47 protein-coding genes, 1 tRNA gene, 1 rRNA gene and 2 pseudogenes (1 of these 51 only partly in view) are annotated in these 52,593 nt (G+C 64.5%); 30 read left to right on the plus strand and 21 right to left on the minus strand.

Annotated features, from left to right (window positions below):
- The 3 genes from EGH24_RS15505 to malA form a co-directional block, all read right to left on the minus strand.
- Window positions 1-328 (minus strand): 16S ribosomal RNA (locus EGH24_RS15505); the annotation flags it as partial.
- Between the two features lie 619 nt (window positions 329-947).
- Window positions 948-1,400, minus strand: a complete 453-nt coding sequence (locus tag EGH24_RS09550) for a universal stress protein (RefSeq protein WP_142979931.1) — start codon at window positions 1,398-1,400, stop codon at window positions 948-950.
- Window positions 1,401-1,467: 67 nt separating this feature from the next.
- Window positions 1,468-3,435, minus strand: a complete 1,968-nt coding sequence (malA, locus tag EGH24_RS09555) for an alpha-amylase MalA (RefSeq protein WP_246057953.1) — start codon at window positions 3,433-3,435, stop codon at window positions 1,468-1,470.
- A gap of 239 nt (window positions 3,436-3,674) precedes the next feature.
- On the opposite strand from malA, the gene EGH24_RS09560 reads away from it, so the two are divergent.
- The 3 genes from EGH24_RS09560 (at window position 3,675) to EGH24_RS09570 (ending at window position 9,314) form a co-directional block, all read left to right on the plus strand.
- Window positions 3,675-8,243 carry a glycoside hydrolase family 15 protein gene (locus tag EGH24_RS09560; protein ID WP_142979932.1) on the plus strand — a complete coding sequence of 1,523 codons (4,569 nt, stop codon included), beginning with the start codon at window positions 3,675-3,677 and terminating at the stop codon, window positions 8,241-8,243.
- Window positions 8,244-8,306: 63 nt separating this feature from the next.
- The gene (locus tag EGH24_RS09565; protein WP_142979933.1) at window positions 8,307-8,828 is read left to right on the plus strand and encodes an SRPBCC family protein; all 522 of its coding nucleotides are present in this window, start codon (window positions 8,307-8,309) and stop codon (window positions 8,826-8,828) included.
- Between the two features lie 81 nt (window positions 8,829-8,909).
- Entirely contained in the window at window positions 8,910-9,314 is a 405-nt protein-coding gene (locus EGH24_RS09570; protein WP_142979934.1) for a VOC family protein, read from the plus strand.
- 29 nt (window positions 9,315-9,343) lie between these two features.
- Here the strand turns inward: EGH24_RS09570 and EGH24_RS09575 are convergent, their stop codons facing one another.
- Entirely contained in the window at window positions 9,344-11,011 is a 1,668-nt protein-coding gene (locus EGH24_RS09575) for an ATP-binding response regulator (RefSeq protein ID WP_142979935.1), read from the minus strand.
- Window positions 11,012-11,164: 153 nt separating this feature from the next.
- On the opposite strand from EGH24_RS09575, the gene EGH24_RS09580 reads away from it, so the two are divergent.
- The 3 genes from EGH24_RS09580 to EGH24_RS09590 all read left to right on the plus strand — a co-directional run bounded on the left by EGH24_RS09580 (window position 11,165) and on the right by EGH24_RS09590 (window position 12,674).
- A complete protein-coding gene (locus EGH24_RS09580) occupies window positions 11,165-11,488 on the plus strand; it encodes a 2Fe-2S iron-sulfur cluster-binding protein (protein ID WP_142979936.1) in 324 nt (107 codons plus the stop codon).
- 39 nt (window positions 11,489-11,527) lie between these two features.
- On the plus strand, window positions 11,528-12,133 hold the full coding sequence (locus EGH24_RS09585; protein WP_142979937.1) for a class I SAM-dependent methyltransferase: 606 nt from the start codon (window positions 11,528-11,530) through the stop codon (window positions 12,131-12,133).
- A gap of 67 nt (window positions 12,134-12,200) precedes the next feature.
- A complete protein-coding gene (locus EGH24_RS09590) occupies window positions 12,201-12,674 on the plus strand; it encodes a redoxin domain-containing protein (RefSeq protein WP_142979938.1) in 474 nt (157 codons plus the stop codon).
- A 48-nt stretch (window positions 12,675-12,722) separates the two neighbouring features.
- Here the strand turns inward: EGH24_RS09590 and EGH24_RS09595 are convergent, their stop codons facing one another.
- The gene (locus EGH24_RS09595) at window positions 12,723-14,159 is read right to left on the minus strand and encodes a phosphomannomutase (RefSeq protein ID WP_142979939.1); all 1,437 of its coding nucleotides are present in this window, start codon (window positions 14,157-14,159) and stop codon (window positions 12,723-12,725) included.
- Between the two features lie 105 nt (window positions 14,160-14,264).
- On the opposite strand from EGH24_RS09595, the gene EGH24_RS09600 reads away from it, so the two are divergent.
- The 4 genes from EGH24_RS09600 to EGH24_RS09615 all read left to right on the plus strand — a co-directional run bounded on the left by EGH24_RS09600 (window position 14,265) and on the right by EGH24_RS09615 (window position 16,938).
- Window positions 14,265-14,549, plus strand: a complete 285-nt coding sequence (locus EGH24_RS09600) for an acylphosphatase (RefSeq protein ID WP_142979940.1) — start codon at window positions 14,265-14,267, stop codon at window positions 14,547-14,549.
- Window positions 14,550-14,652: 103 nt separating this feature from the next.
- Window positions 14,653-15,771 carry a glycosyl transferase family 2 gene (locus EGH24_RS09605; protein WP_142979941.1) on the plus strand — a complete coding sequence of 373 codons (1,119 nt, stop codon included), beginning with the start codon at window positions 14,653-14,655 and terminating at the stop codon, window positions 15,769-15,771.
- Window positions 15,772-15,807: 36 nt separating this feature from the next.
- Window positions 15,808-16,314, plus strand: a complete 507-nt coding sequence (locus EGH24_RS09610) for a DUF7109 family protein (RefSeq protein WP_142979942.1) — start codon at window positions 15,808-15,810, stop codon at window positions 16,312-16,314.
- Window positions 16,315-16,338: 24 nt separating this feature from the next.
- Window positions 16,339-16,938: an NUDIX hydrolase gene (locus EGH24_RS09615; protein WP_142979943.1), complete on the plus strand. Its 600-nt coding sequence runs from the start codon at window positions 16,339-16,341 to the stop codon at window positions 16,936-16,938.
- A gap of 54 nt (window positions 16,939-16,992) precedes the next feature.
- Here the strand turns inward: EGH24_RS09615 and EGH24_RS09620 are convergent, their stop codons facing one another.
- Both EGH24_RS09620 and EGH24_RS15375 read right to left on the minus strand, forming a co-directional pair.
- Window positions 16,993-17,466 carry an Hsp20/alpha crystallin family protein gene (locus EGH24_RS09620; RefSeq protein WP_142979944.1) on the minus strand — a complete coding sequence of 158 codons (474 nt, stop codon included), beginning with the start codon at window positions 17,464-17,466 and terminating at the stop codon, window positions 16,993-16,995.
- The gene (locus EGH24_RS15375) at window positions 17,463-17,621 is read right to left on the minus strand and encodes a DUF7559 family protein (protein WP_185903295.1); all 159 of its coding nucleotides are present in this window, start codon (window positions 17,619-17,621) and stop codon (window positions 17,463-17,465) included. Before EGH24_RS15375 ends, EGH24_RS09620 begins: the two co-directional genes overlap by 4 nt.
- 104 nt (window positions 17,622-17,725) lie before the next feature.
- Here EGH24_RS15375 and EGH24_RS09625 point away from each other — a divergent pair.
- The 6 genes and pseudogenes from EGH24_RS09625 to EGH24_RS09650 all read left to right on the plus strand — a co-directional run bounded on the left by EGH24_RS09625 (window position 17,726) and on the right by EGH24_RS09650 (window position 23,882).
- A pseudogene (locus tag EGH24_RS09625) lies at window positions 17,726-19,453 on the plus strand (radical SAM protein).
- Complete coding sequence (locus EGH24_RS09630; protein ID WP_142979945.1) at window positions 19,453-20,163, plus strand: YkgJ family cysteine cluster protein; 711 nt, start codon at window positions 19,453-19,455, stop codon at window positions 20,161-20,163. Before EGH24_RS09625 ends, EGH24_RS09630 begins: the two are co-directional and overlap by 1 nt.
- Window positions 20,164-20,307: 144 nt before the next feature.
- Window positions 20,308-21,309, plus strand: a complete 1,002-nt coding sequence (locus tag EGH24_RS09635; RefSeq protein ID WP_246057956.1) for a DHH family phosphoesterase — start codon at window positions 20,308-20,310, stop codon at window positions 21,307-21,309.
- Between the two features lie 119 nt (window positions 21,310-21,428).
- Entirely contained in the window at window positions 21,429-21,938 is a 510-nt protein-coding gene (locus EGH24_RS09640; RefSeq protein ID WP_142979946.1) for an HPP family protein, read from the plus strand.
- A gap of 44 nt (window positions 21,939-21,982) precedes the next feature.
- On the plus strand, window positions 21,983-22,756 hold the full coding sequence (locus tag EGH24_RS09645; protein WP_142979947.1) for a hypothetical protein: 774 nt from the start codon (window positions 21,983-21,985) through the stop codon (window positions 22,754-22,756).
- Between the two features lie 61 nt (window positions 22,757-22,817).
- Window positions 22,818-23,882, plus strand: coding sequence for a pyridoxal-phosphate-dependent aminotransferase family protein (locus EGH24_RS09650; RefSeq protein WP_142979948.1), 1,065 nt, complete (start codon window positions 22,818-22,820; stop codon window positions 23,880-23,882).
- Here EGH24_RS09650 and EGH24_RS09655 read toward each other — a convergent pair whose 3' ends face one another.
- The 3 genes from EGH24_RS09655 to EGH24_RS09665 form a co-directional block, all read right to left on the minus strand.
- Complete coding sequence (locus tag EGH24_RS09655; protein WP_142979949.1) at window positions 23,883-25,823, minus strand: DEAD/DEAH box helicase; 1,941 nt, start codon at window positions 25,821-25,823, stop codon at window positions 23,883-23,885.
- Between the two features lie 104 nt (window positions 25,824-25,927).
- Window positions 25,928-26,566, minus strand: a complete 639-nt coding sequence (locus EGH24_RS09660; protein ID WP_246057957.1) for a hypothetical protein — start codon at window positions 26,564-26,566, stop codon at window positions 25,928-25,930.
- Between the two features lie 75 nt (window positions 26,567-26,641).
- Entirely contained in the window at window positions 26,642-27,202 is a 561-nt protein-coding gene (locus EGH24_RS09665; RefSeq protein WP_142979950.1) for a TATA-box-binding protein, read from the minus strand.
- A 214-nt stretch (window positions 27,203-27,416) separates the two neighbouring features.
- Between EGH24_RS09665 and dnaJ the strand changes: the two genes are divergently transcribed.
- Together dnaJ and EGH24_RS09675 are read left to right on the plus strand one after the other, a co-directional pair.
- Window positions 27,417-28,583, plus strand: a complete 1,167-nt coding sequence (gene dnaJ, locus EGH24_RS09670; RefSeq protein WP_142979951.1) for a molecular chaperone DnaJ — start codon at window positions 27,417-27,419, stop codon at window positions 28,581-28,583.
- Between the two features lie 63 nt (window positions 28,584-28,646).
- A complete protein-coding gene (locus EGH24_RS09675; protein WP_142979952.1) occupies window positions 28,647-29,369 on the plus strand; it encodes an AMP-binding protein in 723 nt (240 codons plus the stop codon).
- 59 nt (window positions 29,370-29,428) lie between these two features.
- Here EGH24_RS09675 and EGH24_RS09680 read toward each other — a convergent pair whose 3' ends face one another.
- Window positions 29,429-30,766, minus strand: a complete 1,338-nt coding sequence (locus tag EGH24_RS09680; protein ID WP_142979953.1) for a putative ATP-dependent zinc protease — start codon at window positions 30,764-30,766, stop codon at window positions 29,429-29,431.
- 99 nt (window positions 30,767-30,865) lie between these two features.
- Here EGH24_RS09680 and EGH24_RS09685 point away from each other — a divergent pair, with 99 nt between their 5' ends.
- From EGH24_RS09685 to EGH24_RS09695, 3 genes are all read left to right on the plus strand, one after another.
- Window positions 30,866-31,870, plus strand: coding sequence for a succinylglutamate desuccinylase/aspartoacylase family protein (locus EGH24_RS09685; RefSeq protein WP_142979954.1), 1,005 nt, complete (start codon window positions 30,866-30,868; stop codon window positions 31,868-31,870).
- Between the two features lie 127 nt (window positions 31,871-31,997).
- Window positions 31,998-32,082 (plus strand) — tRNA-Leu (locus tag EGH24_RS09690).
- A gap of 230 nt (window positions 32,083-32,312) precedes the next feature.
- Window positions 32,313-32,801, plus strand: a complete 489-nt coding sequence (locus EGH24_RS09695) for a hypothetical protein (protein ID WP_142979955.1) — start codon at window positions 32,313-32,315, stop codon at window positions 32,799-32,801.
- Window positions 32,802-33,329: 528 nt separating this feature from the next.
- Here EGH24_RS09695 and EGH24_RS09700 read toward each other — a convergent pair.
- The 3 genes from EGH24_RS09700 to EGH24_RS09710 form a co-directional block, all read right to left on the minus strand.
- Window positions 33,330-33,872: a hypothetical protein gene (locus EGH24_RS09700; RefSeq protein ID WP_142979956.1), complete on the minus strand. Its 543-nt coding sequence runs from the start codon at window positions 33,870-33,872 to the stop codon at window positions 33,330-33,332.
- A gap of 6 nt (window positions 33,873-33,878) precedes the next feature.
- A complete protein-coding gene (locus EGH24_RS09705) occupies window positions 33,879-34,394 on the minus strand; it encodes a DUF7437 domain-containing protein (protein WP_142979957.1) in 516 nt (171 codons plus the stop codon).
- A 105-nt stretch (window positions 34,395-34,499) separates the two neighbouring features.
- Window positions 34,500-35,366: a DUF502 domain-containing protein gene (locus EGH24_RS09710; protein ID WP_142979958.1), complete on the minus strand. Its 867-nt coding sequence runs from the start codon at window positions 35,364-35,366 to the stop codon at window positions 34,500-34,502.
- A 117-nt stretch (window positions 35,367-35,483) separates the two neighbouring features.
- On the opposite strand from EGH24_RS09710, the gene EGH24_RS09715 reads away from it, so the two are divergent.
- The gene (locus tag EGH24_RS09715) at window positions 35,484-35,711 is read left to right on the plus strand and encodes a hypothetical protein (RefSeq protein ID WP_142979959.1); all 228 of its coding nucleotides are present in this window, start codon (window positions 35,484-35,486) and stop codon (window positions 35,709-35,711) included.
- Window positions 35,712-35,741: 30 nt separating this feature from the next.
- Here EGH24_RS09715 and EGH24_RS09720 read toward each other — a convergent pair whose 3' ends face one another.
- The gene (locus EGH24_RS09720; RefSeq protein WP_142979960.1) at window positions 35,742-36,482 is read right to left on the minus strand and encodes an NAD(P)/FAD-dependent oxidoreductase; all 741 of its coding nucleotides are present in this window, start codon (window positions 36,480-36,482) and stop codon (window positions 35,742-35,744) included.
- A 281-nt stretch (window positions 36,483-36,763) separates the two neighbouring features.
- The gene (locus EGH24_RS09725) at window positions 36,764-38,014 is read right to left on the minus strand and encodes an MFS transporter (protein ID WP_142979961.1); all 1,251 of its coding nucleotides are present in this window, start codon (window positions 38,012-38,014) and stop codon (window positions 36,764-36,766) included.
- A 347-nt stretch (window positions 38,015-38,361) separates the two neighbouring features.
- Between EGH24_RS09725 and dacZ the strand changes: the two genes are divergently transcribed.
- Both dacZ and EGH24_RS09735 read left to right on the plus strand, forming a co-directional pair.
- Window positions 38,362-39,168: a diadenylate cyclase DacZ gene (gene dacZ, locus EGH24_RS09730; RefSeq protein ID WP_142979962.1), complete on the plus strand. Its 807-nt coding sequence runs from the start codon at window positions 38,362-38,364 to the stop codon at window positions 39,166-39,168.
- A gap of 4 nt (window positions 39,169-39,172) precedes the next feature.
- Complete coding sequence (locus EGH24_RS09735; RefSeq protein WP_142979963.1) at window positions 39,173-39,958, plus strand: mechanosensitive ion channel domain-containing protein; 786 nt, start codon at window positions 39,173-39,175, stop codon at window positions 39,956-39,958.
- A gap of 28 nt (window positions 39,959-39,986) precedes the next feature.
- On the opposite strand, the gene EGH24_RS09740 is transcribed toward EGH24_RS09735, so the two are convergent.
- Complete coding sequence (locus tag EGH24_RS09740) at window positions 39,987-41,234, minus strand: magnesium transporter (protein WP_142979964.1); 1,248 nt, start codon at window positions 41,232-41,234, stop codon at window positions 39,987-39,989.
- A 52-nt stretch (window positions 41,235-41,286) separates the two neighbouring features.
- Window positions 41,287-42,438: an NAD-binding protein gene (locus EGH24_RS09745; protein WP_142979965.1), complete on the minus strand. Its 1,152-nt coding sequence runs from the start codon at window positions 42,436-42,438 to the stop codon at window positions 41,287-41,289.
- Between the two features lie 96 nt (window positions 42,439-42,534).
- Here EGH24_RS09745 and EGH24_RS09750 point away from each other — a divergent pair, with 96 nt between their 5' ends.
- Both EGH24_RS09750 and EGH24_RS09755 read left to right on the plus strand, forming a co-directional pair.
- Window positions 42,535-43,770 (plus strand): potassium channel family protein, encoded by a 1,236-nt coding sequence (locus EGH24_RS09750; protein WP_142979966.1) that lies wholly within the window; start codon window positions 42,535-42,537, stop codon window positions 43,768-43,770.
- The gene (locus EGH24_RS09755) at window positions 43,767-44,993 is read left to right on the plus strand and encodes a cation:proton antiporter regulatory subunit (RefSeq protein WP_142979967.1); all 1,227 of its coding nucleotides are present in this window, start codon (window positions 43,767-43,769) and stop codon (window positions 44,991-44,993) included. The genes EGH24_RS09750 and EGH24_RS09755 overlap by 4 nt, the downstream gene beginning before the upstream one ends.
- An 8-nt stretch (window positions 44,994-45,001) precedes the next feature.
- On the opposite strand, the gene EGH24_RS09760 is transcribed toward EGH24_RS09755, so the two are convergent.
- Together EGH24_RS09760 and EGH24_RS09765 are read right to left on the minus strand one after the other, a co-directional pair.
- Window positions 45,002-45,604 carry an acyltransferase gene (locus EGH24_RS09760; RefSeq protein ID WP_246057958.1) on the minus strand — a complete coding sequence of 201 codons (603 nt, stop codon included), beginning with the start codon at window positions 45,602-45,604 and terminating at the stop codon, window positions 45,002-45,004.
- A 72-nt stretch (window positions 45,605-45,676) separates the two neighbouring features.
- Window positions 45,677-47,398: a glutamate--tRNA ligase gene (locus tag EGH24_RS09765; RefSeq protein WP_142979969.1), complete on the minus strand. Its 1,722-nt coding sequence runs from the start codon at window positions 47,396-47,398 to the stop codon at window positions 45,677-45,679.
- 118 nt (window positions 47,399-47,516) lie between these two features.
- Between EGH24_RS09765 and EGH24_RS09770 the strand changes: the two genes are divergently transcribed.
- The 4 genes from EGH24_RS09770 (at window position 47,517) to EGH24_RS09785 (ending at window position 51,045) form a co-directional block, all read left to right on the plus strand.
- A complete protein-coding gene (locus EGH24_RS09770; RefSeq protein ID WP_142979970.1) occupies window positions 47,517-47,873 on the plus strand; it encodes a MarR family transcriptional regulator in 357 nt (118 codons plus the stop codon).
- Window positions 47,870-48,211, plus strand: a complete 342-nt coding sequence (locus EGH24_RS09775; protein WP_142979971.1) for a type II toxin-antitoxin system PemK/MazF family toxin — start codon at window positions 47,870-47,872, stop codon at window positions 48,209-48,211. The genes EGH24_RS09770 and EGH24_RS09775 overlap by 4 nt, the downstream gene beginning before the upstream one ends.
- Before the next feature lie 94 nt (window positions 48,212-48,305).
- The gene (locus EGH24_RS09780) at window positions 48,306-49,463 is read left to right on the plus strand and encodes an MFS transporter (RefSeq protein WP_142979972.1); all 1,158 of its coding nucleotides are present in this window, start codon (window positions 48,306-48,308) and stop codon (window positions 49,461-49,463) included.
- A 121-nt stretch (window positions 49,464-49,584) separates the two neighbouring features.
- Window positions 49,585-51,045, plus strand: a complete 1,461-nt coding sequence (locus EGH24_RS09785; RefSeq protein ID WP_142979973.1) for a sensor histidine kinase — start codon at window positions 49,585-49,587, stop codon at window positions 51,043-51,045.
- Between the two features lie 46 nt (window positions 51,046-51,091).
- On the opposite strand, the pseudogene EGH24_RS09790 reads toward EGH24_RS09785, so the two are convergent.
- A pseudogene (locus EGH24_RS09790) lies at window positions 51,092-52,593 on the minus strand (CDC48 family AAA ATPase) (it continues 772 nt past the right edge of the window).

Genomic DNA, 52,593 nt, shown 5'->3' on the forward strand with positions numbered 1-52,593 from the left:
CAAGAACCCGTAGGNNNCGGAATCTTGTCTCAGATTCCGTCTCCGGGTTCTTGCTCTCACAACCCGTACCGATTATCGGCACGGTGAGCCGTTACCTCACCGTCTACCTAATCGGCCGCAGCCTCATCCTATGGCGCCGGAGCGTGTCACGCTCCCAGCATTCAAGCTCGGGAGCGCTATCCGGGATTAGCCACAGTTTCCCGTGGTTATCCCGGTCCATAGGGTAGATCGGCCACGTGTTACTGAGCGGTTTGCTACGTTAAACGTGCAACTTGCATGGCTAAATCGGACACCNATAGCAATGNCCTCCGGCAGGATCAACCGGAATGTGTCCAACCCGTGAAGGTTGGGGGCTGGCGGGAACAATCCTCGAACGAGGATTGGTCACCAAATATGTGTCTCATTGCATGGTCCACGTTCGGCATCATCCGAGCAATCGGGTGACACCGAACTACCAAGGCTAACGTCGGATCCCATCTGTACGGCGTACCGCAGGGGCGGGATCCCCATACTTTCGGATCTGAACGTACCCGATTGGCCCGTATAAGGCCGTCGGATTCTCACGAGCAACGCGTGTTGCCCGCAGTTCAGACCCAGTGCGAGTGCCGACCGATTCGAACGGTCTCGCGCTCGCAGTGTGTTTTGCTGCATTCCAGTCGAACGCCCTGTTGTACTTAAGGGCGTTGTTTCGATCTGGGAGCCCTCCGGGGATTCCGGACGGCCATGGTCGAACGCGTTTCCGCACGCGACCAGTGCATTCCATCCAACACGGCATCAGTACAAAAGGCCTCTGATACAGTCCGAGATTCGAAAACGAAGGTGGAATTTCAGGCGTTCGTCACGTCGATCGGGAGAGTGTGCCGTGAGAACTGAACACACGGGCGATTGTGTGCTGACGGTTCACATGGTCTCGTCGGCAACGCTGGTAGCGCGGGTGAATCGGCCGATCAGTCCTCCTCGACCGGCGTCTTAACGACGGTCACTGGCCCGTCGGCCATCGTCACGACGCGCTCGGCGACGCTGCCGAGCAGGCTCCGATACTCGCCGGATCGCTGTTTCGAGCCCATGATCGTCAACTCGATGTCGGCGTCGTCAACGTAGGCGAGGATCTCCTCGTGTGGAACGCCGTGTCGGATGACAGCCTTCGTCTCGACGCCGGCATCGTCGGCCCGGGCGACGATACCGTCGATGGCGTCCTGTCCGGCCTGTTCGAGTGCGGACTCCAGTCCCTCGAACTCGTGGACGTACTCGTCGCCCGGGTAGGAGCTGTAGGCATCGGAGTCGACGACGTAGAGCACGTGCAACGCGGCGTCGTACCGCTGGGCCGCATCGATCGCGTGGTCAGTCGCCTGATCGACACCGAGACTCATGTCCGTCGGGAGGAGCAGTCGATCGTACATAGCTGACTCTACGGCGGCCAGCGGCAAAACTGTCGGTGGCGCGAAAACCGAAAAACGAGACGGCGGCTTACTCGGCTTCGAAGACAGCGACGCTGTCGACGGTCAGGCCCTCTTCGGCGGCACGGGACTCACCGGAGACGAGGTCAGTCGCGTCAACTGTTTCGTCAACGCCGACGACCGTCTCGCCCTCGCCGAAGTTGAGCACGACGACGTAGCGGTCATCACCGCTCTCACGGCCGAAGGCGACGACGTCGTCCTCGTTGTCGGCGTCGTAGTCGATCCGCTGGAGGTCGCCGTTGGAGCTGAGTGCCGGGTACTCCTGTTTGAGGTCGATGAGGTTGTCGTAGTGATCGCGGATTTCATCGCGCGCGTGGTCCCACGCGAGGTGGTCACGCCGGCCGCGCTGGCCGAGTTCCTGTCCGCCGTAGAGCATCGGCACGCCGGGCAGCGTAAAGACCGCGCCCGCAGCGGCCTTCGTCGCGGCGTCGCCGCATTCGACGATGTAGCGTGTCTCGTCGTGGTTCTCCATGTAGAGCATGAACGCCGCGTGGTCGGGGAACGCCGACCGCTGGCGACCTTCGACGGCGTCGAGGATCGCCTCGGCGGACTGGTGGCCGTTGCCGACCTGCCGGAGCGTGAAGTACGTCGTCGTATCGAAGTGGATGTCGAACATCCCCTCGTGGAAGTCGGCGATGTAGGGGATCGTCTCGTCGAGCAGGAGGAACTCGGGGTCGATGGCCTTCAGCCGCTCGCGCATCTCCTTCCAGAAGGATTCCGGGACGGCCCATGCCATGTCACACCGGAAGCCGTCGGCGACTTCCGCCCACGTGTCGAGTGCCTCAAGCAGGTGGCGGCGGACTTCGAGGTTTGTGAAATCGAAGTTGGCGATGTACTCCCAGCCGAAGTAAGTGCCGGGCTCGCCGTTGTCCTGCCATTCGTACCAGTCGTAGTACTCCGAGTCGGGGTTCTGGTAGGCATCCTGGAAGTACGGGTGGTCGCGGGCGGAGTGGTTCAACACGAGATCGAACAGGATCGACATCCCGCGCTCGTGGGCGGCGTCGACGAAGGCCTCGTAATCGTCGCGGTCGCCGAGGTCGTCGGCGATCGAGAAGAAGTCGGTGATGTTGTAACCGTGGGGCGCGCCGTCGTGCTGGAGCACAGGCGTTAGCCACAGGCAGTCGACACCGAGATCTTCCATGTAGTCGAGGCGTTTTTCGAGGGCTTCGAACGTCGTCTCGGCCTCGTCGTCGTCGGCCGCGTAGCCACGGACGTAGATCTCGTAGAGCGTGACCTCCTTGCCCCACTGCGGCGGGTCGTAGAGCCGGTGGACGGCGAAATCGTCGCCGTCGCCGAGACGGTCGATGCTGACGGCGTCGGCCACGCTGTAACTGTCGCCGACAGCGACGCCGTGGACGCGGAGTTCGTCGTCGATGGCGTCAAGCGGCGCGCGGAGTTCGTGGCCGTCGATAGTGACTTTGGACTCGGTGACGCCGTCACGATCGTCGAGGACGAACTCAACGTCGAGATCCTCCGCGTCACGCGAGGAGTCGGGATGCGGTTTCGGCGTCGCCGTGATGACGGCTTCGTCGTCAACGATTTCGCCGTCAAGGCGGATGCGTGGGCGACCGTCGCCCTCGCCCTCGGACTGGCCGAGTGCGCCCGAGCCGGAGCCCGAGGCGAAGCCGCTGCCGCTGCGCTGGGGGCGACCGGAGCCGCTCTGGCCGCTGTAGCCGCTGTACCCACTGTAGCCGCTGACACCAGCCGCACCGGAGCCGGAGCCGGTGGGCTGGTATTCGCTGGGGAAGACACGGATCGTTTGGTTGAACGTGTCCTGCGGCGTCGTCAGCGTCGCCACGTAGCGACCCGGCGCGTCGGGCACGAGGTGTTCGACGCTGTCGTCGCCGAGGGTAACATCGCTGGCCAGCGGGGCCTCACTGATCGTCCACTCGTAGTCGGCTTCGGGATCAGGGTCCCGCGGTGCAAGCTGTACAGCATCGCCAACGGCAATGAACTGCGGCGGTCCTGGGTGTCTCATATATGTACCTACGTAGAGGGTTACTTTGCTCTTGTGTCTTCGAGACAGGATATTTTCGATTATCGTCAACATTCATTACAGTCGAATATACGGTCTATGGTCCCGAAAGGAGCCGAATAACCGACTTTTAGGATATTAATATACGCTATATTTCATAACATTCGTTGATCGTTTTTGCGGGATTCAGTGCCGAGTCAAAGCCGCCAATACTTAGTCGTGGACAGTAAATGGGGGTGTACATGCGACTTCGCACCGCGCTCAACGAGTACAAACGCAACGACGGTGGTCGGTTCCCGGCGGAGTGTCGGACCACCGACGGTGCGTTTTCAGCTCACGGGGATCGGCTGGTCTACGTCGGCCCCGACGGCAGTCTGCGGGACTACTCCTCGGCGCTTTCCGGCCTCTACGGTATCGACCGCGCCCGATTGGGCATCGAGACATCGAAAGGCACCCAGTGGTTCGACGAGTTTTCGACCGTCCGCCAGCACTACTACCGTGAGACGAACGTCGTCGAAACAGAGTACGCCGCCGACGGCTTCACCGTCCACCAGTACGACCTGACGCTCGGCCGTGCCCACGTTACCCACATCGAGCTCCGCGGGTCGATCCCGCCGAACGCCGAGCTAACGGCGTTTCTCACCTTCGCCCCCGGCGGCCAGGAGTCGAAAGTCGGCCGCCTCATCCACGAACACGCCGGGCCCAACGAGACTAACGCCGTCGAGGTGTTCCACCGGACGGAACACGACTACGTCACCGCCTCGACCGGCATCACCGACGTTCGCGGCCAGATTCCCGAACGCTTCGACGAGATCCTCTCCGATGAGGCCTTCGAGTTCCCCCGGGAAGCAGTCATCAACCGTTTCGAGGACACCCACCTCAGCGGCGATGTCGTCGTCAACGCACCCCTCGAACAGACCGGCCGCGCCGCGAAGACGACGCTCGTCACGCAGCTATCGGATCACAGCAAGGTCGACCGCGAGGAGGCCCTCGGCGACCTCTGTCAGTGTGCGGAAGCCCACGGGACGGCCGACGATATCCGCCGAGCCGGCCGCGAGCGCGCGGAGGTATCCGTCCCTGACTCGGCCCCGAACGGCAACGTCGTCCGTGAAGACCTCCGAGCCCTCGCGCTGTTGACCGCGCCGACCGGCTCCCACATCGCTGCCCCGGAGTTCGACCCCTTCTATGCGCACTCCGGTGGCTACGGCTACACGTGGTTCCGCGACGAAGCCGAAACCGGGCGGAACCTCCTGACCGCCGACGACAGCCTTGATCTCGGCCTTCAGGACCGCCTCGTGCAGACCGCCGAGTTCTTCTGTCGCTCTCAAGAGCCCGACGGCTCGTGGACCCACCGCGTGTGGGCCATCGACGGCTCGCTCGCGCCGGGATGGGCCCACGGCCGCATCGAGGGACACGACGAGGACTATCAGGCCGACCAGACGGCCAGCGTCCTCACCTATCTCGCCGAACTGCTCACCAAGCGCGGCGACGCCCTCGACGACGAGCTTGGGGAGCGGATTCGAGAAACGATCCACAGCGGGATCGAGGTGCTCGACGAAACGCTAGAAGACGACGGCCTTCCCGAACAGTGCCAGAACCTCTGGGAGAACATGAACGGCCGGTTCACCCACACCGCGGCGACCTATCTCGGCGCGTATGCAACGATCGCAGCCGCGCCGGTCGACGACGGCCTGCGTGAACACGCCCACGGACAAGCCGAGACCGTCTTCGAGGGCTTCGATCGGCTGTGGAGCGAGACACGCGAGGCCTACGGCATCCGGCTGAACAACAGCGGCAAACTCGACGACCGGATCGACTCGGGGACGTTCGCCGTCGTCGACGCGATGGTCGCTTACGACCGGCTGACCGACGACGACCTCTCCGAGAAGACGGTCGACCGCCTGTTCGATCACGTCCAGAGTCTCTTCGACGCGCTGTACCGCGAGCCGGCCGAAAGCGACGTGGCCGGACTGGCCCGCTTCGAGGGCGACACGTGGCGATCCGAAGGCCAACACGGCGAGAAGATCTGGTCGGTTTCGACGGCGTGGGGGTCGACAGCGGCGACCGACCTCGGCGTCCTGCTGAAAGAGTACGACCGCGAAGAGGACGCCAAAGAGTGCTTCGAGCAGGCCGGCACGCTGTACGAACACCTGCTGCCGGACGGCCCGCTGGCGACGGAGGCCGGCTACCTCGCCGAGCAGGTCTTCGACGACGGTAGCGTCGACAGCGCGGCCCCGCTTGGCTGGTCGCACTCCCTGCGCCTACGGGCGACGGCAACACTCAGAGAACAGAATTCCCTGCCGCTGTCGTCGCCAGCTCCCTCCGGTCCCGAGGGCCGACCACGGTGGACAACCGGCGAAAAGTACGGCGTCGCAACCGTCGCCGATCACGGCGAAAGCGACGCCTCGAAGGTCTGGTTTACGCTCACCGAGGGCGCGCTCACCGAAGTGCGGTTCCCGCGGGTCGATCTGATGAACCTCCGGACGGCGGACTTCGTGATCGCCGACGCCGCCGAGGACTCGACGTACACCGCGCGCACGCACAACGAAACCCGCCGTGACGACGACACCGACACGGTCGAACGCCGCGTCGAACCGACCGAAGACGACGCCTTGCTGTTCCGCCATGTCGTCACCGAGCGCGGCGACGGCCGCGGCCACGAATGGACACTCAGCGTCGAGTACGCCATCGACCCCGATCACGACGCCATCGTCGCCGACGTGGAGTTCGAAAGCGCGGACAAAAAAGAGTACGACGTGTACGCCGTCGCCGATATCTCGCTGACGAACACGGGAACCCGAGATCGCGGTTACCGACTCGGGGAGCGCGGCAACTACCATCTGGCCGCCCGAGACGCTGAGGCCTACGACACCGGCGCGGAAGCCCTGCTGACCGACGAGGACGGCGACGTCTACAGCGTGGCGATGGCGATGACGACGACGGGCCGCTTCGATTGGGCGACCGTCGGCGCGGCCGGCTCGCCACACCTCGCCGAACTGTTCAGCGAGGGCAAACGCCCCCACCCGAACGACCGCCTCGACGACGACAACATCGTCTTGGCCGGCCGGATCGGCACCGGCGAAACCGTCAGCGACACGCTCGCGCTCGGCTTCGGTGAGAACGCCGACACCGCCGCCGCCCTCGGGGAAGCCGAAGGCGCGCTGGCGACGCCATATGAGGAGGTCCGGGAATCCTACGCCGAGACGTGGCGTGCGTTCCTCAGCGACAAGGAGATCCCGCAGTTCATCATCGACGACGACGAACTCTACAAACAGTACAAAAGCTGTCTGATGGCACTCCGGGCCGTCGAGGACAAGACCTACCTCGGCGCGGGGATCGCCAGCCCCTCGGTCCCGTGGGGCGAGGCGGTCACCGCCGACGAACCGAAGGGCTACGGCTACAACTTCGTCTGGTCGCGGGACCTCTATCAGGTCTTCACCGTCTTCGAGGCCATCGGCGACCACAAGACGGCGACCGACGCCCTGCAGTACATTTACGAGTATCAGCAGGACGAAGAAGGATTCATCCCACAGAACACCTACGTCAACGGGCTGACCCGCTGGGGTGGCGAACAGATCGACAACATCTCGTTCCCGCAGGTGATGGCCTACCAGTTGGCCGAAAACGGGATCGAGTTCGACGACGTGAACTACGACTACATCAACGTCAAACGCTCGGCGGACTACGTCGCCCGCAACGGCCCCGCCACCGCACAGGAGCGATGGGAGGAGGAAGCCGGCTACTCGCCGTCCTCGATCGCGGCAGAGGTCGCGGGCCTCGTCTGTGCGGCCGACATCGCCATCGACCAAGGCGAGACGGCCGACGCCCTCGTCTGGCTCGCCCTCGCTGACGAATGGACCGTCAAAGTCGAGGACTGGTGTGCGACGAAAACCGGGACCGAACTCCACACCAATACGCCGTACTACGTGCGCGTCACGCGCGACGGCAACCCCGAAGCCGGCCACCTGCGAACGCTGGCCAACGCCGGGCCGACGCTCGACGAACGCGAAATCATCGACGGCGGCTTCCTCGAATTGACGAGACTGGGCATCAAGCCAGCCGATGACGACGTGATCGAGAACTCGATCACCGAGGTCGACAACACGATCCGGATCGACACGCCGCAGGGGCCGGCCTTCTACCGCTACAACGGCGACGGCTACGGCGAGCGAGCGATGGGCGAGAAGGGCGCGCCGTGGTCGGTCCAAACCAAGGGCAAGGGTCGACTGTGGCCCATCTTCACCGGCGAGCGCGGCGAGTACGAACTGCTCGCCGGCACCGACGAGGGCGAACTCGCCCCGTATAACCTGTTGAAGACGATGGCCGGCTTCGCCAACAGCGGCCGGATGATCGCCGAGCAGGTCTGGGACCGCCACATCGATAACGAGTACAACTGGGAGATGGGCGAAGGCACCGGTGCGGCGACACCGCTGGCCTGGAGTATGGCACAGTTCATCCGGCTGGCACACGGGATCGACGCCGGCGAGCCGGTCGAGACGCCCGAGGTCGTCGATCAGCGATACCGTGGCGAGCCACGGCCCGAGGAGCCGACGCTCGATATCGAGACGACGACAACGACGACGAAAAAGCAGCGCGGATCGAAGGAGGAGACGCTCACCATCAGCGGCGAGAGCGACGGCGAACTGGTCGCCGTCAAGGCGTCGGCGGACGCCGCGGTCACGACCGTCGAGGACGGCGAGTTCGAGGTGACGCTGCCGATCGGCCACGGCGAGCGAACCGTGACGCTGGCAGCCGCCAGCGAAGCCGACCTCTCGACGGCCGGCACGACGGTCGAACAGGTGACGATCTGAGGGTCGCTGCTGCCGACATCAGTATTGCCGCGTGTTTTTGCCTCCGGATCACGTACCGCTCGTATGGCGACGTACCGACGGCGAACCCGGATCCGTGCCCCGCTGGAAGTCGTGTGGGCGTTTCACGCGAAGATCGACGGCTTAGAGGCGTTGACGCCGGGGTGGATGGGGCTGTCGGTCGAAGGCGTCCGCGGCCCCGACGGCGAGAGCGATCCGCCGGAACTGCTTGCTGGCAGCGAGATCGAGATGGCGAGTCAGCCGTTCGGCGTGGCACCGACGACGCGGTGGCTCTCCCGGATTACCGACCGCGAGCAGGGGGAAGGCTACCGGATGTTCCGCGACGATATGCTCGGCGGCCCGTTCGATCTCTGGATCCACACCCACGAGTTCTACGGCGACGGCGAGGAGACGGTTATGATCGACACTGTCGAGTACGAACTCCCGGCGGGACCGGCCGGGCCGCTGGTCGATCGACTGGCAGTCGTCGGCTTCGAACCGATGTTCCGCTACCGACATCGAAAGACGAAGGAACTGCTCGAAGGCGGCGAGTACCCTGAGTGGGTAGAAGTCGAATCCGAGGCGTAGCGAGGGTTGGCTCCCGGAGGCGATTCTGGCAGCGAAACCACCACCGGTATTCCTTAGTTCGTTGCTGGCGGTGAGCAACGCATGAGTATCGATGTCGTCGACATGGACCACATCGCCATCCGCGTCTCGGATCTCGACGCGTCGCTGGCGTTCTACCGCGACCTGCTCGGCCTCGAAACGCGGGATGAGGACCGCTTCGCCGACGACGAAGTGCCGTTTATCGCGCTCGTCGCTGGTGGCCGCCACATCCACCTCGTGCCGACCGACGAGGCGATCGACGTCGGCGGCGAACACATCTGTCTGCTCGTCCGCTCCGAGGAGATGGAGAGCAAGGCCGAACTGAATCGGTTGCTGGAGGAGATCGAAGCCGCTGGCTACGAGGTCGAACCCGACGAACCGAAAAAACGGTACGGCGCGTACGGCCGCGACTGGGCGGCCTACGTCCGTGATCCCGACGGGCGACGCGTCGAACTCAAGACACACTGACGCCAGAATTCGGCAGCGACGCGAGCGAGCTATTCGTCGTCGAACGTGATGACGAACTTCGCGCCGCCCTCGTCGCTTTCGTCGATCGAGATATCCCAGCCGTGGCCCTCGATGATCGTCTCGACGATCGAGAGCCCGAGGCCAGTGCCGTTGCCGCCGGTGTAGCCGTGCTCGAACACCTCGTCGCGTTGTTCCGGTGAGATGCCGGGGCCGTCATCCGCGACGGCGACACCGTTGTCGGTCGCCGAGACGGTGATCGCTACGTCCTCGCCGACGTGATCGAGCGCGTTCCGGAAGAGGTTCTCGAAGGCCTCCTGTAGCCGCGTCGGGTCCGCCGAGACCTGATCGAGGGTTTCCAACTCGTCGGTCGTCAGCGTCGCATCGGGCGTATCGACCGCACTCCACGCTTGGGCGACGACCGTGGCGATATCGACGGGTTCGGTGTCGCCGACCGCGCGGCCCTCGCGTGCCAACGTAAGGAGTTCGTTCAGCATCTGTTCCATCCGTTCGGCCGCCTCGACGGCCGGTTCGAGATGGTCGGTGTCACCGGTGTCTTGGGCGAGTTCGAGGTAGCCGGTCACGACGCTGAGGGGGTTTTGGAGGTCGTGACTGATGACGGAGGTGAACTGTTCGAGGCGTTCGTTCTGCTCTTTGAGTTCGGTGCGACGGCGACGCCGGCGGTCGGTGTGGCCGATCAACTCGCCGACGGCCGTGAGCTGCTGGCGGATGGACTCCGTCCACGTTCGCGGGATATCCGTCGTGATGACGATCGTGCCCGTGAGTTGGAACTCGATGATGATCGGGAGGGCCAACAGCGTTCCCTGCTCGGCGTCGAAGCGGTCGGCATCGTCGGCGGCCGGTTGCGTCGCGTCGTAACAGACGGGTTCGAACTGCTGGAGTTGCTCCGAGAAGCCGGGGAACTCTTCGACGGAAATCTCCTCGTTGCCGATCGGCGCGCTCGTCTCGTCGGCAACCGCCGACGCGTCGGTCTCAGCATCCCGCCAGCCGAAGGTCTCCCTGAGAACCTCATCGTCGCTGTCGTACTCGTAGAGCAGACACTGGTTCGCTTCGAGTTCGGTCGCCAGCGACTGGAGGGCCCACTCGATCTTCACGTCGACCTCGTCGGCGGCCGCGCTCATGAGCGACCGCGAGACGTTCAGCGTGGTTCCCTGTAGCGAAGCGTGTTGCTCGGTGAGGAGTTCGATCAGCCGGCTTCGGAGGCCGGCGATCCCGTCCGGAACGCTGGCGTCGACGGTCTCGGCGAGGGCTGCCTCCGACTCGCCGGGCGTCGGCGCGCCGGGGGACTGGGCGGCACCACCGTCGGCCGGCTGTGAGTCAGCCCCCCGCGTTGACGCGTGTGCGTCGACGTCGTCAGCAGTCGGTTTGTAGATCACGTCGTCGATGCCGGCCCGGAAGGCTGCCCGGATCAGCTCCGGGTTCGACTCATCGACGAACAGAACGCTCGGGATCGACTCGGTGTCGTCAAGCGACTCGTACAGCGAGATACCGTCGGTATCCGGCAGGTCGGCGGCCGCCACGAAACAGTCGATGTCGGTATCGACCGCCTCACCTGCCGCTTGCCCGGTTTCGACAGTGGTGACAGCCCACTCCGGTTCAAAGGCTGCCCGAACCGCATCCCGGCACTCGGGGGTGCCGTCGACGTACAGCAGGTGGAACGCGGCGTCCGCACGGCTCATAGCTTACACATCACAGGTGGGGCGTATCAAGTTTCCTGTCTAGCAGCAGCCGAATCGGTCGATGAGAGCCGAACAGATCGCCGAAACGACACGTTCAGGACACGAACTGGAACCAGCCCAAGACTCAATCGCCACCGGCGACTATATTTCAGCATGACCGACACGGTTCGCGTCGTCGTCAGCCATGACGGGGGCGAAACCGAACTCGCCGTCGAGTCGGAGCGCACGCTCCGGGACGTGCTACAGGAAGCCGGGCTCTCGCCGTACAGCGCGCTGACCGAGCGGGCGAACTGCGGCGGCCGCGGGCTCTGTGCGACCTGTGGGGTGCGCCTTGCCGAGCCCGTTGACCCCGACCACTGGCACGACCGACTGGCCGCGCGGTTCGGCTACCCACGGCTGTCCTGTCAGGTAACCGTCGACCGCGATCTACGGGTCGAACTCGTCGAGGACAAACTGGTGTGGGGCGGCCGGGAGTAAGGCCCGGAGGATCAAGAGCGTCCAGCCCCATGATCGCGTATGGATCGTTCCGAGTGCCGGCAGGCGTGGGAGGATCTCTCCGCGACGTATGCCGACCGACGTGATCCGGACGGCTCCGATGCCGCGTTGATCGACGACCTGCTGGCGCGCTGTCCACCCGACCCCACGATCGTCGATATCGGCTGTGGCGACGGCGCGCGAACGCTGGCGAACCTACCAGCCGGCAGCGTCGGCGTCGATTTCGCCCGGACCGGCCTCTCGCTGGCCAAAGAGACGGTGCCGGCCGCGCGGCTCCTGCAGGGCGAGATGACGACGCTGCCCATCGCCGACGACGTTGCCGACGGGGTGACCACCTACCACGCCGTCTTTCACGTACCGCGAGCACAACACCCGTCCGTCTACCGGGAGTTCGCTCGCGTGCTGAAACCCGGTGGGACGCTGCTGTGTACGCTCCCCGGCGGTCGCTTCGAGACCGTGCGGCGCGGCTGGATGGGTGGCTCGATGTTCTTCTCGGCTCCGGGACGCGACCGGACGCTTTCGCAACTAGAGGCGGCCGGCTTCGAGGTTATCGAGACGCCGACGGCGACCGACCCGCTCGGCAGCAGCACCGAGTTCGTCCTGGCCGAACTGACCGGTTCGCGGTAATCCGATCGGGCAGCCAACGACTCCTGACAACGGGCTTATAGGGGTCGCACGCCTCGGCCTAACTGCTATGGTTTCAACCGGAGACACCGCCCCCGACATTTCCGCAACGATTGGGACGAGCGACCACGAGGACTTCGAACTCTCGGAGTATCTCGGCGACGGCCCCGTTGTCCTCGCGTTTTTCCCCGGCGCGTTCACGCCGCCGTGTTCCAACGAGATGATCGCCCTCGAAGAACACCTCCCCGATTTCGAGGCCGCCGGCGCGACGATCCTCGGCATCAGTGCCGACTCGCCGTTCTCGCAGGGCGCGTTCCGCGAGGAACACGACCTCTCCTTTACGCTCGTCAGCGACATGGCCGGCGACGCGATCCGCGACTACGGCCTCGAAATGGATATTCCGGACCTCGGCCTCTTCGGGGTCGCTAACCGCGCGGCGTTCGTCCTCGACGACGAGGGCACCGTAGTCTACGACTGGGTCGCTGACGAGGCGAGCAACGAACCCGACTACGAGGCACTGATCGCAGCCGCCGAAGACGCCTAACCGGCCCAGTTTTCACCCACATTTTTCGCAGCAATACCCCGAGAGCCCTTAGTCCGCCGTCTCGGTCGCGTCGTCGGCCGCGTCGTCGATGGCCGCCTCGATCCGCTCGGTCGCCGTTGCGACGAGGTCATCGACCGACTCGCTTTCGGCGTACAGTCTGATGTACGGCTCAGTACCGGACGGGCGGACGAGCAGCCACGACCCATCGGACAGCGTTAGCCGAACGCCGTGATCGAGTGACACCGTCGCCTCCGAAAACGCTGCCGGCAGCGACGATTCGAGCGTCGCCATCGCCGCCGATTTCGCCGTCTCGGGGCAGTCGATGCTGACCTTGCGATAGGGACGTTCGGTGATCGGCTCCCGGAGGTCGGCGAGACCGGGGGTCGTGGCGAGCCGCGAGACGATGGCCGCGCTGACGACGCCGTCGATCCAGCCGCCGAATGTGGGGTGGATGTGTTTCCACGGTTCAGCGGCGAAAACGACCGCGCCGGCCTCGACGGCGTCGATCCCCTCGTGAAGCGCGCCGAGGCGAACCCGTTCAGTGCGACCGCCGGCAGCGGCGACCGCTTCGTCGATCCGGCCCGATGCGTTCGGCGTCGTGACGACGACCGGGTCGGCAGCGTCGGTTTCGGCAGCCGCGTCGTCGTTGTCGGCGACGGCGCGGCGCGTGTAGTAGCCCGCAAGGATTGCGACCACTGTGTCCTCGTGGACGATCTCGCCATCGCCATCAAGGATCACGATCCTGTCAGCGTCGCCGTCGTGTGCGATCCCCAGATCGAAATCGCCGTCAGCAACGAAAGCACGGAGATCACCCAGCGTTTCCGGCGTCGGCTTGCTCGGTCGGCCCGGGAAGTGGCCGTCGATGTTGGCGTTGAGCGCGATGACATCCGCGCCGAGTTCGCGGAGGACCTGCGGCGTCGCCGCCGCGGCCATCCCGTTGCCGCAGTCGACGGCGACGCGAAGCCCCTCGCAGGGCTCGCCATCGCGGTCGCCGTGTTGGGTGGTCGCGTACGCGACGACAGCCGAGCGATAGTCCGGCAGCGGTTCGCGGCGGTGAGTCGATCCCCATGCATCGAAATCGGCGAGTGAGGCAGGGTCGTCGGCAGCAGCTTCGATCCGTGCTTCGCGGTCGTCGCCGAACTCACGACCGTCGACGAAGCACTTGATCCCGTTGTCGGGCGGCGGATTATGGGAGGCGGTGAGCATCACGCCGTACCGGCCTCGAGAGGCGTACGCCAGCGTCGGCGTCGGCACTCGGCCGACCCGGACGGGAATCGCGCCAGCGGCGGAGACACCGGCTTCAACCGCTGCCGCGAGCGCGGAGCCGGTCAGCCGGCCGTCGCGGCCGATGACGATTTCGGGCCGGTCGGCAGCCGATTCCTCGACGGCGAGGCGGCCGACCGCGCCGCCGACCGCAAGGGCGACCGACGGCGTCACGTCGGTAGCGACCGGGCCGCGGATGCCGGCGGTGCCGAAACGTATCATACCGGAGGCAACGCACTACGATACTTAGACCCCGGTGATCCAAGCGGGCGTCCGGGAGCGACTGTTGGCTGTGCGTTTATTTGGGAGGCCATGTAACCGACGCTCATGAGCGATACCGACCGCGTCCGCGCCCACGTCTTCGTCAGTGGTCGCGTCCAGGGCGTCTACTACCGCGCCAGCACCCGCGATGCCGCCCGCGAACGCGGCGTCGACGGCTGGGTGCGAAACCTCGACGACGGCCGCGTCGANGCCGTCTTCGAAGGCGACGAGGACGGCGTCGAAGCGATGTGCGAGTGGTGTGAAACCGGCAGCCGCGCTGCCACGGTTGACGATGTCGACGTGACGATGGAATCACCCGAAGGCCTCGATGGATTCGAAGTTCGGTGGTAAGCCGAGGGCGCGTTGACGACGACGGATTTGCGACACCACGCAACCGCCGAGAAACCGACCGCGACCGCGGGGTCTATGCCCGCAGAGCCACAATAGCACCTAAATGGAGTATGTCCAGGAACGGATTACGACACTCCACCACCTCCGGGATACCGTGCCGACCGCGCCGACCGACCGGGCCGCGGTCGTCGTCCCGATGACCGAACGGGAGTACGCCGGCCTCGCCGCCGAGGGCGTCCTCTCGGAACTCGAAGCCGTCAACCCCGCCCGCGTCGTCGTCCCGCTGCGCGCGCCGGCCGAGAAAGTCGGCCCGTTTCGAGACTGGCTCGCGGGGTTTGATCTCCCGCTGGAGGTCGTCTGGTGTAACGGCCCCCGACTAGCCGAGTTGCTGGCCGACAACGGGCTCAACGGCTCGGGCGGCAAGGGCCGCGACGTGTGGCTCGCCCTCGGGCAGGTGCTCGATGCCGACTACGTCGTCTGCCACGACGCCGACACCAAGACCTACGACCGCTCGTACGTTCCGCGGCTGTTGTTCCCGCTGGAACACGGCCACGAGTTCTCGAAGGGCTACTACGCCCGCGTTGAGAACGGCCGGCTCTACGGCCGACTCTTCCGGCTCTTTTACGCGCCGCTTGTCCGGGCGTTGGCCGACGAGGCACCCGACGCGGAGATCCTCCAGTACCTCGCCGCCTTCCGGTACGCGCTGGCGGGTGAGTTCGCCGCGACTGGCGACCTCGTCGCCAACATGCGATTTCAGCGGTCGTGGGGGCTTGAGGTCGGCACGCTCGGGGAGGCCTTCGGCTACGCCGGCTTCGACGGCAGCGCGCAGGTCGATCTCGGCGCGTACGAACACGACCACCGCGCGGTCGGCGGCCCGACCGGCCTCTCGGAGATGAGCGCGGCCGTCGGCGACGCGCTGTTCCGAGTCGCCAGCGATCACGGCGTCGAGATCGATTACGCGACGCTGCCTGACCGCTATCGAGACGCCGCCGAAACCTTGCGGCGGCAGTACGCCGTCGACGCCGCCTACAACGGGCTGGCGTACGACCGCAGCGACGAGCAAACCCAGATCGATACCTACGCCGAGGCCCTCCGCGAACCGGGCGATGACAGCCGCCTGCCGGCGTGGAACGACGCACCGATCAGTCCCGACGCCGTTGCCGAGGCCGCCGCGGCCGACCTCCGGGCGGCGACCGGCGAGGAAGCGACGACCTCGGAGTGAGATAGACTCAAATGACCGCGGGTACAGGAAGCGGGTATGAGCGCGACAGGTGACGAACTCGCCGGCGTCGTCGACCTCTTCGGAGCCCTCACCCGCGAAGAACTCTCCCAAGCCCTCACCGAATTGGCGTTCAAACAGGGCTCGGAAGTCGACGACGCGGCCGTCACCGACGCTATCGAGAGCGCGACGAGCGAGTACGTGCTCGTCGAGTACGATCCTGAGGCGAGCGACGACGCCTCGGATGCGAGCGACGAGGACACCGAACCGCTGCTGACGATCGGCCCGGCGGCGTTTCCGACGTTGCCGCCGAACGCCGAAGACCTGCCGCACATCCTCGACTACGAGACGCGATCCGTCGACCGCGACCGACTGGCCGAGCAGGTGCGAGACCGGTTGCAGGCCGAAGCCGAGGACGCCATCGCAGCTGACGACGATTCGCGCGCCGCCGAGCTACTGGACGTGAGCTACGACATGGAAGCGTGGGCCGATATCGAGACTGACGAGATTCGAGCGTCGCTGACGGCGGCCCTCCCGCAGGACTAAGAGGACTGGCCCCAAGGTGTAGGTATGGATCTGACGGGGGTGACTCGGCATACGCCGTCGGCGATCGCCGATCCCGAGAAGGAAGCCGCGGTGCTCGCGCCGATCATCGAGCGCGACGGCGAGCAGTCGATCCTCTTTACCAAACGCGCCGAGCACCTCGGCGACCACCCCGGTCAGATGAGTTTTCCCGGTGGTGGCCGCGAATCCATCGACACCGATCTGGAAGCCACCGCGCTGCGGGAGGCCGAGGAGGAAATCGACCTCCAACCCGCAGAAGCCGATGTCGTCGGCCGGATCGACGATATCGAAACCGTCACCCGGTACATCGTCCGCCCGTTCGTCGGCCGGATTCCCGACCGCGAGTACACCCCCGACGAGTACGAAGTCGCCGAAATCGTCCGGCTGCCCGTCGCCGCACTCACTGACTTATCGAACTACGAGNNCGANCNCCGCGANCACCCNCACTACGGCNNNATNCGNNTCCANTTCTTCCANGTCGACGGCTACACCGTCTGGGGNGCGACCGGCCGCATGCTGGCGCAACTGCTCGAACTCACGACCGGCTGGGAAATTCCGGCTGAGGCCGACCGCACCGTCGACAGCGACGCCGAACTACCGATCTGATCGGCGGCTCGATTCGCGATAGCGGGAGTAAAAACACAGACAGCGAGCGGATCGTTATTCGTCGTTGGCTTCGTCGTCTGCGTCAACGTTGTCTTCTTCGACTTCTTCGGATTCTTCGTCGTCGACAGCGACAGTGCGGGCCGACTCGGATTTCGGGATTCTGACGTGGAGCGTGCCCTCCTGTGTCAGCGTCGCTTCCGGAGAGGTCGTCCCGGTGGTGATGCTTGCGGCGTCCGGCAGTTCGGCCGTCCCCGACAGCGTCAGCCCGCGACCAGGAACCCGCATCTCGAAGCCCTCGTAGAATTCGCGGAAGCGGTCGATCCGGACCTCAAGTTCGTTGTTGATATACCGGACTTGCACGTCCTCTTTGCTCGCGCCGGGAGCGTCGAAAACGACGAGATAGGCGTCATCGGACTCAAGGAGGTCGTACTCCAGCGGTTTTCGCTCTTGGACGTGGCCGATGCCGCGACCGACGCGTTCTAACACCGTGTTGATCGCCTCGCGGCCGTAGGTTTCCAGCCGGCTCATAGCTCGATCTCCGCAAGCGTGTCGTCGCGGTCGCAGTACGGGCAGACGAGGTCGTCGACGCCGTGCTCGTCGGGGACATCGTAGGTGTAGTGGACCTCGAACATATCGAGTTCGCAGTCACCGTTTTCGCACTCGACTTCAACGGTAGCAGGCATACCCGAACGGAGGGGTGCCACGAAGTTAAATGACGTGGCATCCCACCTGTCGGCCGGAATCGCGTACCACACGGCTTTAGCCGTTTGATGCCGAACAGCGGGGTATGACTCGGCCCTCGGACCTCGCGGTCACCATCGTCGACGGCTACGTCGACGAGCCGGCNCANTTCGGNGTGCCNCCNTACATCTCGACGTANCCNCGNTNNACNGCNGGCGCGCTCGTCGACGCCGGCGTNCCNNAGTCNNNNATCACCTACCACACNATCGACGANCTCCGCGANGANNNGCNNAANTGGNGCGNNGTNGCNGACGCNGACCTNATGATCTACATCGGCGGGATGACCGTCCCCGGAAGCTACGTCGGCGGGACGCCCGCGGAGCCCGACGAGGTGNNNGANCTNGCGTGGGTCGCCGAGGGGNNCNCGCTNTTGGGCGGGCCGGTCCGGTTCGGCGTCGGCGACGAGAACGCCGGCGCGACCGAGACCGAACGCAAGGATCTCGACTACGATTTCGTTGCGAAAGGCGACGTTGAAGCGGCTGTCTACGATCTCGTTGACTCAGGGTTGGAAGGGTTCAACAACCGAATGCGCGACAACGACGAACTCAGCCGATGGGCCCCCGACGGCGCGTTCNTCGTCGANCAGCANCCNAANCACCCCGACTACCTNATCTGCGAGATGGAGACCTCGCGGGGCTGTGCNTACCGNTGTTCGTTCTGCACNGANCCNNTNTACGGNNACCCNGCGTTCCGCTCGGCCGACGCCGTCGTCGACGAGGTGGACACGCTCTCGGATTACGGCGTCAAACACTTCCGGCTCGGCCGCCAGGCCGACATCCTTGCCTTCGGCGGCGACGGCGAGGCCCCTAACCCCGACGCGCTTCGGCGGCTCTACAGCGGGATTCGTGAGGTCGCCCCCGACCTAGAAACGCTGCACCTCGACAACATGAACCCGATCACGATTGTCGAGTGGCCCGAAAAGAGCCGCGAGGGCATCCGCATTATCGCCGAGCACAACACCGCCGGCGACACGGCTGCCTTCGGGCTGGAGTCAGCCGATCCCGTGGTGCAGGAGGCCAACAACCTCAACGTCACCGCCGAGGAGTGTTTTCAGGCGGTCAAAATCGTCAACGAAGAAGCCGGCTGGCGACCCGGCGAGGACTCCGCCGACGCGCCTACACACGGCGACGACGCGGCGAACCGGCTTCCGAAGCTGCTGCCCGGGATCAATCTCCTCCACGGCCTTCAGGAGGAACGCCGCGCGACCTACGACCACAACCGGGCGTTCCTCCAGCGCGTCTACGACGAGGGCCTGATGCTCCGNCGCATCAANATCCGCCAGGTGATGGCTTTCGAGGGCACCGACATGTCCGACACCGGCGCGGCCATCGCCGAGGAGCACAAGGACCTGTTCAAATCCTACAAACAGGAGGTCCGGGAGACTATCGACCAGCCGATGTTGGAACGCGTCGCGCCCACCGGCACCGTCCTGCCGGACGTACATCTCGAATACCACGAGGACGGCCGGACGTTCGGCCGCCAGCTCGGAACCTATCCGCTGCTCGTCGGCTTCCCCGAGGAGCGACCGCTCGGACAGACGGTCGACGCCGTCATCGTCGATCACGGCTATCGCTCGGTGACGGCGGTGCCGTACCCGCTGGACATCAACAGCGCGAGTATGACCGAACTCGAAGCCCTGCCAGGCATCGGCAAGCAGCGCGCCGGCGACCTCGTTGTCAACCGCCCCTATGAGACGCCCGAGGCCGTCGGCGGCGAGATCGACCTCTCGGCGTTCGTCACGACCGATTCGGGAGCGAGTCAGCCCTCAGACTGATGGAGAGTTTGGAATCGGAACTCGACCGGGCGCGCGACCTCGATACCGACGATCTTGCTGACGCTATCGAATCGATTGGCTTCGAATGTACCCGGTGTGGCGCGTGTTGCAAAGGCTATGACCCCGACAGTGATGGCGACGAAGACGAGAAAGAAGCCGACGCGACCGACCGCGAACCACACACAGCAACCGTGTTTCCCGACGAGATCCGCGACCTACAGGACGCCGGTGACTACGACTGGCGCGACGTAGCACGGCCGATGCCGTACGGGCTTGAGGGCGGGGACGGCGCGGAAGACGGCGAGACGTTCGAGTGGGCCCTCCAGACCGACGCCTGCGGCGACTGTACGTTCTACGAGGAACACGAGGACGGCACCGGCCACTGTGGCGTCCACGACGACCGTCCGCTGATCTGCAAGACGTATCCGTTCAGCGTCGCCCTCGGCGGGACGAGCCAGCCTATGGGCGAAGCCGTCGATAGCGAGGGGATGGTGCGCGCTCACGAGTGCGAAGGCCTGGGTCGGGATATTTCGCGGAGCGAAGCCGAGGAGTTGGCCGCCGCGCTCAAAGAACGCGCCGTGCGAGAACTTGAAGAAGCGATCAGCGTACGGGAGAACTACGAGCCCGCCGATGTCGATGGTGTTGTCGTTCACGATTCTGAGGGACAGAAGCGGCCGGACGGAACACGGATAGAGAGCGGCTCACAGTAGCGTTTCACCACCGAATCCGGTATCGAAATCGGTTGCTTCGACCCAGAGAGGCCGTCATTAGCTCCCCGCCAAGGATAGCAGTTCAGGCATCGAATCGGTAGAACGCTACGTATTCCTAAGTGTGTGGCACCGGAAGACGAACCAATGAGTTCCGTGCACGACCTCCACCAGATGCTCTCCGAGGGCAGCGAACTCAACATCGTTTGCCACAACAATCCCGATCCGGACTGCCTCGCCAGCGCGCTCGCGTTGGGCCGGATCGCCGCCGACGCCGGCATCGACGAGCGGCACATCCTCTACAGCGGCGATATCTCCCACCAAGAGAACCGGGCGTTCGTCAATCTTCTCGAAATCGATCTCAAACCGTTCGACGCCAGCGCGCTTCTGAATCGCTCCGAGGACTCCCTCGTCGCGTTCGTCGATCACTCGACGCCAGGCGCGAACAACAACGTCCCGCCGGAGACGGCCATCGATATTGTGATCGACCACCACCCCGCAGAATCCATCGATGCCAGGTTCGTCGATCACCGCGAGGAGCTGGGCGCGGCGGCGACGATCCTCGCCGAGTACGTCGAAGCTCTCGACATGGAAGTCGATGCCATGCTGGCGACCGCGCTGCTGTTCGCCATCCGGCGGGAGACGCTGAACTTCCTGCGCGGGGCGACCGCCGCCGAGTACGACGCCGCCGGCTTCCTTCACGACCGCGCGGATCTCGATCTGTTGCAGACGCTGTCGACCCCGTCGGTCTCGGGGGCGACGCTGGATGCGATTGCGACGGCGATCACCAACCGGACGACGACCTCGGCGGTGCTCATCTCCCACGTCGGCCGGACGAGCGAACGCGACGCCGTCCCGCAGGCCGCCGACTACCTCGCCACCCTAGAGGGCGTCGAGACGGTGATCGTCTTCGGCGTCGTCGGCGAGTCGATCCATCTCTCGGCGCGCTCGCCGGACCCGCGGGTCCACGTCGGCGACCTGCTGCGGGAGACATTCGCCGATGTCGGCAGCGCGGGCGGTCACCACGACGTTGCCGGTGGCGAGATCCCGCTGGGGCTGTTCGCGGATTTCACGACCAGCGACGACAGCCTCTTGGAGATCATCGAACAGGTGATTACGGCGCGGCTGCTGGCCGAGTTGGATCTGTAGGCGAATACAGCAACGAGTTCCCCTCCCGTCAAACGAGAGAGATACCTGATTCTACACTTTTTCGGATCTGAGAATGACAAAACAAGAGTTGTTTATATACCGAAATTCAAAGACAGGATATGCGTCGTCGCGTCGGGACGAGCCTGTATGCCGGGCTGCTGTTCACCGTGCTGGGGGTGATCGCGTGGGCCAGCGGCCAACCGTTCGTCTTTCCGAGCCTCGGCCCCACTGCGTTCGTCCTCGCCTTCGAGGGCCACAGCGACCGCACCGGTCCTATTCGCATCGTCGGCAGTCACCTCATCGGCGGGGTTGCCGGCTTGCTCGCGTGGTCGCTGCTCGGCGGGCAGGTAGCGATCACCGCGACGCCACCGCCGCTATCGACTGCCGGCCTCGGGCTGGCGGCGAGTGCGACGGTGTCGATCATGCTGACCAGCTGGGCGATGATCGCCACCGACGCCGTTCACCCGCCGGCGTGTGCGACGACACTGATCGTCTCGCTGGGGCTGTTGTCGACGCCGCGGCAGGTCACCATCATCGTCGTCGCGGTAGCACTGCTCGTCGGCGTCAACGCGGCCGGCGAGCGCGTCGTCGAGCGTGTCGATCCCGGTGACACGCTGACACCCACGTAGCCAGCAGCCGCCGCGTTTTAGCCGCCGCCACTCCCACAGCCGATATGGCCGACGACGAGCCCCGGCAAGCGACGTTCGGCAGCGACGGCGACCTCGACACCGAGCGCGACCCCGACGCTGCCACGGAAAACGACTTCGGCGAGCCAAAGCAGGCCGACGAAACCGACGGCGGCTACAGCCGCTATACCGTCTCCAGCCTGCTACAAAAGGCGGTGCGTCGCTCCGACGAGGAAGTCGCCGCCTGGGCCGCGTGGGAACTCCAACGGTCGGGCTATGGCTGGAACCTCTGGGACCGCCTGAATCTCTACGTTGTCGAAGACCTCCGAGCCGGCGAGTCGATCGCGCTGACGATCCAGCGATACGAGGAGCTGGCGACCGACCGCTGGGAGAACGACGCCTGGCAGCAACGCCTCTGTGCGATCCACGCCGCACTCGCGGCCGCGCGAGCGACCTCGACGCGAGAGGCCGCGAATGCAGACGAGTACTTCGACAAAGTCGCCGACGAACGCGCCGCAGCCCGCGAGGCGGGCGAGGAGCCGAATGTTGACTTCCCGGCCGGCGACCTCAAACCAGAGGGAAAATTCGACGCGATCTTCGACGGTCACACTGGCGAGGGAGCCAAACGCGACCGGGGGACGCGCTTTTTCAAGACTCGCGGCGCGAGAGTCGGCCCCGAGGGCGAGGACGAGCAGAGCACGCGCTGGCAACGCCTGAGTATGGTGCTGGACGAAATCGACTACTCTGAAGCCGAGATCAACCACGCGACCGAGCCTGTCGACAGCGAGGCGAAATGGGACGAACCCGACGAGATCGAGTGACGAAATCGAGCATAACAGCGAAACCACAACCCACTACTGGATTGACCGACGACGGACAGCTATGTTGTTCACGCCGGGACCGACCGCCGTCCCGCCCGAAGTCAGGGAAGCGATGGCCCAACCGCAACCGAACTCGGCCGTCCAGCAGGAATTCGCCGACCGCTACCACCGGCTCTGTGAGGACCTCGCAGCCGTCTACGACACCGATCACGACGTGATCGTCCCCGGCGGCGAGGGTATCCTCGGACTGGAGGCCGCTATCGCCTCGCTGGTCGCGCCGGGCGACCGCGTGCTCTGTATCTCAAACGGGATCTACGGCGACGGCTTCGCCGATTTCGTCACCGACTACGACGGCGAGGCGGAACTCGTCTCGGCGGTCTACAACGCGGGCTACGATCTCGATGCGATCGAGGACGCACTCGCGGCTGCCGAGGAAGCCGATGAGCCGTTCAAACTGGCGACGCTGGTTCACTGCGAGACGCCGACCGGGACGCTCAACGACCTCTCACCCGTGCTCGACCTGCTCGACGAATACGACGTTCTGAGCGTCGTCGACGCCGTCTCCTCGCTTGGCGGAACGCCGGTCCCAACTGACCGGATCGATGTCTGTCTCGGTGCCTCCCAGAAGTGTTTCAGCGCGCCACCCGGCCTCACGACGGCGGCCGTCAGCGACCACGCGTGGGAGGTAATGGAAGACCGCGCGCCGACCTCGCTGTACACGAATCTCCTGCCGTGGCGCGACGTGTCCGATGGCTTCCCGTACACGCATCTCGATGCTAACATCGCCGCACTCGCGGAGGCCGTCTCCCGGGTGCGCGGAGAGGGAATCGAGAATGTCTACGACCGCCACGAACGCGCCGCCGAGCGATGTCGCCAGCGCGGTCGAGAGCTCGGGCTGTCGCTGTACCCCGACGAGGAGCGGGCGTCGCCGACGGTGACGGCGTTCCACGTGCCCGGCGAGGCGAAACGAATCCAGCAGCGCGTCGAGGCCGACCACGATATCGTGTTGGCGACGAGCCTTGGAGACCTCGCTGACGATATCATCCGGGTCGGTCACATGGGATACAACGCCGATGTCGAGAAAGTCGACCGCGTGATGGACGCGATCGCGGTTGCGGTCGAGTAGTTACTCGCTGATCGTCGTTTCGCTGATCCGGACACCTTTGCCGGCTAGGTGTCGCATCTGTCGCTGGGCGAAATCCTCCTCGCGGCTGCCGCGGGTCGCCAGCACGTACAGCACCGCGTTGCCGACGGGTCGCATCGTCCGACCGGCCCGTTGGGTGCCCTGCCGACGCGAGCCGCCAAGCCCGGAGGCGACGACCGCCAGTTCGGCGTTCGGCAGGTCGATCCCTTCGTCGGCGATCCGCGAGACGACGAGCGTTCGCTGCTCGCCGTCGCGGAACGCGGCGAACTGGCGTTGGCGTTCGTGGTGGGCCGTTTCGCCGCTGATGAACGGCACGTCGAGCGCGTCGGCGATCTCTTCGCCCTGGTCGAGATAGTCGACGAAGATCAGCGTCTTGGCGTCGGGATGCCGCCCGCGAAGGGTGCGGATCTCATCGATCTTCGCGGGGTTTTGGGCCGCGATGCGGTGGCGATCCTGTGAGTCGGCACTCGAATAGGCGTTTTTCGCGTCGTCGTCGCGCCAGGGGACGTACCGAATCTGCACTTCTGGTTCGGCGACGAAACCGGCCTCGAAGAGCGCGGCCCAGTCGGTGCCGATTGACGGGCCGATGAGGGTGAAAATCTCTTTCTCCTTGTCGTCTTCGCGGACTGGCGTCGCGGACAGGCCCAAGCGATGCGCGGCCTGCAGTTGCGTGCTCCGACGGAAGATCGGACTCGGGATGTGCTGGACCTCGTCGTAGATGATGAGTCCCCAACCCCGAGAATCGAACAGCTGGCGATGGCGGTCCATGCCAGCGGTCTGGTAAGTGGCGATAGTTACCGGACGAATCTCCTTCGTCCCACCGTGGTACTCGCCGACATCGGCGTCAGTCAGCGTCGAGTGGGTCGTCAGCTCCTCGCGCCACTGGGCGGCGAGTTCGCGGCTCGGCACGAGAATCAGCGTCTCGCCGCCGACCGCGACCAGGGCGGCGATGGCGGCGATGGTCTTCCCGCTGCCTGGCGGGCCGACGAAGACGCCGGCCTGCTGGTCGAGGAAGGTGTCAACCCACGCCTGCTGGTAGTCCCGCAGCGTCGCCGTCAACTCCGCATCCAGCGCGTCGCCGGTGTCGAGATCGCGGTCGTCGGCGACCGGGTAGCCCGCCTCATAGAGCGTCCGCTTGACCGCAGCGATCTCATCGCTGTTGACCCACGCCTCGGTCTCGGAAATCGGCCCGCGCAGGGCATCCTCGGGGATTTTCTGCTGGGCGACGTTCCCCATCAGGTTCTCGTTGGCAGCCTCAAGGACGGTGTAGCCGTCATCGTGCGTTCGGAGGATGAACTGGCTGGCGCGTTCCCACTGCGCAGTCACCCACTCTTCGAGATGCGGCGACTCACGCGGCAGCACGGAGCGCATCGCCGCTAACAGGTCGTCAAGGTCGTCGAACGGCGCGGCCCAGATGTCCTCCTGGCGGATACGGTAAAGATAGCCGCGTGTACCCGGTTCGGTCCCGGTCGAATCGACCAGATGCGCGAACTGCGCGAGTTGGGCGCGGGTGTACTGCGTCGGCTCGTCGACAACGATCTCCCGCCGCGTCGGAAACAGGACGACGCGCTCGCGGCCTGCGAGATCACCGACGGTTGACGGATACCAGACGACTGGGTCGTGTTCGACATCTGCGCTGTCGAGTTTACCGGCGGTTTCGAGCGCGTCGAGGCCCTGTTTCGCCTCCTCGCGGCTACAGTCGAACCGGCGGGCGACTTGGCTCGCCGTGAGGACGGGTCGTTCCTCGGCGTCAACAACCTCGTAGAAGTCATCTAGTGAGAGCGACGACGCCGGGAGGTCGGTTGTGTCGGTGTCGGCTGGGACTGTGTCGCCATCGATAACATCGGAGTCAGTATCGGCACCGTCGGAATCAGCGTCGGTAGAATCGGCAGGAGGGTCGAAATCGCGGTCGGAATCAGTCATTAGAGATACAAGGCTGCCGAGCCACAAACCCGTTGTGACCGACGGCGGACGGTCGCTGGCGTCGACGGTGACGGGCGACGGCGTAACGGGGGCGACGACGAGACCTACCGCCGACAGTGCCGCCGATTGAGTTCGTCTTTCGAGCGGAACCGCCCATCACACTCGATACATTCGACCGAGCCCGCACCGACTTCGGTGACGACGCGGTGGCCACCGATCTCGAAGGCGCGGTCGACTGCGCGGGGACGGATGCGATCGGGGATCTGCTCGTCGCGGTGAGCACTGAGATCCGCCCGCAGCCGGATCGTGTGGATATCGGTGTCGTCCCAGCGATCGGAGTCGCTGGCGGCCGCCCAGTCGGCGACCTCCGTCCAGCCGGTGACGACGACCGGCGAGCGGGTTTCGGTATCGCTGACGACGACAACGTACCGGATTCCGTCTTTCACAAGCGCGAACCGCCAGCCATCGGTCGTGTTCCAGCGGAGTTGCCCCGCCTTGATCGCCTCGGTGACGATCGGCACTGAGACGTACCGGCCCTGCTGGTGCAGTCGCTGCCGGAAGTGGTCAGTTTGTGCATACAACGAGGGCGTTCGGGGTGGGGGGTCCTCGGGTGACCGATGCCGACTGGGCGATTCGGCACTCGGTTGGGCGCCGCCGACCGCGTCGGCGTACGCCGTCGGTTCGGGGAGCGACCTGAATCCGGGCGTCTCTTCGACACCCGGACCGGGCTGTCTGGATGCCACTACCAGCGGATACGGACAGGAAGCCTATAAACTTTCAGTCGATTTCGGCCCCGCGCCGGCGACTCAGCCGGCGGGTCAGCCGAGCAAGCCGAGGTCGTCGATCCGCTCGACGATCCGCTCGACGGCCGCCGCCGCGTCGTCGGGCTGCTTGCCACCTGTGATGACGATCTTGCCGCTGCCGAACAGCAGAATCACGACTTCGGGTTCGTCCATGCGGTAGACGAGGCCGGGGAACTGCTCGGGCTCGTACTCAACGTCTTCGAGGCCGAGGCCGATAGCAAGGGCGTTGAGGTTGAGGCTGTGGCCCAAATCCGCACTGGAGACGATGTTTTGGACCGTGATGTCGGGGGCCTCTTCGACCGGGATGCTGAGATCCCGGAGTTTGCCGAAGATGATCCCGAGGGCCTCGTGCACGTCGTCGATGCTTTTCGCGCCGGTGCAGACGATCTTCCCGGAGCGGAAGATCAACGCGGCGGCCTTCGGTTCTTGGGTCCGGTAGACGAGGCCGGGGAAGTTGTCGGGGTTGAAATCCGCGCCCGGGAGGTCCTCCGCGAGGGCTTCGAGATCGAGTTCCTGCCCGATCCCTGTCGATGCAACGACGTTCTGAATCTCGATGGAGTCTGCCGGCGCGGTCATCTCTACCACCATCTGCGGGGGCTGGACGGATAAAAGGCCACCTTATAAACGCTTGGTCCGATGTTATTGTTCGGTAACTGGTCGGTGATGCTTCGATCGCTGAGATCGCCGGATTCGGGCTCAAATGGGCGGTTCGGGTCGCTCCGGGCGTCGCTGGGTCGGGGCCGGAAGCCGCGTTTTTCAAGTACTCGCGCTAACTAACTGCCAATAACTGATGAGCGAGGATTTCTACGAGGCACTCGGCGTCTCCCGTGACGCCTCCGAAGACGAGATCAAGCAGGCCTATCGGGAGAAAGCGTCGAAATACCACCCCGACGTAAGCGATGAGCCCGACGCCGAGGAGAAGTTCAAGAAGATCAAAACGGCCAAAGAGGTCCTGACCGACGAGGAAAAACGGCAGGCCTACGACCAGATGGGCCACGAACGGTTCGAAGAGGCCGAAAAGCGCGGCGGCTTCGACGGCGGCGGCCCCGGCGGAGCCGGCGGCATGGGCGGAATGGGCGGGTTCGGCGGCAACGGCGGTGCCGGCGGCTTCGAGGACATCTTCGAGCAGTTCTTCGGCGGCGGTGGCGGCCGCGGCGGCGGTGGCAGCAACCGACCGCGACAGGGCCGTAACCTCCGTACGTCGATGGCAATCGATCTCGAAGAGGCCTATGAGGGCGTCGACAAGGAGTTCACCATCACCCGCCCGCAGGAGTGTGACACCTGTGACGGCGAGGGTCACCCTCCGGAAGCAGAGGTAAGCACGTGTCCGGAGTGTAACGGCTCCGGTGAGGTTCGGCAGGTCCAACAGACGCCGTTCGGCCGCGTCCAGCAGCGGTCGACCTGTCGACGCTGCGGCGGCGAGGGCGAAGTCGCCGACCAGACCTGCGGCACCTGCGGCGGCGACGGCATCACGCAAAACGAGGTGACGCTGACCGTCGAAGTGCCGGAAGGGATCAAAAGCGGCCAGACGCTCCGCATGGACGGCGAGGGCGCGCCCGGCGAGAACGGCGGCCCGCCCGGCGACCTTCTGATCGATATCGAGGTCCGCGAGCACGAGGACTTCGAACGCGACGGCGACGACCTCCACTACAATCAGCCGATCTCGTTCCCGCAGGCGGTCTTCGGCGACAAGATCAAGGTGCCGACACTCGACGGCAAGAAGAAACTCGAAATCCCGAAAGGAACCCAAAGCGGCGAGCGGTTCCGCCTGAAGGGCCAGGGGATGCCGAAACTTCGCAGCCGGCGAAACGGCCATCTCTACGTGACAGTGCAGGTCGTCACGCCCGAATCACTCAACGACGAGCAGAAGGAAGCCCTCGAAGCCTTCGCCGAGGCCGGCGGCGAGGAAGTCGACGTTTCGGAAGGCTTCTTCGAGAAGATCAAGAACAGTTTCTAAGCCGCCATCGGCACCCCTGCCGTGGAACAACGAGGCTTTCCACGGTGCACCCCTATCACAGCTATGGAGGCTTCGGTACTCGGCGATCTGTTGCCGCGTGACCGCCGCCGGGAGCAGCCCGCGTTGATAGTCCCCGATGGCGACCGCGAAATGAGCTACCGGGATTTCCTGACGACAGCCTACAAAGCCGGCAACGTCCTGCGGTTTCTCGGCGTCCGCGAGGGGCGCGTCGTCGCTATCGATCCGACGCCGGCCCCCGAGCCGATACTGGCGTTTCTGGGGGCTGTGCAACTCGGCGCGCAGGCGACGTTCGATCCGACGGCTGACGCGCGGGTCCGGCTGGTGCCCGCCGCCGATGAGGCCGAGTACGCTGCCGACGACGCGACGAAACTGTCCGTCTACGGCGGTCCGCCGTCGGCGTCGACAACGGTGCACTGGGAACAACAGGTCTGGAGTGAGAACCCCGGCTTTCCGGCAACCGAAGTCGACCCCGATTCGACGGTGCTGTGCGCCGACGGCGCGGCCTATAGCCACCGCGATCTGCTGGCTGCGGCCGACGACCTCGTCGACGCACTCGCGCTTGAGAGCGATGACCGGTTGGCGATTCGGACGCCGCTATCGACGCCGGCTGCTATTGTGGGCCTCGTCGCCGCGCTGGCCGCCGAGGCGACAGCGGTGCTCGTCGGCGACTCGGAGCAAGAAGTCGATGCCGACGCCGCGCTCGTCGCCGCGGGCGTGACCGCGCCCGAATCCGTGTCGGTTTCGGTCGAATCAGTCTCGTTGTGATCGTCGGGTACAGTACTACTGGATGCCTCGACACCGCGGGGACCACTGCGGCGGTCTCGTCACTCCTCAAGCCGGTCTTCGGGCGAATCAGCGCGGCGTGTCACGTCAACATGATAGTGTTCGAGGATGTCCCGCCCGAGCAAGAGTGGGAAATCCATGTGACTCCGGTCTTCGACGCTGGCGGTGACGGTGTGTTGGGTGCCACCGACGCCGACGACGATGTCGACGACGGGGCGGGATCTACCCTGTTTGAGGCTGCCTGACCGAACAGTGATGATGTCCTTGATCGGGCCGGAGCCGATGTCGGTTGCGAGGTGGGAGTCGATGCTGGTCCGCGTCGCGCCCGTGTCGGATTTCGCCATGACCATCCGCGAGCCGCGCGTCCCGCTGACGACGACCTCCTCGATGTAGCCGATGACGCCGGGCTCGTTCGGTTCCAGCGAGGGCTGTCGCGGCATGCAGGCCGGTTTCGAGTCGTCAAGCGTTTCAGCGAGTTCCGCAACCTGGTCCTGATCGACGCTGCCGCCACCGCGTTCGATAGCGAGCGCGGCGATGTAGGGCGCGGGGCTCCGCCCGGTCGCTTTGAACAGGCCGCGGAAGCCAGCGGTCGGATTGATTTCGAGGATCTGCCACTCACCGTCGGTTTCGATGAGGTCGACGCCGGCGTAGTCGAGGCCGATCACCTCCGCCGCGCGGCGGGCGGTCTCGATGGCCTCCGTCGGGAGATCGTCGGTTGCGTCCTCGACATCGCCGCCGAAGGAGACGTTCGTTCGCCACTCGCCCTCTGGCGCATAGCGGTACATCGAACCGACATGCTCGTCGCCGACGATGTAGACGCGGGTGTCGCGGGTTCGGCCCTCCCGTTCGACGAACCGCTGGAGGAACGCCTGCCGGTCGCCCACGCGGGGATTGACCGGCTCGGCGAGATCGACGACCCACGCGCCGCCGCCGTGGGTGCCGATCGCGGTTTTGTAGACCGCCTGCTCGCCGAACCGCTCGCGGTCGCTGTTGAGGCGGTCGCTCGACAGCGCGAGGAGGGCATCCGGCACCGGCAGGTCCGCATCGGCGAGTGCCGTCGCGGTTGCGAACTTGTGCATCGCCGTCGTCACCGGGGCCGGGCGGTTCAACATCGGATACAGATTGTCGAAGAGGCGGGCGAGGCCGATATCGTCGGCCGGGTGCGTGCTCGTCGACAACAGGAGTCGGTTGGCGACGACATCAATATCGGGGTCGACGGTAACGTCACCATCCTCGATCGACACCGAGATGTTCTCACGGCGGAGCCACTCGGTGTCGTAGCCGAGCGCCTCGACTGCGTTCAGGATCGCCTTGGTTTCCTTGCTGCTGTGGAGGCCCAGTACCCCGACAGTGAGATCATCAGCGGAGTCGGCTGTCATGCAATGAGGGTCGCGGGCCCGACCAATAGGCCCTCCGGTCAGGCCAGCCCAGCGTCGGCCGGCGGTAGATGTATATCCGCCCGTCGTCCATGCCGTACAATGGCAACGCCCGAACCGTTCACCTTTCAGGGCGGACGGGTCGACCCCGGAGAGACCCAGAACCTCCGGTATACGATCACCGAAACCTATCTCGGCGATCCGGTCCGGATGCCGGTCACGATCATCAACGGGGCCGAAGCGGGGCCGACGGTGTTTCTCTCGGCGGCCGGCCACGGCGACGAACTCAACGGCGTCGAGGTGGTTCGGGAGGTCGCCCACGAGTGGGATCACGACGACCTGCAGGGCACGCTCGTCTGTCTGCCGGTGTTGAACGTCCCCGGCTTCATCGCCCAACAGCGGTATCTCCCGATCTACGACCGGGATCTCAACCGCTCGTTTCCCGGCGATCCCGAGTCGACGAGTTCGAAACGGATGGCCGACAGCATCTTCCGGAACTTCATCGAACCCTGCAATCTCGGGATCGACTTTCACACCTCAACGCGGGGCCGGACGAACATGCTCCACGTGCGGGCGGAGCTGGACGACGAGGCTGTCGAGCGCGTCGCCAACGCCTTCGCGTCGAACGTAATCATCGCTACCGAGGGGCCCTCGGGGACGCTGCGACGGGAGGCGACCGATGCGGGCGTGCCGACCGTGACCGTCGAGATGGGCGAGGCCCACCGGTTTCAACGCGAGTTCATCGACCGCGCGCTGGCGGGGACGAAAAGCGTGCTCGCGGAGTTCGGCGTGAAACCGGCCGCGACGGTGGACTGGCCCGGCTGGCGAACCGTCGTCGAGGGATCGGACGACAAGACGTGGATTCGGGCCGACGCGGGCGGCATCGTCGAGATGCACGCCAACCGCGGCGACGTGGTCCAGGAGGGCGAGCGGATCGCCACGATTGCCAGCCCGTTTAAGACCGACGCGACCTCGGTCACCGCGCCGTTTACCGGGCTGCTGGTCGGGCTACTGGAGAATCCAGTCGTCTATCCCGGCAATCCGCTGTGTCACCTCGTGCAGTTGAGCGAGCAGACGCGCCGCGTGATCGAACAGCACCGCGAGTGAGGCGGCCGCGCGGTCGGCCCAACGGGTGGAACCGCTGGCGGGCGTCGCCGCAGTCGGTGGGATAGGAGCGTTTTTATTGTTCGGCCGGGTTAGTGCCGCTGTCGGACGGCACGGGCCGCCTGACAGCGCGCGGGTTGCCGAGCTAGGCCAAAGGCGCAGCGCTTAGGACGCTGTCCCGTAGGGGTCCGCCGGTTCGAATCCGGTCCCGCGCATACTGCCTCGAACGAACGTGAGAGGCATGTATGCGCGACGAGGATTCGAAGCAGGGAACGGAGCGAAGCGGAGTGACCGTGGTTCGAATCCGGTCCCCCATCCTTCCACCTGTATTTTGTTTCATCGTTATGGCCCTACAACTAACTTCTGCCGAGAATCCCGTTTCGATGCGAAGGGCAACAAGTAGGACATGCTATCGTTTAAATCCGGAAAGTCACAAGTGGGTAATATGGCTGACGGGAGTGTGAACCGTCGTGACGTACTGACCGCTTCAGGGTCCGTTGCGATCATTGGACTTGCGGGGTGTACTAGCGGCGACAGCAGCAACGACGAGAATGGAAATTCAAACGAAGACAGTGATGACTCGAACGAGAACAGTGGTACGGACTTAACCGATATCCTCACTATTGAGGATCACGAATGGCGCGGCACATCACTCCTTGAAGTCAAAGTTCGGAACCAGACGAGCGATACGCTCGATTTAGTCCAAGTAGAAGCGGACGTATATGTCGGAGATGAACGGATTAATCACTCGTACACCAACATATCAAGTCTTCCCGGTGAGACCGTTGAGACGAGTGAAATTCGGTTCACTGAGTCGTACGACCGAAACCCATGCGAAGCAGACAGATACGAACTCGTTCCGAACTTCTACTATGAGAACGAGGATTATGAGAAACGAATGGAATACGAGTTCAATCAGGATTTCTGCGAATAAAACCGGTCATGCCAGTACCTGAAATCGTCTCGTCCAATTGGGACGTTGTCGTCGCGCTATTCACATCCGGACTAACATTATCGCTTTTGTACTACCGACTCCAGTATTACCGTAAACAACCTGCATCGTTCGATATTGACGGCGTGACTGACGCAGAATACCATGATTTCGACAGGCACACACGATACGATTTCACTGTGAAACTCAAAAACGACGGTCGAGATCCGGTGTCAATCACAGATGCTGGAGTAGAAATCAATAGCGAATCGCTCGACGGGAACACGCACGAGGTGGATGGACCGGCGAATCTCCCGGCGCATGAATTCCGACATCTACGACTCGATTCGAATGAGTACAACACGGTTGAGTTACACGCAATCGGCAATCCGATAGACACGACCGATCCTATGAAAGGTACGTTCTGGATGGACTCATCTGACGGACGCGTCGAGAGGGACATCACGTTCGAACGAGCACCGTAATAGCCGGTAAAATCCGAGCATCGTTTCACCAGCAACGGCACCCACGTCACTCGAATTCGGAGACGAAATCCGCAGCGAGTTCTGCAGCGAACTCGCCGCCAGTACACCACGTCACTTGCTGCGTGTCGAACCCGTACTGTGGAATGAGCGAGGCTGCTGCATCACCCAGCGGAATATCGTTCGTTACAACCGTCACACTATCAGCGGTATCAGCAAGCAGACATTCGAGTGCCAGCCCGACGATTTGTGTATCAGCCTTCTCGACGAGATCCTCTGAGCGGTTGCTGGCATTCGCAATGAAGCTCCGCGTCTGATCCATCACAGCCGAGACATTCGAGTTGGCATACGACGGGCTGTCCGTGACCGTCATCCAGCCTTCCTGTACCGCCGCATCGACAGGCGATCCGGTCGCCATGTATGCCTCAACTGCTGGATCGTCAGTCACCTCAGCATACACGGCTGGCGGGATTCGAAAGACAGTGTCGCGCTGTTTGGCTTCACGGGCGAGTGCTCGAAATCGCGTGCTTTCGCGCCGACCACAACTGATGAGTACGGACGAATCGATGAATACGACCTCGTCGCCGTCCATAGCAGCTTACCCGTCAACCACGGGCCGGAGTGCATCCAGAATAACGCCCGCTTCCATGGGCGTGATGTCCTGTTCACGAGCCATGATCTGATGCGTGACGGCTCCATCAACGTACTCACGAGTGTATTCGAGTGCGACAGCAAGGCCATCCAGCCCGTGGCGGTCGATGTAGACATCGATGTCGTCGTCTCGCAGTCGGCGGGCAATCGCCTCGATCAGTGCCGGCGTAATGTGTCGTTTCGCATCGCCGTCGACCACCTCCAGATGGAGATCGTGTGCCTCGTATTGTGCCGGCCGCCCCTCGTTCGATTGGTCGAGAAAGCCAGCGGCTTCGAGGTCGTCGACGTAGTCGTAGACCGTTCGCTCGGGAAGCTCAAGTGCCGAAACCACCTCCTGAATCGTCGTTGCCGGGTGGTGGCGAAGATAGGTGTAGATCCATGCTTTGCGGGCGTTCCCGAGGATATCGAACGCCTCGCCACCAGTGTCAAGCGTGGGTTCCGAATTCTGTTCTCTCGTTGCCATCGATAATAGCGAATTGCATGCAAATTGCAATAAGGCTTTCTGCGACCAACCCGTCCCGATCTTCGTACTGTGTAAAACCCACGCACACAGTCCTACCGTAGCCGCCTATGATTTCCCTGAATCCTCTCCCTCTCGACTCACATCCCCGTCGCTCCGCGCTTTCGCCCGCGCCGCCTGCACCCGATCTTCGAGTTCGTCGGAGGCGTCGGCGGCGTAGTCTTCCAGCTCGTCGAGGCCGACGATCACGTCGCTGCGGTCGAAGCGGCGGTTGACCCGCTCCAACATCCCCTCGGTGAGTTCCTCCTCGCGCTGGCCGGTGGCGACGCCGCTGGTCACTATCGATTGAATCCCCTCCTCGACAGTCATCTCCACATCGTAGACGCGGTCAGCGGCGACATGGAGAACGTAGCCGCCCATCACCGGGTTCGGCGCCAGCGGGACGAACACCGTCTGCATACCCTCGTCGTGGCCGGTCGCCTCGCCGATCACCTCGGGCGTTTCGCTCGTCAGAAACGCGACGGAGTACGAGCCCTCGGTCGGAAACTCGACCAGCTTCACCTCCTGAAAACTGTCGGTGTCGCTGTCGAGCAGTAGCCCGCTCATCTCGTCGATACTCCGGTACAGCGATCCAATGCCCGGAATCCGCGAGACGAGCGTGTCGACGAAGACGCCGACACCCGAGCGGCCGGGGCGACGCTCGGCCCAGACGCCGATCCCGAAGATCGCCACGAGAATCAACACGACGCTAAACAGCTTGAGCCCGACTTCGGAGGTCGGCTGCGTGCCGAACAGCGTTCCCAGCACCGCGACGACGGGATTGAGTTGCTTCGAGACGAACTCAACGACGACACTCAAAACGAAGAGGGTGACGACCGCCGGCAGCGTCACCGCCGCGCCGGTGAGGAACGCCTGGCGGGCGAACTCCCGCGGTCCGTCGTGGTCGCCGAACAGCCGCCCCTCGGATTCGCTCATGACGTTGTATCACGTGCCCGCTCCGAAAGCGTTCCGGAGCCGAAACCGCCGCTCGAAGTGACTCATGGAGCGGCCCAAGCCACGCTGCTGAAGTGGCCCAAGCGATTGCCCGCGGATATGGACGAAGTACTCGAAGTCGTCGATCTTGTCGCCGACTTCGGCTTCGGTGGCGTGGTCGTCGCGCTGTTGACCCTCCTCGGAATCGTCGCCGTAATCGCCGGCCTCGGCCTCTGGCTGCTGACCGATGCGGGCCTGTTGGTGCTGCCGGCCTTGCTGATCGTCAGCGGTGGCGTGCTCACCGTCGCGCCGGGGGTCGTCCTCGTCGCCGCCGAACTGGTCGGCTGATGCGTTCACTGGCAACGGTATATACCTGCGTTACTCGTCGTCGCGCACACTCGGATGCTGCTGCGGCCCCTCGGGATGCGGCTCGGCGAACCACGCCTGCATCGCCGCCACCGACTCGGCTTCGCGCCGCTCGCGTTCGGCGGCGTCGATTTCCTCACAGCCCGGCGGGAGTTCCCGCTCGCGGCCGGTGAAGTACCCCTCCGGCGTCACCCAGTCGTGGTAGAAATCGACATCCGAATCCTCGATCAGCGTCACGCCGATGGTCGCGCCGTGGCCGGCGACGATGATCGCCTGGTGCGGCTGGGCGGCCAGCCGGCCCGCCGCGTAGAGGCCCGCCACGCCCGTCCGGCCGCGGTCGTCGGTGTCGACGAACGCCTTCCCTCGGTCGAGGATTTCGACGCCGTCGATGCCGGCGAGGAAGTCGACTGTGTTCTTCGTCGCCGCGACGACCTTGCTCGCGGCGAGCGTGCGACCGACCTCGGTCTCGGCGACGAAGCCGTCGTCGGACGCCCGCAGGTCGACAACGCGGCCCTCCCGTCGGTCGCAACCGGCGCGATCGGCCTGCTCGCCCATCAGTTCCAGCAGGCGGTGGCTGTTGACGCCGGCCGGAAAGCCGGGGTAGTTCTCAAGGTGGGCGTTCCGCCGGAGGATCGGGTCGCCGTCGTTGACAAGGGTGGTGTCCAGTCCGGCGCGAGCGGTGAAAATCCCGGCCGACAGGCCCGCGGGGCCACCGCCGACGATCAACACGTCGCAGTCGAAGTCGGTTGACATATTAACCGAACGTTGCGCGAGGGCCGTGTTATACTCCCCGCTCCGTCGTCCCCATAGTGTTCAGATACGCAGTTGCCTGCAAGATGTAGGTTGTAGAAAGCCCTCGGCTCTCTCGGCTCCCAGGCCTCGCTGCGCTCCTCGCTCACTGCGTTCGCTGTGGTGCTTGCGTCGTCCGGGTTCGCCGGGAGAGCCTCGCCCTTTCAGTCCGCCAGGAATTCAGTTGATCAGCCAGCCGACCCATCTGCTTGACAGCCGTTCTCTGAACAGCACCCCCCGGTGCCCTACTCCCGGACGAGCAGCCACACCGCCAGCGTCAGCGCGGTCGCCTCGAAGGCCGCCAGCATGACGAACAGCGTCGTCTGCGAGCCGTAGGTCAGCGCGGCCCCCGCCAGCGACGCCCCGAGCGCGCCGATCCCGAAGATAGCGAGATAGGTGTAGCCAAACGAAAGCCCCCGCGAGCCTGGCGGCGAATACTTCGCAATCGTCGCCTGACTCAGCGGCTGGAGGCCGAACAGCGCGAAGCCCAGCGCGGCACTCACCGCCAGCAGCGTCGGCAGCGACCCCGAGGCAGGGACGAACAGCAGCGCGATCACGACGAGCAGCGTCAGCATCCCCGCCAGCCCGCGCTCCGGTTCGATAGCGTCGGTCAGTTTCCCGCCGACGTACTGGCCGGCGACGCCGACCGCCAGCAGCCCCGCAAAGAGGTACCGCGAGAGGTCGAACTCCTTCGCTGCCGGGGTGTCGGCAATTGGGTCGATAACCGCTGCGGGATCGACCGCCAGCAGTGGATCGAGGAAGTCGCTCAGCAGGCCGGGCAGGAACGTCAGCATCCCCCGGTAGTACAGCCCGTTGAACAGCACGAGCACGAACACGGTGAGAAAGCCCGCGGTGAACAGGCCGCGGGAGGCGGTGATGAACTCCGCCAGCGAGTCGACATCCGGCGCGGTGGCATCACTATCGCTGTCGCCATCGACCGCCGCGGTTTCGTCGAACTCAACGCTCAGCCCGATGACGCCAGCGACGAACGCTGGGATGGCGAGTAGAACCACCGCGAGCTGCCACTCGACGACGACCAACAACAGCGCGGTGAGGAACGGCCCGCCGGCGATGCCGACGTTGGCAGCCATCCCGTGGTAGGCGAAGGCCGCGCCGCGCTGTTCGGCTCCCTTGCTGATCAGCGTCAGTCCAGCGGGATGATAGACGCTCGCAGCCAGTCCCCAAACGGCGAGGGCGACGGCAATGCCGGCGACCCCGGGCAGCAGGCCCAGCAGGACGAACGCCAACCCCATGCCGAACAGACAGCCGACGATCAGCCGGCGGGAGCCGAAGCGGTCGACCAACACGCCGCCGGGGAGCGCGCCGACGCCGAACAGTCCGTAGCCGACGGCGACGACCGTGCCCAGCGTCGCCGACGTGACCGAGTATTCGACCAGCCAGACGGTCAGCAGGATCGGGACGGCCAACTCGTAGGTGTGGACCATCGCGTGACCGGCCATCGTGAACCCAGTGATCGCCCGGTCGTTGCGGTTCATCGGTCACCTCCGGCAGCGGGATTTCGAGGAGCCACGGTATACGCATACTTGGAGGGTAACCGTTCAATGGGTTTTTCATTCATATCCCGTGGCTGGGAGTCGACGGTAGTTCGGAGCCGAAAGCACTCGGCCTGCGGGATTCATGATTCGAATGGTGCGACAGCGATGCCGACATCCAACGGAGCGAGGGCGTCCCACAACGTTGTCGTTGCTGGCTATGCGGGGTGTTTTGGTCCGGAAACACGGGCTGTAGCCTTGGATCACGCGGCGTCGAAGACGGCTGTCGTATGCCGTGCGTCTGACATCTCCAGTACAGCTTTAAGAATCCAGACAACATACATTTGCTAATGGTCTCCCTCGATGACGTTCTTGCGGACATCATGGCAGATATCGACAGCGTGTTCCTCTTTTCGCCCAACGGGGCGTTCTACGAGCGGTTCGAAGACGCCGAAAACGTTGTCGTGGTCGCCGGGGAGAACACGGTCGACGCCGACACCTTCGTCGAACTCCCCATCGAGTTCACCGATATCCAGGACCGCATCCGGTTCGGGATCGAGGGTGCAATGGACAAGGATCTCGTCGAAGAGGGCAACACAGTCGCCTGCTTCGGCTCGATCTTCAACGGCGAAGTCGATTCGGCTGTCAGAGTGCGGGTCAGCGAGGACCTCCGCTCGGGGCTCTACGATCTCTTTACCAACTCCCGCGCCGATCCCAACGTCATCCGTGACGTCTTCGATGTCGCCCTCGAACTCGGCCGCAAAGGACAGAAGGGCAGCCCAGTCGGCGCGCTGTTCGTTGTCGGCGACGCNGGNAANGTNATGAACAANTCNCGNCCGCTNTCGTACAACCCGTTCGAGAAGAGNCACGTCCACGTCGGCGACCCGATCGTGAACGTNATGCTGAAGGANTTNTCNCGNNTNGANGGNGCNTTCGTCNTCTCNGATTCGGGCAAGATCGTCTCGGCGTACCGCTATCTCGAACCGAGTGCGGAGGGCATCGACATCCCGAAAGGCCTCGGCGCCCGCCACATGGCCGGCGGCGCGATCACCCGCGACACCAACGCGACGGCGATCGTCCTCTCGGAATCCGACGGGCTTGTCAGAGCGTTCAAGGGTGGCGAGCTAATACTCGAACTCGACCCAGAGGAGCACTGAACAGATGTCGGTTCTGCAATTCGCGCTGCCGGAGTGGGTGGCGTTCGTCTCCGTCCGCGTGTGGATCGCCGTCGCCATCGTTATCGCGGGGATCGGACTGGGCTATCTGACGATGCTCATGGGCCGGCGGCTCCTCCACCGACTCGGCATCGACGAGGCCGTCGAGGGGACAGCCGTCGAGCGAGCGGCCGGCGAGTACGGCACCTCGACGGTCGGCCTGATCACCAAGCTGGCGGGCTACTTCGTCATCGTCATCTCGGTCTTTATCGCGGGGACGTTCACCAACATCCAGTTCGCCGACCTCTTCCTGCGGGCGGCGGCGGTCTTCCTTCCGCAGCTCGCCATCGCGTTGCTCATCCTCGTCGTCGGCATCATCATTGGCGACAAGGTCGAAGTGCTGGTTTCCGAACGCCTTCGCGGGATCAAGCTCCCCGAAATCGGCGTCATCCCGGCGACAGCGCGGTACAGCGTGCTATTCGTCGCCACGCTAATCGCCCTCGGCCAGATCGGCGTCGCCACCAACGCCCTGATCGTCCTGCTCGGTGCCTACGCCATCGCACTGATCGTCTTCACTGCGATTGCGACACAGGAGCTACTGGCGTCGGGCGCGGTCGGCGTCTACCTCCTGCTCACCGAACCCTACAGCATCGGTGACGAGGTCGCCGTCGCCGGACAACGCGGAATCGTCCAGGAAATCGACCTCTTCGTGACGCGAATCGACACCGACGACGAAGAACACATCATTCCGAATCGCACGGTCCTCCGGGACGGCATTGTTCGGATACAGTAATCGATTTTTCCGCCGCTGATGCGGGTCCTCAGAGTACGGACTGGGCCAACCCAAGGAAAATGAAGAAGCCGAGCACGTCGGTCGCCGTCGTAATGAAGATCGTCGCCGACGTGGCGGGATCCTTGCCCACGCGCTCCAACACGAGCGGGATGAGCGTCCCGAAGAAGCCGGCGATGACGAGATTCAACACCATCGAGACGCCGAGGACGAGCCCCAACAGCGGGCTCTTGTTGAACACCGACGCGATGACGGCGACGAGTACACCCGTAATGAAGCCGTTTGCCGCGCCCGCGATGATCTCGTTGCGGATCGCCCGACTCCCGGTGGAAAGCGAGATCTGTTCGAGGGCGAGCCCGCGAACGGTCACCGCCATCGACTGCGTCCCGGCGTTGCCACCCATTCCGGCGACAACGGGCATGTAGACCGCCAGCAGCGTGAACGCCGCGATCGTATCCTCGAAGAAGCCGACCATCCCGGCGGCCAGAAACGCGGTCCCGAGGTTAATGATCAGCCACTTGTAGCGGTACCGAACCTTCGAGAACGGCCCGTCGAGAATGCTTTCCTCTTCGCGGACGCCGGTGAACTCGTACAACGTCTCGCCGGCCTGCTCGTTGATCACCCGAAGCAGGTCTTCGGCATAGATAATCCCCATAATGGATTTGTCGTCGTCGAGAACGGCGATCGAGCTTTCGGGGTTTTCGCGGAACACGGTGGCGACTTCGGCGTCGTCGGTATCGTAGGCGACCGTCGGAATCGACGTGACGTGGTCCCGCAGATCGACGGCGTCGCCGTCGCTCATTCCCAACACCTGTCCGGGCAGTTGGCCGAGCAGTTCGTCGCCCTCGGTGACGAGGATCGTCGGCACCTCCCCCGTTTTGGCTTCGTATTTCTGGACTCGATCAGCAACCGTCGCCAGATCGCGGTCGACACCGACGGTGACGTAGTTGAGCCGCATCAGTCCCGCCGCACTCTCGGGGCCGAAATCCAACAGGAACTCGGCTTTTTCCCGGCGGTTCGCATCGAGCCGTTCGAGGGCGGTCGCCCGTCGCTCGTCGGCAACGAGGCCGAGCACGTCGGCGACTTCGTCGGGATCAAGCCGACGGACGAACCGCTGGAGTTGCTCATCGTCCATATCCGCCAACAGCGACTCGCGCAGCGACTCCGGCAACAGGAAGAACACCTGTCGTCGCTGGCCGGGCGACAGCGCGTCGAACTCCGCGGCCGGCGTCGGCGACGACGCGATCGTCTGTTGGGCGGTTTCGAGTGCCGCGTCCATACCCGGCCGACACCGGGCGCCGTCAAAATAGTTCGGTCGATCCGGCCGACGGCTACTCGAATTCCTCGCCGAGTAACTGCGAGGCGGCTGTTTCGGCGTTGCCGGTGCCGATAGCCGAGTTCACCAGCAGTCGCCCGCCGATCTCGCTGGGGCTGATCACCCGATCCGCGCCCGCATGCCGGAGTTTGGCCACGTTCTCCCGCTGCATGGCGGCAGCAACGATCCGGAGGTCATCGTTGAGCTGTCTGGCAGTGAGGATCGCCAGCGCGTCCTGGGCGTCGTTTTCGGTCGCAACGATAGCGGCCCGGGCGTCGGCGATCCCGACCTGCTGGAGCGGGGCCTCGTCGCTCGGTTCGGCCGTGAGGACGGCGATATCGCGGTCGGCCAGCCGCCGGGCCGCGGTTTCGTTCGTCGTGACGATTGCGAACTGCGTGTCGGTGAGGTTTTCGATGATCGGTTCGGTCAGATCCCCGTACCCGAGGAGGATCACGTGGTCGTCGAGGAGGTTGAACTGGCTGTCTGTCATGCGTCCGAGTGCTTTCGAGAGTTGGGCTTCGATCGCGGGCGTCAACAGGACACCGAGGGCGACCGCGAAGGCGGCGACGTTGAGCAGCAGTACCGAGATCGAAAACAGCTTGCCGAGCTCGGAGGCGGCGGTCACGTCGCCGTAGCCGACGGTGCTGGCAGTCACGATCGTATAGTAGAACGCGTCGGTCAGCGTCGCAATCCCGTTGAACTCCTCGCGGAGCGCGAAGGAGCCGAGCGTGCCGTAAGCGATAGCCGTGATGAGGGCGATGCCGGCGGCCAGCTGTGTCGGCGACGGTGAAAACGATCGGTCGAACCGCCCGCGGTTGTAGAGCAGTGCCGGCACCGAGATGAGCGAGATGGCGACCAGCGGTACGGAAAACGGCGACACCTGCAACAGGCCCTGAATGGCGGTCACTGGGAGCAACACCGCGGTGGCGTACCAGCCGATCCGAAACCGCTGTTTCAGGGCGTAGGCACTCCCGAGCATCGTGAACCCGGTCAACGTGCCGGTGAAGCCGACCGTCCGCCGGATCGTCGGCGGCACGAACGCCGCGAGCTGGCCCTCGACCCCGCCGGTCGAGATGTGGATCAGGCCGACGATGATCGAGAGGATGGCGACGGCGAAGGTCAGGAGGATTGACGCCCTGACCGTCACCCAGTCCCGGCTGCTATCCATCGCCCTCACCTCAGTGAGCGGGCTACTAATACACCGGGGATCGGGCGTGGGAAGGTAGACGAACGATTTAACCGAACACGCTGGCATACGTCGGCAATGACCGCGCTTCCGTTCGATATCCTTCTCGGCATCTATCTCGGCGTGCTGACGGGGATCATCCCCGCCTTGGTCTCCGGCGTGCTCGGCTTCCTGTTCAAATACGTCACCGACGTGTCGATCCCCGGCCTCGGTGTCGTCGTTCTCGCCTTAGCAATCGCCGGCATCAACGGCGGCCTGCTCGCGCTCAACGATCCGACGATCCGCTCCTCGGAGAACGCCGTGCCGATCCTCACCGCCATCATCGTCGTGTTGATGCTCGCGCTGTACGCCCACGCACAGGGCGACAAACTCGGCGCGGCGGCCCCAAAGCGATTGAGTATCAAATCCATCCGCGACCGAACGCTGAACACCGACGTGATCGAACTCGTCGGCGGCCGGAATCAGGTGCGGCTCACCGTCTTAGGCGACGTGAGCGACATCGAGGGCTACCCGCCGCTGCCCGCCGACCTCCGCCGGGAGATCGGCGACGGCGAGTGGACGTTTCCGGCTGACCTCCCCATCGCGGAGTTGGAAACTCGGTTCGCCGACCGCCTGCAGTCGGAGTTCGATCTCGCTGACGTGACCGTCGATCTCGACGAAGCCGCCCGTGCTCGCGTCGCGGCCGCGCCGCCGATGGGCAGCACCTCCCGACGCGTCCCCGAGGGCAAGCGGGCCGTCTCGCTGGCGGCGTTGGTGCCGAGCGGGATCGCCCGCGGCGAGTCGGTGCGGATCGTCACGCCCGAGACGACCGTGACCGGGACGGTAATCGCCGCTCGGTCGGGACCGACGACAACTTCGACGGCCGGTGGGACGCCGACCACAGACGACGACACGCTGGCGGCTGATGGCGGCGAGGAGCCGGTGCCACTGCCCGCAGCCGCGACGACGACCGGCGGCGCGGGCCGGATCACGGTCGCGGTCAACCGTTCGGAGGCGACGACGCTGTTGTCAGCGACCGATCCGCAGATCGTCGTCCGCTCGCGGGGGACGCGGCGTGAGTTCGAGTTGGTGTCGCTGCTGCGTCGCTCCGGCGTCCGGTTCAAAAAGGTAACCGTCGCTTCCGGCGGCCCGCTCGATGGCCACACGATCGGTGAGGTGGGCGTCCGAGACAGCTACAACATCCTCATTCTCGCAGCGAAACACGAGAAGTGGCAGGTCGCTCCCCGTGGCGACCAGCCGCTGTCGGCGGGCGATCAGCTGTACGTCATCGGGACCAACGAGTCGCTGTCGCGGTTTGCGGAGGCCGCAACATGACTGCCAACGGCGACACGCTCCGCGAGGCGTTCACGGCCGGCCCACCGTCGCCGGTCACCTTCGAGGAGCCAACAGCGGCCCTCATCAACCTCGTCGTCTACGCGGTGCTGTCGGTGGTTGCCACCGGCGGGCTCGCGGTCGCTTACCGCTGGTATTTCAAACAGACTGTTCCGGAAGGTGTCTCGGGTTTCATTGGCGTTTCGGTCGTCGCGCTGTACATCAACACGACCTCCCTCGGTGTCGCCGTCAGCAACGTCTCCGTCGACCTCTTCGAGCCGGGCGTCGTCTTCTTCAACGTTGTCGCGCTCAGCGTCGCGGCGGTCGCCGCGCCGGTCGGCCGCCGGCTCGGCGATGCGGTGAGCAGTAATCTGTTCTCGCTGGCCGGCCTCCGGGAGTTCGAAGGTGAGGTCGGCACCGTCGTCCGGTCGGCCGGCCGCGTGACCACGATCACCCTGCCCGACGAGATCGCCGACATGGAGAGCTACGACCCCGTCACCGACGAGACCAAAGCCGAACTCGCCGGCAAGACGCTGCTGTTCCCGCGGCGGCTCACCGTCGACGAACTCCGCAGCCGGCTCATCGAGCGACTCAAAGAAGACCACGCGGTCGGCTACGTCGATGTCGATGTCACGGCCAACGGAACCGTCGAGTTCCTCGCCGTCGGCTCGCGGGCCGCGGGCATCGGCGCGACGATCGCCCCCGGCAGCGTCGCTGTGGCGATCCGCGCCGACCCGCCGAACAACGCCTCGCCAGGCGATACCGTGCAGGTGTGGACGACCGAGGAGACGCCGGAGCGACTGACGACCGGCGAACTTCGCGGCGTCGCCGGCGATACGGTGACTCTCGCCATCGATGACGACGATGCGAAACTGCTGTCGCCGACCGAGGAGTATCGACTGCTGACGATGCCCGCCGAGCCGCAGGCCGACCGCGAGTTCGCCACCCTACTGCGGAGTGTCGATGAGACGATGGGGACCGTCACCATCGACGCCGGCAGCGAACTCGTCGGGTTGACGCCGCGCGCGCTCAACGCGACGGTCGTCGCAATCCGGCCCGACGGCGAGAAGCTAATGGCACTCCCGGATCGTGACCGCGGCTTCGAGGCCGGCGAGACGATCTACGGCCTCGGCCGGCCGGACGTGCTTCGGGGGCTGGAAGAGCGAGCGAAAGCGGGCGGAGCCGAGGACGCAGAATCCGAAACGGACGAGCCAGCGGCATCGTAGCACTCCGCTCAGGAGCCAGCGTCACCCGCATCGTCACCGGAGTCGCCATCCCCGCCACGGTCGACCGGCTCCGCCGGCACGCCGGCGACCGTCGCGCCGGGCGGCACGTCACGCGTCACCAGCGAGTTGGCCGCGACCTGCGCGCCGTCGCCGATCTCGACGCCCGGCAGCACCGTCGCGCCCGCGCCGATCATCGCCCGTTCGCCGACGACGACCTCGCCGAGGCGGTACTCGTCCTGTAAAAACTCGTGGCAGAGCAGCGTCGCGTCATAGCCGATGATCGCGTGGTCGCCGACGGAAATCAGCTCCGGCCAGAACACGTCCGGCGTCGCTTCGAGGCCCCACGAGACGCCGGTGCCGACGGTCACACCGAGGCGACGGAGGAGCCAGTTTTTCAGCCGGAGGCTCGGCGACACACGGACGAGCCAGACGACGAGGTAGGTGATCGTCACGCGGAGCGGCGACCGGATCGACGCCCAGCCCCACAGCGAGTTGTGCGCGCCGGGCGTCGGGTGTCGCTGGAGGCGGTCGTGGCGACGGTCCGCGTCGTCGGCTCCGTCGGCGGTGTCGGCAGTATCGCGTTCGGCGTCGTCGCTGTCGGCTGGAGGCACACCTCCTGTTTCGGGAAGGCAGTACAAAAACCTCGACACCGCCCGCATCGATCGCCGCCGCGAGCGATCCCGTCAGTCGTGGGCGTAGTAAACGACCGACCCCTCGGGAGCGTGGTCGTCAACGCGAACGAAGCCGATCCGTTCGAACTGGATGATCTCATCGACCGCAGTGTCCGCGAACGCCGGTTCGGCCTCGCCCGTCACGTCGCCCTCGGGCGTGCGCATCCTGACCGAGACGGTGTCGTCGGCCGGGACCCAGTGAATCACATCGACGCCCTCCTCACGCACCGCGTCGATGTCGTCGCCGGTGGCAACGAACTCGCCGTCGTCGTAGCGAACACAGCCGTATCCCTTCAGCCAGGTTCGCTCGCCCTCGCTCGGCAGGTCGTCCGGTTCGATCAGCACGGCGTCGTCGACGGGGATTTCGCGGCGGCCACGATCCTCGTGGTTCGGATGCAGCGGCGGGCTGCCGGCGGCCGGTTTCTCATCGCCGACGACGGGGACGCGCTCGGCGTCGCGGACGAGGAAGTAGCGGTTGGCCTCCTCATCAACGAGGTCGCGGTTGTTGGCGTAGATCGACGACATGGCGAGATCGACATCCGATGTCGACATCCCGAGGCCAATCATCGACTCGACGACTGCCTCGCCGCGGATGCCGCGGCGACGGATCGATTGGAGGGTGGGTGCGCGTGGATCGTCCCAGCCGTCGAGCTCGCCGCCGTCGATGAGTTGCTTGATTGTTGAGGTCGAGATATCGATATCGTAGGCGTCNANCTGNACGTGNCCCCAGTGNANGACTTCGGGNTACTCCCAGNCGAAGTAGTCGTAGACGAACNGCTGNNNNTTCGCNGAGTCCTGNAGGTCGATGCCNCGGATGATGTGGGTGANGCNNGTNAGNTGNTCGTCGATNCCNGACTGGAANTCGAGCATCGGCCAGCAGCGGTAGTCGNCNGCCGCCTCGCGNGGATGGGGCGTNTCGANCATNCGGAAGGCGACCCAATCGCGGAGCGCGGGGTTCTTGTGCTCGATATCGGTTTTGACGCGGAGGACCAGTTCGCCCGCGCTGTACTCGCCGTCGATCATCGCCTCGAACTCTTCGAGGACGGTTTCGGGATCCTTGTCGCGGTTCGGCGAGGGGGTGCCCTCGCGTTTGAGCTCCGAGAACTCCTCGGCCGGCAGATCGCAGGTGTAGGCCCCGCCCATTTCGATCAGCTCGCGGGCGTACTCGTAGTAGGTCTCGACGCGGTCGGAAGCTCGCAGGACTTCGTCCGGTTCGAAGCCGAGATAGGCGATATCGTCGAGAATGGCGTCGTACGCGGAGAGATCGGGGCGTTTGGTCTCGGGGTCGGTATCGTCGAACCGGACGACGAACTCGCCGTCGTAGCGATCGCAGTAGGTACCGATGACCGCGGGCATGCGAGCGTGGCCGAGATGCCACGGGCCGTTCGGGTTCGGCGCGGCGCGCAAGCGAACGGTCTCGTAGTCGTCGACGTTCGGCAGGTCGGGCAGTGTGTGGTCGTCGCCCTCGTCCTCGGCGTCGAGTTCGGCGACGAGATCGGGATCGAGTTCAGCGAGTCGCTCGCGGCGGGCTTCGCGGTCGAGGTTGCCCACTTTGCCGACGACTTTGCCGACGACGCCCGGGATTTCGTCGCCGTGCGGGCGGAAATCCGGGTTCTCGCCCATCAGCGGGCCCATGATCGCGCCCACGTCGGGGTCGCTGTCGTGTTTGAGCGCGTTGAACAGGGCGTGCTTCTCGGCTTCCGCCTGCACGCGCTCGCGGAGTTCGTCATCCATTGGGAGTTGCTTTCGCGTGACTCGTCAAAAGCAGCGTGGATCGGGCGACGTATCACAGCGACCCGTCGACTGCTTCGGATCCAATACAGCTAATACACAAAAAGACAAAGAAATACATATGCCAATCGACATCGAGACGTTTGAATCAGCACCCGACGATCGGCTTCAGCACGACGGCGAGACGAACGCCGATCGTGTCATGGAATTTCTCGCCGCTCATCCCGACAAAGCGTTCACCCAGAGCGAGATCCGCGAGGCGACCGGGGTCAAAGCCGGGAGCATCAGCGTCGTCCTCTCACGGCTCGAAGATCGCGGACTCGTTCGACACCGGGGCACCTACTGGGCACTGGGCGAGGCCGACGATGTGGCGGCCTACACCAGTTTCACCGAGAGCACGCGAACCGCGAACGACCGCTTCGGACCCGAGGAGATGGACGAATGGTTGGAACACGCTGTCGAGGAGGAACCTGAATGAGCTACCAGCGGGGCGATGTCGTGTGGGGACCAGACCCGTTCAAGTCAGTCGAAAACCCTCGACCGTGGCTCATCCTGAACAACGACCGCCACCCGTTCGGTGACGAGGAGTACATGACGGTTACGTTGACGACGACAGCACACGACGCGGGGATTCCAATCGACGACGCCGATTGGATCGAGGGTGGAATGCCACGCCAGAGCTACGCCTCCCCGTGGACGGTAGCCTCGCCGAAACACGCAGCACTCGTCCGCCGACAGGGCCGACTCACCGAATCGTTCGTCCAGCGCGTTGTTGCTGCGGTAGAGACCTATCTCGAACCACCGACTGAGGACTGACACGAGCAGTATTGGTAGCCGAGCAAAGACACGTCGCTATAGTGATGCATCCGGCATTCGGAACGCTTGAAACCCTCACGAGCAAAATTTCGCTGTGAGTCGCCGACGCCTCTTCGGCTCGCTGTGTGGCCTCGTCTTCTTCCTCAATCTCGCCAGAATCATCTTCGCGCCGCTGCTGGACGTGTTCATCGCGGAGTTCGGTATCGGCGAGGCGACCGCCGGGCTCATCGTGACGCTCGCGTGGGTCGGCAGCGCGTCGCTCCGGCTGCCCGCCGGCTGGCTGCTCACGAAGGTCCCACGCCACTACCTCGTCATCGTCTCGGGGACGATCCTCGCCCTGTCGGCCGCCGCGGCCGGTGCGGCGATGACCGTCCGCCAGCTGATGGTCGGGGCGTTCTTCATGGGCACCGCCTCAGGCGTCTATTTCGTCGCGGCGAACCCGCTGTTGAGCGAACTGTTTCCGGATCGCGTCGGCCGCGTGATGGGGATTCACGGCGCGGCCAACCAAGTCGCGGCGGTCGCGGCCGCGCCGCTGGTCGCCGTCTCGTTGTGGGTCGATTGGCGGCTCTCGCTGTGGGCCATTTCCGTCGGCACTGCCGTCGTGACCATCGCCACCGTGATCGTCGCCCGGCGGACTGCGATGCCCGCGGCGGGCGCGGACGACCGGTCGCTGCTGGCCGGCGCGCGCTCGGAGTGGCGGATCATCCTCGCCGCGCTCGGGATCGCCGGTGTCACCGTCTTCGTCTGGCAGGGCGTGTTCAATTTCTACGAGCTCTATATGCAGTCCCGCGGGCTCTCCCCGAACCAAGCCTCGACGATGTTGACGATCGTGTTCGCAGCGGGGATCCCCGCGTTCTTCATCGCCGGCGAGTTGGCCGACGACCTCCCGTCAGTGCCGCTGTTGCTCGGTATCGTCACCTCCTTCGCCGGCTGTCTGCTGTTGGTCGTCGCGTTCGACGGCCTCATCGCCTTGGCGATTAGCTCCGCGCTGATCGGCTTCGTGATCCACGCGCTGTTCCCCGCGACCGATGCCTACATCCTGACCACGCTGCCGGATTCGGCTCGCGGGAGTGCGTACGCCGTCTTCAGTTCCGCGTGGATGCTATCCCAATCAGGCGGCTCCTCGCTTGTCGGCGCGCTGATCGAACGCGGGTTCGCCTACGGGACGGTCTTCACTGCTGCCGCTTTCGTCCTCCTCGTGACAGTCGTCGTGCTCGGGGGACTCGAACGCGCTGGGCGGCTGCCGGCATAGGTGCTGACGGATCGGCCAGCGCTTCCCGTGTCTGTCACTCGATGCAACCCCACAAAGATATGTACCCGCTCGTTCAACTATTTGTGGATCCGACGTTTGGTAACAATCCACTTCCTTCACTATGACTGATTTTTCATCGAATACTCCGAAAGAGAGTATTCACGTACTCCACGTCGATGACGAGCCCGATCTCGCCCGCATGGTGACCGAAAACCTCGAAGCCGAAACCGACCGGTTCACTGTTGAGTGGACCACCGACCCAGCCGAAGTCGCGGACATCGTCGCCGACCGCACTGTCGATTGCGTCATCAGCGATTACATGATGCCGGACATGACGGGCTTAGACGTGCTGAGCGAGGTCCGGAGTGTCGATCCGGACCTCCCGTTCATTCTGTTTACTGATACCGGCAGTGAATCCGTCGCCAGCGAGGCCATCTCCGCCGGCGTCTCCGACTACATCATCAAACGACGCGTCAAAGAGCAGTACACGCTGTTGGCCAACAAGGTCGCCAACCACGTTGACCAGCGGCGCGCAGAGATAGCTGCCGAGCGAACCAAACAGCAACTCCACGAACTCGCCGAGAACACCCACGACGTCCTGTTCATTTTCTCGGCCGATTGGACCAAACTGGAGTACATCAACTCCCGCTACGAGGAGATGTTCGACCAATCAGTGGCGACGCTGCGTGAGGATCCCACCTCGTTCCTCGGAGCGGTCCATCCAGACGACGTCGCCGATGTGAAAGGCGCGATGCAGCGATCCGGGGAGGGCCACACACAGGAAGTCACGTACCGGATTCAAGGAGACGATGACGAGTGGAAGTGGGTCGAATCCCACGCCGAGCCCATCTTCGAAGACGGAGCCGTCGTCCGGGTGGCTGGCTTCACCCACAATATGACTGAACGCAAACAGCGCGAACTCGAACTCCGTGCGAAAAACGAACGGCTCGAACGCTTCGCCTCAATTGTCTCTCATGACCTACGAAACCCCCTGAGCGTCGCCGACGGGTATCTCGAAATGGCGCGCAACGAGGCCGACAGCGACCATCTCGAAACCGTCGCCAGCGCGCTCGATCGGATGGAGACGCTGATCAGCGAAATCCTCGTCCTCGCCCGGGAAGGCCAAGAGGTGACCGAGACCGAGTCGGTTGTCCTCGACACCATCGTCCAGTCGAGTTGGAGCAACATCGACCAGCAGGCTGCTAGACTGCAGGCAGATACGAACGTCTACATCGAGGCCGACAAAATTCGGCTCGGCCAAGTGTTCGAGAACCTGTTCCGGAACGCAATCGAGCATGGCGGCGACGACGTAACGATCACCGTCGGCGTCCTCGACGACGATGCGGGCTTCTACGTCGAAAACGACGGCGATCCGATCCCCGACGGCAAAAAAAACCAGATCTTCGAAACCGGATTCACGACGAACAAGCAGGGAACCGGGTTCGGGCTGGCGATCATCAAACGTATCGTAACCGCCCACGGCTGGGATATTCGGGCCACCGACGGTGCTGACGGCGGTGCGCGCTTCGAGATCACTGGCGTTGAGGTCACACCGCAGGAGCAACCTCCCGAACAGAACTAAGCGAGCATCAAGCGAAATCGCAAAAATCGAAAGCCGCGCGAGGAGCTTACTGGAACGCTTCGCCGACGACGGCGTCCTCGTCGGGGTCAACGTCGTTGTGCTTGAACTTGCGTTCGATCTCCTCGTAGTGGCGTTTCGTTTCCTCGGTCACGCTTGGTTGGACCTCGCTGAGCGCGTGCTCGAAGTGGTCCATCGTCACCCGGACGTTGCTGACGGATTCGCCGACTTCCTCGCGGGAGACGCTGCCGATGAACTCCCGGCTGGCAGCCATCGAGGCCTCNCGNCAGANCGCNTCGATGTCCGCGCCGACGTANCCCTCCGTNNNNCGGGCNAGNTNGTCGAGNTCNACGTCGTCGGCNAGCGGNTTNNCCNNGGTGTGGACGGCGAAGATCTTCCGGCGGNCNTCCTCGTCNGGCACCGGNACGTGGANGTGNCGNTCNAGNCGACCGGGNCGNAGGAGCGCGGAATCGATCAGGTCAGGCCGGTTCGAGGTGGCGATCACGACCACGTCCTCTAGCGATTCGAGGCCGTCGAGTTCGGTCAGCAGTTGGCTGACGACGCGCTCGCCGACACCGGAGTCACCGGAGTTCTGGCCGCGTTCGGTGGCGATCGAGTCGATCTCGTCGAAGAACANCACGGTCGGNGCGTTCNNCCGNGCCTTNNNGAACACNTCGCGGACGCCNTTCTCNGACTCNCCGACGTACTTGTTNAGGAGNTCGGGNCCNTTGATNGAGATGAAGTTNNNNTCNGCCTCGTTGGCGACGGCCTTNGCGAGCAGNGTCTTCCCNGTNCCCGGNGGCCCGTANANCANNACGCCNTTNGCGGCGNCNANNTCNANNTCCTNGAANACCTCGGGGTANTCGAGCGGCCACTGGATCGTCTCGCGGAGNCGNTCNTTNGTGTCNTCGAGNCCNCCNACGTCNTNCCACGTCACGTCGGGGACTTCGACGAAGACCTCGCGTAGCGCGCTCGGTTCGATCCCTTTGAGCGCGGCCTTCAGGTCGGATTCGAGGACTTCGATGGATTCCAGCACCTCGGCATCGATCTCGTCGCNTTCGAGGTCGAGCNGCGGNCGGANCCGNCGGAGNGCGTNCATCGCNNCCTCCTTGGNNAGCGATTCGAGGTCNGCACCGACGAAGCCGTGGGTGGNCTCNGCGTANNNGTCGAGGTCGATNTCCTCGNCNAGCGGCATNNNCCGCGTGTGGACCTGNAGGATCTCCTTGCGGCCNTCCNNGTCCGGGACNCCGATCTCGATCTCGCGGTCGAAGCGGCCACCNCGGCGCAGNGCGGGGTCGATGGCNTCGACGCGGTTNGTCGCNCCGATGACGACGACCTCGCCGCGCTCTTCGAGCCCGTCCATCAGGCTCAGGAGTTGGGCGACAACGCGGCGTTCCACATCGCCACCGGCCTCCTCGCGCTTGGGTGCGATTGAATCGAGTTCGTCCATGAAGATGATCGCGGGGGCCTCCTCGGAGGCCTCCTCGAAGACTTCACGGAGTTGCTCTTCGCTNTCNCCGTAGTATTTCGACATGATNTCCGGGCCGGANA

Source organism: Halonotius terrestris (assembly GCF_006861665.1).
Classification (GTDB): domain Archaea; phylum Halobacteriota; class Halobacteria; order Halobacteriales; family Haloferacaceae; genus Halonotius; species Halonotius terrestris.

What these genes read in the sequence shown, in the direction of transcription:
- EGH24_RS09550 (WP_142979931.1), bottom strand. Translation starts at nt 1,400, where the DNA reads ATGTACGATCGACTGCTCCTCCCGACGGACATGAGTCTCGGTGTCGAT.
- malA (WP_246057953.1), bottom strand. Translation starts at nt 3,435, where the DNA reads ATGAGACACCCAGGACCGCCGCAGTTCATTGCCGTTGGCGATGCTGTA.
- EGH24_RS09560 (WP_142979932.1), top strand. Translation starts at nt 3,675, where the DNA reads ATGCGACTTCGCACCGCGCTCAACGAGTACAAACGCAACGACGGTGGT.
- EGH24_RS09565 (WP_142979933.1), top strand. Translation starts at nt 8,307, where the DNA reads ATGGCGACGTACCGACGGCGAACCCGGATCCGTGCCCCGCTGGAAGTC.
- EGH24_RS09570 (WP_142979934.1), top strand. Translation starts at nt 8,910, where the DNA reads ATGAGTATCGATGTCGTCGACATGGACCACATCGCCATCCGCGTCTCG.
- EGH24_RS09575 (WP_142979935.1), bottom strand. Translation starts at nt 11,011, where the DNA reads ATGAGCCGTGCGGACGCCGCGTTCCACCTGCTGTACGTCGACGGCACC.
- EGH24_RS09580 (WP_142979936.1), top strand. Translation starts at nt 11,165, where the DNA reads ATGACCGACACGGTTCGCGTCGTCGTCAGCCATGACGGGGGCGAAACC.
- EGH24_RS09585 (WP_142979937.1), top strand. Translation starts at nt 11,528, where the DNA reads ATGGATCGTTCCGAGTGCCGGCAGGCGTGGGAGGATCTCTCCGCGACG.
- EGH24_RS09590 (WP_142979938.1), top strand. Translation starts at nt 12,201, where the DNA reads ATGGTTTCAACCGGAGACACCGCCCCCGACATTTCCGCAACGATTGGG.
- EGH24_RS09595 (WP_142979939.1), bottom strand. Translation starts at nt 14,159, where the DNA reads ATGATACGTTTCGGCACCGCCGGCATCCGCGGCCCGGTCGCTACCGAC.
- EGH24_RS09605 (WP_142979941.1), top strand. Translation starts at nt 14,653, where the DNA reads ATGGAGTATGTCCAGGAACGGATTACGACACTCCACCACCTCCGGGAT.
- EGH24_RS09610 (WP_142979942.1), top strand. Translation starts at nt 15,808, where the DNA reads ATGAGCGCGACAGGTGACGAACTCGCCGGCGTCGTCGACCTCTTCGGA.
- EGH24_RS09620 (WP_142979944.1), bottom strand. Translation starts at nt 17,466, where the DNA reads ATGAGCCGGCTGGAAACCTACGGCCGCGAGGCGATCAACACGGTGTTA.
- EGH24_RS15375 (WP_185903295.1), bottom strand. Translation starts at nt 17,621, where the DNA reads ATGCCTGCTACCGTTGAAGTCGAGTGCGAAAACGGTGACTGCGAACTC.
- EGH24_RS09630 (WP_142979945.1), top strand. Translation starts at nt 19,453, where the DNA reads ATGGAGAGTTTGGAATCGGAACTCGACCGGGCGCGCGACCTCGATACC.
- EGH24_RS09635 (WP_246057956.1), top strand. Translation starts at nt 20,308, where the DNA reads ATGAGTTCCGTGCACGACCTCCACCAGATGCTCTCCGAGGGCAGCGAA.
- EGH24_RS09640 (WP_142979946.1), top strand. Translation starts at nt 21,429, where the DNA reads ATGCGTCGTCGCGTCGGGACGAGCCTGTATGCCGGGCTGCTGTTCACC.
- EGH24_RS09645 (WP_142979947.1), top strand. Translation starts at nt 21,983, where the DNA reads ATGGCCGACGACGAGCCCCGGCAAGCGACGTTCGGCAGCGACGGCGAC.
- EGH24_RS09650 (WP_142979948.1), top strand. Translation starts at nt 22,818, where the DNA reads ATGTTGTTCACGCCGGGACCGACCGCCGTCCCGCCCGAAGTCAGGGAA.
- EGH24_RS09655 (WP_142979949.1), bottom strand. Translation starts at nt 25,823, where the DNA reads ATGACTGATTCCGACCGCGATTTCGACCCTCCTGCCGATTCTACCGAC.
- EGH24_RS09665 (WP_142979950.1), bottom strand. Translation starts at nt 27,202, where the DNA reads ATGACCGCGCCGGCAGACTCCATCGAGATTCAGAACGTCGTTGCATCG.
- dnaJ (WP_142979951.1), top strand. Translation starts at nt 27,417, where the DNA reads ATGAGCGAGGATTTCTACGAGGCACTCGGCGTCTCCCGTGACGCCTCC.
- EGH24_RS09675 (WP_142979952.1), top strand. Translation starts at nt 28,647, where the DNA reads ATGGAGGCTTCGGTACTCGGCGATCTGTTGCCGCGTGACCGCCGCCGG.
- EGH24_RS09680 (WP_142979953.1), bottom strand. Translation starts at nt 30,766, where the DNA reads ATGACAGCCGACTCCGCTGATGATCTCACTGTCGGGGTACTGGGCCTC.
- EGH24_RS09685 (WP_142979954.1), top strand. Translation starts at nt 30,866, where the DNA reads ATGGCAACGCCCGAACCGTTCACCTTTCAGGGCGGACGGGTCGACCCC.
- EGH24_RS09695 (WP_142979955.1), top strand. Translation starts at nt 32,313, where the DNA reads ATGGCTGACGGGAGTGTGAACCGTCGTGACGTACTGACCGCTTCAGGG.
- EGH24_RS09700 (WP_142979956.1), bottom strand. Translation starts at nt 33,872, where the DNA reads ATGGACGGCGACGAGGTCGTATTCATCGATTCGTCCGTACTCATCAGT.
- EGH24_RS09705 (WP_142979957.1), bottom strand. Translation starts at nt 34,394, where the DNA reads ATGGCAACGAGAGAACAGAATTCGGAACCCACGCTTGACACTGGTGGC.
- EGH24_RS09710 (WP_142979958.1), bottom strand. Translation starts at nt 35,366, where the DNA reads ATGAGCGAATCCGAGGGGCGGCTGTTCGGCGACCACGACGGACCGCGG.
- EGH24_RS09715 (WP_142979959.1), top strand. Translation starts at nt 35,484, where the DNA reads ATGGACGAAGTACTCGAAGTCGTCGATCTTGTCGCCGACTTCGGCTTC.
- EGH24_RS09720 (WP_142979960.1), bottom strand. Translation starts at nt 36,482, where the DNA reads ATGTCAACCGACTTCGACTGCGACGTGTTGATCGTCGGCGGTGGCCCC.
- EGH24_RS09725 (WP_142979961.1), bottom strand. Translation starts at nt 38,014, where the DNA reads ATGAACCGCAACGACCGGGCGATCACTGGGTTCACGATGGCCGGTCAC.
- EGH24_RS09735 (WP_142979963.1), top strand. Translation starts at nt 39,173, where the DNA reads ATGTCGGTTCTGCAATTCGCGCTGCCGGAGTGGGTGGCGTTCGTCTCC.
- EGH24_RS09740 (WP_142979964.1), bottom strand. Translation starts at nt 41,234, where the DNA reads ATGGACGCGGCACTCGAAACCGCCCAACAGACGATCGCGTCGTCGCCG.
- EGH24_RS09745 (WP_142979965.1), bottom strand. Translation starts at nt 42,438, where the DNA reads ATGGATAGCAGCCGGGACTGGGTGACGGTCAGGGCGTCAATCCTCCTG.
- EGH24_RS09750 (WP_142979966.1), top strand. Translation starts at nt 42,535, where the DNA reads ATGACCGCGCTTCCGTTCGATATCCTTCTCGGCATCTATCTCGGCGTG.
- EGH24_RS09755 (WP_142979967.1), top strand. Translation starts at nt 43,767, where the DNA reads ATGACTGCCAACGGCGACACGCTCCGCGAGGCGTTCACGGCCGGCCCA.
- EGH24_RS09770 (WP_142979970.1), top strand. Translation starts at nt 47,517, where the DNA reads ATGCCAATCGACATCGAGACGTTTGAATCAGCACCCGACGATCGGCTT.
- EGH24_RS09775 (WP_142979971.1), top strand. Translation starts at nt 47,870, where the DNA reads ATGAGCTACCAGCGGGGCGATGTCGTGTGGGGACCAGACCCGTTCAAG.
- EGH24_RS09785 (WP_142979973.1), top strand. Translation starts at nt 49,585, where the DNA reads ATGACTGATTTTTCATCGAATACTCCGAAAGAGAGTATTCACGTACTC.